The following is a 57,671-nucleotide window of genomic DNA, read 5'->3' as shown; positions in this document are numbered from 1 at the left end:
TCTATTCCTTGGGAAATCGCACGTTTCGCCATTTTGACAGCAATCGGGCCATTAGCAACAATTCTTTTGGCGATTTCCATTGCTTTTTGCTCAAGCTTTGCCAAAGATACTACATGCTCTACCAATCCATATTGATACGCTTCTTCTGCGGATATTCTTCTCGCTGTATAAATAAGCTCCTTCGCACGACCAAGCCCGATTAAACGCGGCAGGCGCTGCGTTCCCCCAGCCCCTGGAATAATAGCCAATGAGGTTTCTGTAAGTCCGAGGGCAGCAGTATCAGAGGCAATACGAATATCGCATGCAAGAGCTAATTCCATCCCGCCGCCTAATGCAATTCCATTGATTGCTGCGATAACAGGCTGCGGAAGCAAATCGACCATGTTAATGGAAGAACGGATCATCGAAACTGCCTGACGCACCTGTTCTTCATTCATTTCAGCTCTTTCTTTTAAATCTGCGCCAGCGCAAAATACTTTTTCTCCTGCCCCTGTTATAATAACAACCCGAACGCTCTGATCTTCTTTTACCTGCCCAAAAGCAGCTTGCAGCTCTTCTAATAGGGCGATCGACAGCGCATTGGCCTGTTGCGGCCGGTTAAGAGTAATCGTTGCGATATGAGGTGAAGTGTAATCTAAACGAATATGCTGCCACACTAGCATTTTATCACCTGCCTATTCAAGCTCTGCTAACACATCGCCTTCATTCACAAACTCCCCTTCGGCTGCAAGTAATGTAACCAGCCTGCCGGATTGCTCTGCAGCAACCGGAATTTCCATTTTCATAGATTCAAGGATGATAATATCTTGTCCTTCCTCGACTCCCTCACCGATCTTCACAAGAATTTTCCATACACTCCCTGCCATTGGTGCATATACCTTCGCCATACTATACGCCCCCTCTTAAACTGAAAATGAGCTTTGCCACTCCGCATGCAGATAGAGCGGTCCAATGGATTTATTTTTTTATGAGCTGCATAGAAACAAAGTTTGTTGTATATATTCCGCTTTTAAACACCTCATCCTGCAAAACTTGTAAGAGCATCGGAATATTTGTTTTAATTCCCTCTATTTTTGTTGCCTCGAGCGCTTCTCGCAGACGCCGCATCGCCTCTTCCCGATTTGCGCCATGCGCAATTACCTTTGCCACCATCGGGTCGTAAAATGGTGTAATCATCATCCCTCCTTCTAGAAAGTGATCAATACGAATAGAGGGAGGAAGCTGAATATGATGAATTTTACCAGGTGAGGGGAAAAATGTCTTTGGGTCTTCTGCATATATACGTGCCTCAATCGCATGACCATTTCTTTCTACTTCATTCTGCGTAAATGATAAGGCTTCTCCATAAGCAATACGAATCTGCTGCTCAACAAGGTCCAAACCCGTAATTTCTTCCGTTATCGGATGTTCCACCTGCAGACGCGTATTCATTTCAAGAAAATAAAAGTTTTCATGTTCATCGACTAAAAATTCAATTGTACCTGCGTTTTTATAGCCGATTGCCTTTGCGGCCATTACAGCTGTCTCCCCCATCTTATGCCGCGTTGGCTCGCTGACAAATGGAGATGGAGCTTCCTCTATCACCTTTTGGTTACGGCGCTGTACCGAGCATTCGCGCTCCCATAGGTACACAGTATTCCCGAGTGAATCCGCTAATACTTGAATTTCAATATGATGCGCATTTGTTACAAGCTTTTCCATATACATTTCATCGTTTCCAAAGAAATTCCTTGCGCGTGTTTGATTATTTGCAAACGCCTGGATTAGCATTGGTTCATTATCTACAACCTGCATTCCAATCCCCCCACCGCCGGCAGATGCCTTTAGCATAAGAGGATACCCGATTGATTTTGCAATTTCTTTTGCTTCCTCCACCGTAGGAATGGGAGCTGAAATACCCGGTACAACAGGAACACCGGCCTGTATCATCATTTTGCGTGACTCAATTTTATTTCCCATCTTTGCTATAACATCAGCATTAGGACCAATGAAGATAATTCCCTCCTCCTCACAGCGCGTTGCAAAGATCGAGTTTTCCGATAACAGGCCATAGCCGGGATGAATCGCCTCAACCTTCGTTTTTTTTGCAATCTCAATGATTTTTTCAAGATTTAAATAACTCTCATGTACACGCGCCCCTCCGATTTCATATGCTTCATCTGCCAGCTTCACATGCATAGCGGATGCATCTGCCTCTGAATAAACGGCAACGGTTTGAATACCGAGACGCTTGCATGTTTTGATAATGCGAACAGCAATTTCACCTCGGTTAGCAATGAGAAGCTTAGAAAACATCTGTATCCCTCCTACCGACACCCGAGATGCCTTGCAATTACCAAACGTTGGATTTCCGAAGTTCCTTCTCCAATTTCCAATAACTTAGCATCACGCATATGGCGTTCTACTTCGTACTCCTTCATGTAACCGTATCCGCCATGAATTTGTACCGCTTGACTCGCGACTCGACTGGCAGTTTCCGATGCGAAAAGCTTTGCCATAGCTGCTTCTTTTCCGAACAGCTTATTACGATCCTTCAGCCAAGCTGCCTTATGCACCATATTGCGGGCAAGTTCAATTTCCATTGCCATATCCGCCAGCTTAAATTGAATCGCCTGAAACGTTGAAATGCTTTTTCCGAACTGCTTTCGCTCCTTCGCATATTGGAGTGCCCTGTCAAAGGATGATTGTGCGATGCCGACAGCCAATGCAGCAATTGAAATACGGCCGCCATCCAGCGTATACAAAAATTGGCTGAAACCCTTTAATGGATCTCCTAGTATGTTTTCCTTTGGTACACGTACATTGTCAAGAATAATTTCACAAGTATTAGAAGCACGAACCCCCATTTTGTCATACGGACTTGAGATCTTTAACCCCTCGCTATCCGTCGGCACAATAAAGGCGGAAATCCGTTTCTTTCCACGTTCATCCACACTGCTGACAGCGGTTACAATGACAGTCCCAGCATACTCCGCATTCGTAATCCAGCACTTCTCTCCGTTAATTACATATTCATCACCATCAAGAATCGCTCTCGTTTGTGTCCCTCCTGCATCCGATCCAGCATTAGGCTCTGTCAATCCAAATGCACCCAAGGTTTTGCCTGATGCCATTGGAACAAGATACCTTTGTTTTTGCTCCTCAGTACCAAAATAATAAATCGGGGCGGCTCCGAGGGAAATCGTAGCGGCATAGCTGAGTCCTGTACCGCCGCAGGCACGCCCAATTTCTTCCACTGCAAGAGCATAAGAAAGCGTATCTCCGCCAGAACCACCATATTCTTCCGGAAAGGGAATTCCCAGCAGCCCAAGCTCACCCATCTTTTGAAACATTTCTTGAGGAAACTTACCCGTTTGATCATAATATACCGCTTTTGGCGCAATCTCCTTTGCCGCAAAATCACGAACCATATCTTGAATCATTTGCTGCTCACGTGTTAATGCAAAATCCATTGTTTCACACCCCTTATCATTTCTGCATAACAGCATATGATAACGAACTCCAAAACAAGGTAATTTGACAAAAAGTGTCCTTATTTTATTGTAAAGCGTATGCTAGTACAATAGTCTAAAAAAAATCCTACATTGTTCTACAACAATACAGGATAACTTAAGGCGAGTTTTCTTTATTTAGTAGTCACGTCCTTTCCCGGAGTCAGTAATTTCCACCAACGCCTCAGGATACGGCTCGAAGTATGTTTGTCTAAGTAAATACTCCTTTTCAAAACGAATAGCCCACGACCGCAGCAAAGTCAGTATGCTGCTCAGCGGGATTTTCTTCTCCTGATACTTTTGAAGAAGTGACAGAAAATGCTCCTTTTCCTCTTTCTTAAGCAAGTCTTTAAAATACCCAAAAATGTGCTGACAAACATTAATATTAGACGTATAACGTGCTGCTCGCTTCAATAGCTCATACAAAGCCTGTTCATAAGCGGCAAATACATCTGCCATTGTACGGTTCTCATGGTTTGCGACAATTCTCCCCATCTCCCTTAGCTTCGTTTGGTTATATGCCATAAACAGATATTTCTGATCTGTATGAAACTGCACAAGCTGCCTCATATTTAGCTGTGATTTCACGGCTTTAAATTCAGTAATGGCAAACAACTTCGTAAAAAAATGATCGCGGAGTGCAAAGTTTTTTAAACGTCCCTCCTCCTCGACAGCAAGATGACCAAATAGATCTATAACCTTTCCACCGAACAAGCCGCTGCCTTTGCCGCAAACGGGTGATTTATTGTTACCAGCATATATTTTCACATCGCGTATGCCGCAGCTCGGGGAACGATTTTTTAAAAGAAAACCATCTACATCTGGCAAGGAACCTAAAAACTGTTCTATAAACTGATGCATTCGGTCGGTCACATCCTCTCCCGTTGACGGTTGCACAAGCCGATGCATCCCATCCTTCTCTACAACACGAATAGTTTCCCGCGGTGTTCCGAGGCCAATTTCTACCTCCGGACAAACAGGGATAAACCGCACATACGGCATTAGGTTTTTTACAATCGGATCTGAAATGACATCACCGTTATAACGACACGCATCAAATTCTAGACACTTACTCACCACAACTGTCGGTTTAGCAAAAATTCTCATAATTCCCTCCGAGACATAACTCCGTACATTAATATAATTTCTTTGTCGCCTATCATAGTGATTTCAGACTAAGGATTTATGAATACGCATACAAACTGCGCAGATATGATTAGGATAATATATTATACCGATACTATCATACATATATGTAAGATATAAACCAAAACGCTTATCGCACTTTGTATATCAAAACAAAAGGAATAGCAGAACGCTATTCCTTCTTATCGCTCGGAAATACAACTCCAATTTGTTTTCGGGCTTCATCAATAATTTCCATGACAGCCAATGAATTGGCATAAGAATTTGTAGGAGATTCTAACTGCCCTTTTTGAATTAATTCAATAAACTCCTTTGCCTCATAAAACATTGAATCACTTCTTTGCGGCTGTGTAATATCCTCTATCGTTCCATTCCGATAATAAATTTCCACTTGTTCTGGTGTATTCACCTTATCTATTCTTATATTTCCTTCTTCCCCTTGTATCTCGAAAGGAATGCCCGAATTTGTGATCTTAGAATACATAATGACCGCTTCCATCTCTTCATATTTCAGCAGAATGCTGCCTTCCCCATCAACACCGGATTCAAGAAGCAGCCCGTTTGCCTGCACCCCAAGCGGTTTACCGAATAACACAACAAGCGGATATATGCAGTAAATACCAATATCCATTAAAGCACCATTTGAGAATGCTGGATTAAAGGCATTCAATACAACACCCTCCTTATATGCATCATAACGAGAGGAGTATTGGCAATAGCTCGCCACATACCTGCGAATCTTCCCGATTGTATGTACATGCTGCTGCACGCTTTTAAAATTTGGAACAAGGGTAGATTTTAACGCCTCCATAAGAAGTACGTTATTTTCCTTTGCCGCTTGAATCATATCTTTTACTTCAGAAGCGTTCGACGCGAGCGGCTTTTCACATAACACATGCTTGCCGTGATTCATGAAAAGAATAGCTTGCTCTGCATGAAATGAGTTAGGGCTAGCGATATATACCGCATCAATTTCTTTGCTTTTTGCCATGCTTTCCAAATCAGTAAATGTCAATGCCACTCCATACTTTGCGGCAAATTCTGTTGCCCGCTCGTTCGTTCTGGAATACACGGCAGCTAAAGAAAAATCGTCTAACTGACTTGCCGCTTGTATAAACGACTCCGTGATCCAATTTGTACCAATTACCCCGAATCGTACCATATCCTTATCTCCTTTAGCCGTACTTGTAAAAATGCCTCCATATTCGTGTGGAGAAAGCACTTTCTTCCAAGTAATGTTATTCTTTGTTATTGTACTTGTTTACGTATCATTTCTCCACAAAATTTCACTGTTTTATCTGCTATAAAATAATCTACACAACATCAAGAAGAAAATTGCGCTTACGGAGAATACTTCCATATTTTACGCCATCCTTACCTGACAAACTTATATACAATTGACAAATACTATTACAGGGTGATAAACATGGGAAGCAATCAAGATCCATTTGTAAAGAAAAAGCAAAATGCAAACGGGAAATATGATAAAAAACGATGACTATCGATGATAATGACAATTTCGTTCCAAACACACCTACAAACAGTGAAATTCTCCGTTCAGGGAGAAATCGAAAGTAAAGCAATACGTTAGGGGGATTCACATGAAAACGAGCATAACTTGGACGGGACAAATGTCTTTCTCTGGTACCGCTCCATCAGGACATGAAATTAAAATGGATGCGGCAGCTGAAATAGGCGGACAAAACAGCGGTCCGCGACCTACAGAGCTTCTTTTACATGCAGCAGCCGGCTGCACGGGTATTGATATTATTTCCATTTTACAAAAAATGCGTCTCAATCCCAGCTCCTTCCGTATAGAAGTAGATGGTACACGAGCAGATGAGCACCCAAAACGCTTTACAAGCATTCATATTTTATATGCGCTCGAAGGAGATCTTCCAGAGGAAAAAGTAGTGCGAGCCATTACGTTATCAAAGGATAAATATTGCTCTGTTTCACATTCACTTAATGCCGATATTTCGGTTAGCTATTCAATAAACGGCATTGCAGGATCACAGCTGATCCGGTAGTGAATAAGAGGCCGCCTTTGCCTGCGAAGGTGGACAGTTCTTCCTCCGAACGATGAGGTGTTTTTGCCTCATTGGTCGGAGATCTTTTCTTCACAGTAAGCAGACAGGCGAAGCTAGATAATGCCCCAAAAGGAATGCCTCTTATTCCGTACTTTTCCATAACGGAATTCACCAGTTTATGGTATTATTTTATATAATCACATATCGCAGCTATCATTCAAACTAAAAAAGCAGGTGAATTTCGTATGAGAAGATGGATATCGATAACAGAAAAGCGCAATTTCTTGAAATGGTTTTTAGACAATCATCGGCTGAAATCTACGGACGCACGCAAAATACTGGAGTTCATCATACACCGTCCTCATATTTTGGAGAATCTCTCCTTCGTTGATAAAATAAAGCCTCGCGAAAAAACAATCGTTGTTTCAAGCCTTCAGTCGGATGAAAGCGGATTCGTCTTTTACGATCGGTATCAAAAAATAGAAGATGTGTCACATGCTTTACATGACTTAATGCTTAATCCGTCCGAGAAAGTGAATCTCATTTTAAACTTTTACGGAAAAATGTTAAACCATCGTTACTTACAAATACTAGATTCTCCTGAATCCGATTCCATTCTTTTGTACGAGCAATCAGAACGTCATGCGAAAGCGGCTGAAGCCATCATCGAAAAGATTTCACAAGAGCAGGAAATAGAGCGAATTAAACGGCAGATTGACGAAGCCTTAGACAAAAATGATAAATTGCTATTTGAACAGCTGGTGTCAAAACTTCAGGAACTAAACCAAAAGAGAACTGGATAAAAAACAAAAAGGCGCACAGATAACTGTTCGCCTTTTTGTTTTCTTATTTATTGTTAAGCTCATCAAGAATTGAATACAATTCCTCTAGATGCTGAATTTCATAACTAGGTATTACTTCGTTTCTCTCTTTATCATGGCGATTAATCCAAACAGACGTAATGCCGACGCGGGACGCTCCAAGAATATCCGTCATTAAATTATCACCAACCATAATTACCTCGTCTTTTTGAAGAGACATTAATTCTAAGGCATGCTCAAAAATGGACGGATCTGGCTTACCTCTTCCAAATGCACCAGAAATTACGATATGATCGAAATAAGGAACTAGCTCAGGCGTAATATCAAGCTTTGTATTTTGTAAATCCGGTGAGCCATTTGTTAACAGCAGCAGCTGATATTTCCCCTTCAACTCGTCCAACACTTGGAAAGTTTCCTCATACACAAATGGGCTCTTGCGGCGCTCAGCAGGGAACAACTCCGCTAACTCTTCACCAAATGCAGGATCTTCAATTCCAAATGCTTGAAGGCCTTTCGTCCACGCATCTTTTCGGTATGTTGGAACAATCTCCTTCATTTTGCGGAAATTATCATCCTCGTCTAGGAAATTCCCCCATAGCCCTTCAAACGGATTAATGCCAATCATTTGCGTAAACTCATACGTTTCATAAGAGGCATATAGTTCTCTTGCTTCCTTACGAACGGCCTCTTCGAACGCCTCGGGATCAATTCCGTATTTTTGCTGCGCCACTCGGCATGTTGCCCTAAAGGCTTCCGCTACGCTCTTTTGATCCCAAAGAAGCGTATCATCAAGGTCGAAAAAGATTGCTTTTATCATCGTCGTATACTCCTCGTCTCTTTCTTTTGTTTATTCTTAAAAGTTTTACGATTCAAACATAAGATTACAAGGAGTTTCGGAATAAGTAAATAGTAACGTTGCATATACATGCAGTTTATAGATAAAAGTCTTTCTCCTCTATGCCTGTATAACAAACCGTGTTTGACTGCAGCCATCTTTCTGCTTCATTACTTCCAAAACTGCCGGAAGCGCATGTTTTAGTTCCTGCACGTGAGATATTACACCAATTAAGACACCCTGACTTTTGTAAATCTATTAACATGTCGATTTCTATCTAAGAAGGCATTCAACGCAAAAAAGAAGAAGTTATTAGGTATTTAAGGTCGCTCGCTGATCAGTTTTTTTCTTATCAAAACCATCGTAAGGTTAAATAACCCGTTCTTTCTGGTATGAATCTGTAATACGAACAGAGCCTTGCTATAAAATAACTGCTCATAATGATATGCTATAGAAATATCATAAAAACAGAATATAAATCACTAATTGGACAAGCATACAAGAAAAATAAAGCACAACTCAATATAATAATATTGCGAAACATATACAAAAAGGAGGTTAATAATTTTTGGACTCATCTTTCTCAGCCCCATTTCCGGCAATGACACAATCCTGTGAGGGAGACCACTGCAAGCAGCACAGAGCAGAAATGGACATTGGGCCCATTTTTGATCAAGCTAGTGAGATTTTTTTTATCTTTAAAAATGAACTTAGAAATTTTTCAGAATCTAGAACTTTATGTATGGCTCAGGGTCTAGGTTGGCGAATTATAACCGTTGAGGAATTAACTCAAATAAGTCATCTATTTATTACACCATCTGGTGAAAAATGCCCTACATTAGTATGGGCACTCAATAATAGAATACCTGCCCTTACCTATGTCACTCCATGTAATGGGAATCCCATACAAATAGTTGAAATATCACCATTAATCTGTCGAGCTTACACAATTTGTGTATTTCAGGAATAGAAAAATATCCTTCCGCTTCCTCTCTATACCATTCGTGTTTAGGGTAGTTTTAGACACGGAATAATTGAGACTAAATCGTAACTAGTGAAAGGAATAAAATTGGTCAAACATTTGAAAATATAGTTGATGCAGTTACAGGTGATGACCAAACCAAAGATCAACAAAGAGGTCGTAACAATAACCGTCGTTAATACTTCAAACATAGATATCGGCCTCCCTTATTCAGACAAAATAAAAATTAGCACCCCATTATTCGGATGCTAATTTTCGCTGCCGTCCTATGAAATTGATAATTCTTTCCTTATACTATCCTTTACTGTTACTAATCCTTCATCAATTTCCTTGATTAGTGACTGGTTTTCCGTTCTGGTCGCCGCATCAGGGTATTCATAGTTTATTAGTAATTTCCCTAGTCTTTCCAACACATTTCCTACGTCCTTAGCTATTTCATCAGCCATATATAACTCGTTTACATATAAATAATTCCTAGCTTCAGCATAACCGCTGCGCGCCTCTTGAAAAGATCTCAATTTCTCATATCCTCTAATTTCCTTTACAGCTTCCTCTCTGTCAACATCCCATTTTTCAACAATTTCATTTATTTTTCTTGCAGGAATCTTTTTTTCTTCTAAATATTTCTTTATATCTTCTGAGTCATAATCTTCAAAAGATACAACTCGGCGCAGTCCCCTAAGGTCAGTTATCTTTCCGTGCGCAATAAGTACCAACTTATATAATTCAGCATAAGTTTCATGCCTTTTAATGGTATAAAGACCAAAATCTTGTATCTTCCTTTGATAATCAAACTTCGTTTGTTCAGTAATTAGCTGAAGATCATGTTTATGATTCTCCATTTTTTCACCGAAATAATTATTTATTTTATCTTTGACCAACGCACGGATCAGATATAAAATTAATCCCAAAATTATAGAAACGCTAGTGATATAACCTAAAATTTCATAAAAATTTTTCATGAACCTAAACCCCTCCTGACAGCTAATTTCGACAAAAGGAGCTGCATTCCTTCAAAATAAAAAAAAAGCACCCTTGAAAGGATGCTATAGTTTAATCATATCTAAATAACTTTCCACTTCCAATTCAGTGTATATAAACTCCCATCGAACTGGATCTTATATTTTTTTCAAGTGCATTCTCTTCAAATGCTGTATCTTGTTCTGTGATAAATGTGAGATTCACATCATACTTACTCCCACGTACTTCCAGAGAGGCAACGTACTATTTCTGAAAAACTCGATGATGTATTTGGAAAATGCGACCGCTAGTGTGACTATGCTCGTATAACAAATCGCGTTTGACTGCAGCCATCTTTCTGCTTTGTTACTTCCAAAACTGCCGGAAGCGCCTGTTTTAGTTCCTGCACGTGAGATATTACACCAATGAGACGCCCTGACTTTTGTAAATCTATTAACGTGTCAATTGCTTTTGCAAGCGATTCTTCATCAAGAGATCCAAAGCCCTCGTCAATAAACATCGTTTCGATGGAGATGCCGCCCTCATAGGATTGAATCACATCTGCCATCCCAAGCGCTAGACAAAGAGAGGCATTGAACTTTTCTCCGCCAGATAATGTTTTTACATCCCGCGTTTGTCCGGTATATGCATCATATACATCTAACCCGAGACCGCTTTGACGAAGCCTCTTTTCTACCCTATCGCTTCTTTTCAAGTAAAATTGGCCGTTTGAAAGCTTGCGAAGCCGCTCGTTTGCTGCCTGCACAATCTGCTCTAAATATTCAATAAGGATATATCGTTCAAAAGAAATCCGGCTTTCATTATCACCTTTGACAACCTCATACAAATCAACGAGTTCCCGAAACATGGTTTCTTCCTCTTGAATCTCCTCATCAATAGTAATAATATTCGCTGCAAGCTGTTTTATATATTGAAGGGTCATAGTTGTATGCTGGCGTTGCTCCTTCGTTTGTTCTACCTGTTGCCGCAGTTCTTCTATCGTATGAAGTAACTCCTCCACATTTGTTTGTTTTTCATTAACCAGCTCACCGCGCAGCTCATCTATTTGTTTGGAAAGCAGTTGTAATGCCGAATAGTAAGACTGAATCGTTTGTTGTAAGAAGAGAATTTGCTCTTGAGATCTTTTCGCAGCTTGATAAGCGGCTTCATCTACAAAACCGGTCCGCTGCAGGCTTGCTGTAAAACGCTCATACCGTTGACTTTTCTGCGCATAGGCTTCCTTAAGATGCCGCTGTGCAGAGCTGTAGTCCGCTTCAATCTGAAACTTCTCCTTTGTTAATTGCTCATACTGCTGCTCCGCTAACTTCCAGTTCTCCTCCAACGTCTGAACCAAGCTCTCTGCTTCCTTGTATTGCTTTTCCCACAAACTCATATTAGCAATATGAGCTGGAATTCTCGTTTGATCATGCTTATAGGAAAGCTGTTCTTGCATGTATGCAAGCTGTATGTCATGCAAATGAGCTTCGAGCTGTCTTTTATCGCGCTGCAGCTTCTCTATATGTTCATCCAGCTCTTGCAGCTGCAGCTTTACATGATTCCGCATAGCTTCCTTTTGCTTCAATCCCTCGATTTTTTCAGACAATTGTGTTCCTTTTTGCATAAGCTTCTCATATTCTTGTGCAGCTTCAGCACAATGATAGCCGCGTTCCTCAATCTCCCTCGCCTTATCTTCGCAGTCTTTCATTCCCGAGCGCCAGATTCCTTCGTATTGAAAATAATCTTTCTCCGCTTGGTCCCGTTTATCACGAAGCTTTTGCAGCTCATCCTTATGCATGATCTGTTCTTGAAATGCCGCTTTATGCGGGTGGGAGGTACTACCGCATACAGGGCAATGACAACCGTCCTCTAGCTGCAAAGCAAGATGCCCAGCCTGTTCCGCAAACCACGCCTTTTCAGCTGCTTCATATTGCTGCTGCCAGTGCGTCGCGATGCTCTTCGCCTGCATTAGATGAGCCTCATGCTCTTTTATATATTGCAAAGCTTCCAAGTATGCTTTGAGTACTTTAAAATCCTCGCGAAGTACCGACCGCTCCTCAAGCATCTCCGCATAATCACGTAACAATTCATCAAGCTCCTGCAGTGTTTGAGCTAGAACCTTCCGACGCCCTAAGCCGCTTTGCTCCTCTTGGATAAGAGCTTGAAACTGTTCCTTCGCCTTTTGCAACTTTTTCTCTGTCTCCTTTAGCTGCAGCTCTTTAGAAGCGAATGTTTCCAAAATAGGCTTTAGCTCTCTCAAAGCCTCTCTGTCCCGCTTTGCTTCTTCACGCAACGGTTCTTTCGCTTTCTCAACTGTATACAATTGCTCAGCCCTTTGAAAACGATGCTCTATCTCTGTTTGTTTTACTTGCAATGCAGCAGCCCTTGTTTCTGCTTGCTGAGTTATGCGAACAGCCTCCTGATATGTATCCTCAAACGGTACGAGACGGTTCGCCTCCTCACCAAGCTGCAGTTCCTGCTGCTTTTGCTCCATAACTTGACGATCGAGAAGCAGCTGTTTATAGTGCTCTTCCTTCATTTGCAAGTCTAGTAATCTATCATTAACTGCTTTAGCCCTGTGGTAGAATGCCTCCTTTTCTGCAAGCACCTTCGCTTGAAGCTCCACCTTCTCCGTCAATGCCGCAAGTAGATCCTGATAAAAGTCCCGCTCTTCCTCTAAGGCCTGCAGTACTTGATAGCTGTTTACACTCTCTTGTTCCGTAAGCTCTTTTAGAAACGACGCCTCGCGTACAGGAAGCTGCATCGCATTACGCATATAGATGTCGCGTTCCTTTCTCTTGCCCTGCAGCTTGTCGTGCAGTACCTTCCTTTTTCCATCCAAGAGCTCCCTCATAAGCTTATAGCGGTCTGTCTTAAAAATACGGCGCAAAATCTCTTCTTTATTTTCTGTTTCAGAGGTAAGCAGTTTACGAAATTCTCCTTGGGGCAGCATAACAATTTGACTAAATTGATGCTTATTTAAACCAAGCAGCTCCTCTACCTTTCGATTGATATCTGTAACGTGGACACGATCCACACATGGTACATGCTCTTCTCCAACAATCTCGTAAAATTCAACTGCTCCGCCCGTTGCTGTTTTATTTCCTTTCTTTTTATGTGCCATTTGCCTCATAATCCGATAAACTCGACCTCTAATAGCAAATGTAAGCTCAACGCTCGTATGTACGTTGTCCTCAGCAAAATGGCTGCGCAGCATTACAGCATCACTTCGCTCTTCACCGCTTGCCTCCCCGTACAGTGCATAGCAAATCGCATCAAAGATCGTTGTTTTTCCGGCACCTGTATTTCCTGAAATGGAAAATAAGCGATGCCCTGCCAACTCGCCAAAATCCACAATCTCCTTACCTTTATATGGACCAAACGCATTCATAATGAGTCGAATCGGTTTCATCGCCGCTCTCCTTCCCGCTCACGCACTTCGTTTAGTACGTCTAAAAAGATTTGCTGCTTTACATCCGATAATTCAGTCCCGCGCATTTCTCTATAAAAGGCCTTTAATAAGGACATATCATCCATTTGATGGCGGAGTGCAGCTACTTCATCAGTATCTGTCTTTTCTGGCCTATGCATGACTCGTTCGACATGCATCGCATTCGGATACACAGTGCGAATTTTCTCCATCGGCTGCAAAACAGGACTCTCATCCAGTAATCTCACAAATACATAATCTTCACAAATGTCATGCCGCAGCAGTTCATCAAGCTTAGCTTCCACAGTTCTCATCTCACGCAGCGGCTTCAACTCCCGCTTTTCTATGGAGATATCCCCTTTTCCATCCAATTCAACAATATAAAAACCCTTTTTATGCTTTTCTTCCGAGATGGAGTATTTCATGGGCGATCCCGCATACCGAATTCTCTCCTCACGTACATAGTGAGCCTGATGTAAATGTCCGAGTGCCGTATAATGAAAATGCTTAAAATAATGACTATTCACATATTCAGCGCCGCCGATTGATAACGGTCTCTCACTTTCGCTCGTATTCTCTTCCATCTCTCCTGATGGCGTTACAAAGGCATGTCCGACAAAAATATGACGTGCTTCCTGATCCATCGTTTCAGAAATAGTATTTACAAGCATACGCATCGCATCATCGTGACTGCGTACATCATCATTTTTCAGCGCATACCGAACAACACTCGGATCTGCATATGGAATTAAATGAATATGAACCTTGCCGTATTCATCCATAAGCTCTACTGGCTCATACGGATATTGAAACTGTCCTACAATATATAATCCTTGGGCCTTCATAAGCTCGCTTCCAAAATGGATCCGATCGGGACTATCATGGTTCCCCGCGATCGCAAGCACCGGTGTTTGTAAATCTATCGTAATGGTTTGCAGCGTCCTATTAAGTAAATCAACAGCTTCAGTCGGGGGAATTGCCCGATCGTACAAATCCCCCGCAATGATAACAGCATCGGGTCTCTCCAACCGGATTGCTTCCACAAACTGACTAAGTACAAACTCTTGATCCTCCGTCATATACACACCGTGAATTAACTTGCCTAGGTGCCAATCTGCCGTATGAAAAAACTTCATGCTTCCTCTCTCCTCATCTTAATTGACAGAATGAAGAGAAACGAGCTGATAACGGAGAATCGTTTTTCCTTCATTCCAAATAATCATTTTCGGTACAGCCTTCCCGACTGCTTCTTTTTCAGTTTTATATATAGGTACTGTTTCATCTAGTGGATATACATGATAACCGTCAAGCTGCAGCTCAAATAAATTATGCTCAGTGTCAACTCGCACTTCTAAATCATGAGAAACAATTTGAGTATGCATTTCAAATTTCATTTGCTTCATCCCCTTTATTTTACAGTGCTTCTTACTAATCTTAGCTTCTCAAAGAACAGATGACAAGATAAGAGAGATGGCCTATGTTTTAAGAATTTTTAAAAATGGATGATATACTCCTATAAAAAAACACCCCCGAAAGGATGCCGTTATTTATTATCTTTATTTTTTTGCCGCCACGCGCCATTGCTTTTGTAATAGGTAGACCGATTTGTTCCCATGAGCTCTTTAATATCTGCCCCGAGCTTCTTCCCTTTATTAGCAGCTTTACGCTGTTTTTTCTGCTTTCGTTTCTCATCCTTCATTTGCTGTAATTCTGCTTTCCACTGCTTAAGTTTAAGTTTGTCATTCACATCCGTACTTCCTCCCTGCACTTGATTATAGGAAGAAAACGTATTTTCTAAAATAGGAAAACATAACTGTTTTTTAGGTAATTATAATACTCAAAATATACGCTATATATGTGAGCAAAATGCTTTTATGCAGAAAATACCTACTTCACTTCAACCATAGGTAGTGCCGTATCCGTTTGTTAGTAAAATACAACTACATGTCACCTCTATTCTTCGTATTCAGTTTGTTTTATTGTAAGCTCCCTCTTGCGCTACTTGCCTTTACAAAATAAAAAGCACCCCGAGGGATGCTTGCTTATCTATAAAGTTTTAGAGCTTTTAGGTCTTTTAAAATTTGATTATACAACACTTCAACGTCTTCTTTAGTACGATCCGTTCCTGCTGCGGCCTCCTTTAGGGTATCAATATTTTCCCGTATCCTCCTCATAGCATTAACAAAGCATTGATCCCTTTCACTTTGTGTAATAACCCATTGTTTTTTCAACCCTACCATCCCCTTCCTTAATTTCATTGTATTTTGACTGCATGGGCGAATTTCCATTTAATTAACGTAATGTTTGTATTAAAATATAAAGAGCTGGCCACGAGCACCGGCAGCCTAAAAGAAATTGATCCATCTTTTTGTTCGGCTGCTGTTCCTGAAATTCAATACTTTTATACGCTCCCTTTCATAAGCAGCCCAAGTAAGCCAACTACTATAGTGCCAATGATAATTTGTTTTGTGAATTTCCCCTTACGCCAACTATTGTGCAAAATAAAAAGCACCCCGAGGGATGCTTCGTCTTCAATATAGTTCTACTTTTCCCGGAAGAACTCCTAATACTTGATCAATGAACAAAGCAAATACATGTGTATTTATAGAAGATCCTCCGCCATGATACTTAATTGTCACATCTTCCAACATTAAAGCTTTATCCGTGTCGTAAAAAGGATTTCCTTCCTCCGCACCCTGGTCCCTCATGTAACGATGTATCGCTGCAGCAACCGAGAATAAATCTACATCTTTCCCTTCTCCTACAGCTTGTTGTATTGCTTCAAGCAAAGATTCTCCACTTTCAGAATTAAGCTCCACTAAATCCACCTGTTTTCCAATAACGTACCCAGTCGTTGTTAAATATGTAATGTAATCAATAGATTCTTCGTCTTTTTTATTGAGCTTTAACATCATATTATGCGCTATAGTCAAAGAATCAATAAATCGGCGCTTAGAATTAAGACCATCCATAAATTGCCGCCTCCTCTTCAGTTTTCTAAAATAAACATAATTCCAACATAGATTAGCATTTCCTTTATTCTTTCTAATCAAACGTAATGCGGGTACATGCCGACGTACTCACAAGCAATTAGCTTGGATCGAAAAAACCGGAAAAGCTATCCACTTATGCGTAAAAAGAGCATCTCGACTTGAATTGTATAAAGCATATAGTCTACTTCTCGGATGCTTATGTACCCTTATGGATAATAATTTACAATTTTATCTTTTATACAGGACTCTTATCTATGCAAACTATATTTAAAAACATAGATTAATATATAAAATACATTTAAAAGAAAGGGATTATAGAATGACACTTCAGCTTATGAAACTTCTTGTTACTGCAGCCACCACAACCAATGTTGTTCCTACAGACGCAAGACTTTTCTACACAACAACTGCACCAACGGCCGCAGGGGCCACATTAACTATCGATGCTGCAAGCTTCCTGCAGGATGATGGTACATTACTAACATCTCTTCCATCCTTAGCAAGCAATAATAGTTATTTTAATGTCTATATTAACGGTGTTTTGCAAATGGCAGGTATCTCAACTTATACACCAGGTGCAACTGGCGTTGGATCACTTGCTATTGCTGTACCCGCAGGTGGATCTGGCATTCCAACTGGAACACCTATTGTATTAGAGTTGGTAAGTTATGCTCCATCGTCCACTACAGCTGTAACAACTTAATAACACCCAACACGAAAAGAGTACCTTTCAACAAAGTTACTCTTTTCAAATTAATGCATGGTTATAAATTGGATAATTATAGAACTTCCCTTTGTCGGAACATCTTCTGTTAGCAATGTAAGTTTCCCTTGTTCAATTTGATAATTAACAGTAGGCTGTAATACAGCATTAACAAATAAGTTAATATAGGAAACCTCACTTGGTGACAATATATGAGTTGTACTATATTGTTCTAAACTATCATCATCTGTATATATCCTTTTTTCTCCGTCTGAAAGAGTAAAGTATAATAAATTAGTTGTTTGTATTGGTCTTAGCCGTTCTGCCGGTTCCGGTAAACCCATGGTTCCAAAATTAACCAATGTAATTATCATTTCCCAACGTTTACCATTAAATCGGTACAAAATACGTTTTGTTGTATCTAAAAACAGACTGCCATCTTCAGCTTTCCTAGGACGAATAGATAATGGGCCTGCTTGTATAGAAGGGACACCCCCTTCATTTATAACAAACTTTAGATTAGATGAATTCTTATCTATATGTTCTCCCTCCTTTCCTTCTAAATTTAATTAAGTAGTATATCTTTAGTGATTTCCATATACTTTTTTACTAATTTTAACATAAATGTATTTTAATACAATCATACTTTATCATCGATTCAATCCTAACCAAAATGAGCCGAAAACAGCAACAGGAAACCATCTTAACCAAAATAAAAAAGTAGGCAGTTTATACTCCACCACTCCATATTTATTTTCTTTTAAAAAAACAGACTGATTACACTAGCTAGAGATAACAAATGATACTTCTAAACCGTATTTTCCCTCCACAATACCCGTACCTTCCCTTGAAACAGTAATCGATTTTGCATGATCGACAGTTGCGGAAAGTGTATTTCCAGAAGGAACAGTAAATTCAACAGGGCTTCCATCGTTTCGAGTAATGGTAACTTTAATAACTGAAGTGCTTAGGGAACTATTAAACACAGATATCGTTACCGTAGCTTTTCTAGAAATTTCCCCTTTCCAAATTTCTAAAGTTGTAACCGGATCGTTCAATAAAATATTCCCACTGAAGCTATTGCTTACAACATCATCTACGGGGGGATACGGAGGACAAGGAGCAGGAAGCGGAGGAGGGAATGAATATGGAAGCGCGAAACAAAAAGGATCTGGTTTACATTTCTTTTTGGCACACATTCACTATTCCTCACTCCTAATTCATTATGTTCATACTACAAAATATTTCAAAACCTTTGATATGTTTTCGTTTTCCCCCCTTTTTTATTAACAAGTCACGGCAATTTTTTAAAAGTATGTCAGTTTTATTTATAAAATAGGTAAATTAAATTAACAAAGTATGACGATACGCATTTAATATTAGTGTACAAACTAAACGGTAAAAACCATCCGAAAGGAGAAAAAATAAATAATGTGTAATAATGGAGATTGCTGCATGTGTCCTCCTGCTCAAATTTTTCAGGAGACCATTTGCGGTAATTTTAATAACTCGACAGGAGCAGCTACTACAACAATAGTATGGTCTGCTCCTGCTGGCGCTTATTTTTCAGGGACTTTTGAAATTTTCAATTCAGCCTCCAGTCCAATAGCTACACCAGTAACTGCAACAATGACATCTACTCCAGCAGGTGCTTTGAGTGCTACCTCAGGGAATTCTGACTCTCAATCAGTTGATCAACCTACTGATTTTTCTCTTACAGTACCTGCTGGAGCTAGTGGGAAATTTAGTATTAATCTATATAAGCGTGTTCTGGCGTAGTTTAGGGTCCATAACACTAAAACAGACTCTATAATTTTTGGGATATTTTCACAAAATCCAAAAAAGGTATCTAGATTATGCAGATACCTTTTTTATTTCATTTATGTGAATTGAATTATATCAAAACACCGTTGTATGGTAAAAAACCGTTATGGTGTTTTTTCTCTTAGAAAAAGCATAGATAGTTTCTCCAAAAGCTACATTTCCCAAATCTATAAATCCATCTTTCCCATCAATCAAAATACCGTTTGTTGAATTGATATCTGATCCCCCTAAATAAAATCCCCCACCTTGTATCCATACTCTTTGGCCATTACCCTTTATAAGTATAGTCCTTATTTGAGCTGGAACCTCTATTCTTTGAAGCATTGCCATGATCTCTTTCACTTCCTTTTAAAAAACTGAATATCTATAATGAAAAATATAGATATAAAAACTAACTAGAATACTGTTGTATAGTAAAGAACTGTTATGGTGGTGTCAGCAGTAGAATAAGCATAAATGGTTTCTAATAAAGCTACATTTCCAAGATCTATAAATTCATGACCACCTGAAAGAAAAATACCATTGTCTGGATCAACGTTGGAGTTACCTAAATAAAATGTTCCTCCTTGCACCCAGACTCTGCGTCCGTCACCAGTGACAATGATTGTTGGGGTATTAGCTGGAACCGTTACTTTGTCAATTGTCGCCACTTTAATCACTCCTTTCATTCATATTCAAATTTTTAATTACTTAAGAAAACATTAACGAGTTGTCTCCCAAAAACTAACATCAAGAGATAAAACGTTACCTCCAGCGGCATTGTTCATTAGACGTATAACAAACGTTGTTCCAGGGGGCATAACAATTTGACCCTTGTATTCAAATATAGTTATCCCTCCTGTAGCAGGCTGGAGAATATCTCTAAAAATCACCCCGCCCACTGTAGGATCGGCTAATTGGTTTACAAATTTAGCCGTTGCAACGCTTGTGTTAACAGAACCGAAGTTTCCATTAACTGGTGTGATAGCCGTTCCTGCTGCTGCAAATGAACCATTGCGATTAAGAGTAAGGATTGTGTTTGTATTTGCGGTTCCAGCTATTTGACCAATGTGAAGGGTTCTGCCTGATCCAGCTGGATTGGTAATTTGTAAAAATAGTGAAGCAGTATTTGCAACTGTTTGCCGCTGAGTTGTCAGATAATAATTTCGTCCAGCCACCGTAGCTCCAGCTTGTGAGCTTTCTGTTACTACTGGTTCTTCGAAAGTATTAACCACTTCCACCTCATCAGGGCATATACAGTTATTACGACCACACATCGTTATCCCTCCTTCTTAAAAATTAAACTAGTTGAGTTGTCCAATTTTGGATAGAGGAATACCAATACAAAAACTAAAAAAATCTTTAACTTTGTTAAAGATACCCTTTCTATTAAAAAAGACGCTCTCGTTTATAGAGTATGAAAATATATTTGAAATGCTTGTCCTATTGTCTATAAAAATACAAAATTTTAGTTTAACTACCGGTTTCAAATGTTATGATAACTCAAAGATCTTTTTTCTTTTACAAAGGATTAACGAGCTATTTACAATGCAATGCTACACTAGTAAGTGGGTCGGGTGGCGTGCGTGGCTGCCAAGGTATGCGGCGTAGGTGGGGCTGATATCAGGGGCAAGTTTTACATTAGAGGGATTTTCCCCTCCGATGTTTTCTCTTTGTATATTATAGATTAGAATTCTTATGTATTCCCTGGAGCAGGTTGATCGACTCCTTTAATACGATGTCTATGCCCATCATCTTCAGTTGTATAAAAATCGTAATAATGAACGTGCATTCCATTTCCAACAAGAATGGCTGGTCCCGAATGTGCCTTATAATAATGGGTATGTCCATCTTCAAACACAACATACCCTTCGGTATAATGAATATGTCCCCCATCCTGTGTCGGAATTAGCGGGGATGTTACATCCAGGCATTGATGCACATGGCCTGCCTCCATGATGTATAATCAACAGATCCATGGTTATGATGTGGTACAAATCCGGAAACAAAATCATCTTTTCCTACTTTTCTATCTTTTCTAATAATGCTCAAAAGCAAAAATTATTACGAAAGCTTTCTTCTTCAATTACTGGGGCTATTGACCAACTAAATATCCATCTTTCAAGGCACACCCATATTACTTATTTCAGAAAAATTTAATTTATAAAAGATGCCCTTAGTGGAGTATGGGCATCTTTTTTTATTTGTATATTGTGCCTTATCTCTCCTCATTCCTCTTCAGGCAGAATAACTTTTTGGTTGTATTTCAGTCTGCCTTTTTATTCAATTCTGCAATAAATTTTCGGAAATTCTCATTTTCACGAAAAAAAGAAGAAGCAAAGTCAGCATATACAGACAGCATCCCTTCGACAGCGTTCCATGCGTTTCCAAGCGCTCTCTGAAATTCTGCGGCTTCTTCAGATTGCAAAAACTGTTCAATCGCTTCTCTATCCCCGCTCTCTGCCAGCGCTCTGATTTTATTCATCGTTTCTAAACTAAACATCTATTACAACTCCTTTCTAAATAATGCTTTTAAATAAAAGCATCATTTTTTTGCCAATGGGCTTGAGCTTCCTTTAATTCTGCTGCTTTATCGTGATATCCCATTATTTGCGCAGATAGGATAACAAGTTTATGACTTAATAAAAACGACAGATCAGTAAGGAGAAACCTGTTTCTCATCAAATCGACCCCCATCCTTATCGATGATATTTCGCAATCTGTTTTTCAAACTCTGCACCGGTCTCAACATTAACGATGAGCCATTTTTCGGTATAGTCCAAATTCCAGAAAGCAACTTCATTTGCATGCATAAACGTTTTGTATTGTAGAGCATCCTCTATCTGCTTAATGAAATATTCCTTCACTTTACCTATATGCTATTACAAATAGTCCTGTTTCAGCATTTTTGATTGCAAACACTTTGACAGCCGCTTTCGCTTCTGAATTTGGATTTGGTTTAATAATCGTGATTCATACAGTCGTAACACACATACCATTTATCATTAATAGAACCATGTAATTTGCTTGGATCTACTTTGCCGTTGCAATAATAACAAATCTTCCCCTTCGTGAATCTCCATCTTTGCTTCTTCATCAAATCACCACCAAATTGGATTTTGGTCTTATCTAAATACTCTTTAGCATAGACACACAAAGGCAATAATCTATTCCAATAAGATAAGCTCTTTGCTGCGTATATAGACATAACATGTAAGAGAAAACCAACTACTCTAAAAAAAGGGAGAGAAACAAGTTATTATGATAACCCCCCGACAGTTCGGTACCGGAGGAGCCATTACCTATACCTCCGTACAGGAGACACTTCATGGACTTCACCAGCTACCGTTGTACCATCATCCTGTATCACACTCCCCGTCCCCGCAGCTCGTACATTATTATCCTCCTGCACATCCTGTACACCATCTTCCTGCCCCTTCTATCTATCTTGTACATCACGGTTCTTCCGTAGATGTTATATATCACTATCCTTCTATCCATCTCATATATTACTAACTCATTTATTTGACTCATTACGTCATTTCTAGGGAAAGCGATTCGCTCTCCCTTTTTTCTTCAAAATGGATTTTGTTTGAGATAGCCAGCCTTCTTTAATTCTTTTACTGTACTTTCCGTAGTACTTTTGCTATCCTTCGCATGTTGAGTTAACTCTTCAATATAGAACGTCCAATCATCTGTTAATGAAAGCATGTAAGCTAGTAAACCCTTTGCTCTCCAACTAAGATTTGGGTCACGTAAAGGTGTATTGTGAATGACGGAATAGTTACTGTCTTTCTTTACTCGAAAAATTCCCATGTTGTTGAAATACACTTACAGACATTGAATACTGCACAGCATCACACATCATGAATAGACATCAAAAGAAAACACGCTTATTTTGCGTGTTTTTGTTTTATTCTCATAAAAATACAGGAGATGAAAAAGTGAAAGAAATTATTTATTTAGATACCGATCTTATGAATTCCATGTTGGCACAATTGAAAAAGGGCTTAATTACAAGTTTTTCTGCAGAGAAAAATAATCAAGAGACATTAACTGAGGAGCAGCAATCCAATCGAGGAAGAAACGCTGGATTTGCCGGCCATATAAAAGCTGGAACTGGTGCTATCCCTGGGCTGAATTTTCAGTTTGAGACGAATTTTGGTAACACTGGAAATGAAATAATACATGAGTCTAGAGCCTTTTTAGAAGGCGAAGAAGACATTTTAAACAAAGTTTTCCACGACTATGCACTAGACATACTGCAGGATAAGTTAGCTGGAGGACATCACTTAAAAAGTGGACCCGATTTTAAAGAAGGTGATCTACATTTAGGTGAAAAGACTTATAAATTTTTTGATTTTGAGTTGTTAAAGAATGTAATAGACTATAAGGCCTTAACAGAACTTATGACTTTTGATGGAGGAAATTCCGTTTTAGATATGGAAGAAGCCTCTGCGATTCTTAATAAGAAACCTAAGGGGAAGCCCACCCCTATTAGATTTTAAAAAATCCGAAGATACTAAGAAAATGATTGATTCTATGGAATGTAACTTTTTTCAACCACATAAATACACATTTTACAATAAAAGTCCGAAAGTTTGATAAACCGAACACATTGTGAATAAATAACAAATTTCCCAAAAGCCTCTTCAGAATAAAATCTGTCTGAAGGGACCTTAAGATACACTGACTTCCTCTTTCGAATGTTATGTAAATTAAAACTAGCACTTGATCGGATTTCTTTGTTTTGCCGTCAATAAAAAAGACAGACACTCTATAAAAGAGCATACTGTCTACACCATTAAAATTATTGAACTTGTCTTATTTGACCACGAATTTCTCCATTTGGATATCTTTCCGTATGAGCATTCACGTAGGTATTGCCCGCTTTCATCTGTCTTGCTAACTCTAATAAAGACATTCCTTGTAAGGGACCGACAAGATCATCTTTTGTAATTGTTCCAGTTACCACTCCAGTATTGACGCTGATACCGCGCGTTACTGGTCCAAAAAGGAATGCAACAACTGGCCCATTTTGGCCTCTCATCCCTAAATGAATATGAGCTTGGGTAAATTTATCTAAATCATTCACAACTAATTTAAAACGAAGTCTTGTAAAATCATCGTTGAATACAAAATCTGCTGAACCAAAAGCATCTGTTCTTACAGGCGGTACTTCCTCACGACCTGTTAATCTAGCAAAAAAACGTGCAACCATACGGTTAGAAGCGTTTGAAGGACGATTGTCGTCGTCTCCTAAATACTGCCAACTATTTGAATACATAAAAAGCCTTCTTTCCATACATAAGTGATAAGATGATCTAATTAATCTTCGCTAATACAATATTCATGTTATAGAAAAAAGGCTTGGACTATATACACATATACACCTCCTGTATCGAGTTTTATCAGCGTATAAAATTCACAATATTTGCTTTGCTTTTGGGCAGAGGCTGGCCGGAGGTGCGGGGGCAGCGCCCGCCACGTATGCGTGTAGAGTTATAGGATAGGAGCAATGTAATGAACGGATGATCTGGCGGTTCGGCTTCCTATACTTCCGGTAACGAACTTTATGCCAATCTACTGTCCTCAAAGGTCTGTTCCTCATTTTCTTCAAGATAAAAGCCTCTTTGCAGGCTTTTTCTTTTTATATTACAACAAGAACATAAGTTCTCTTTATATACATCTACGAGGTGACAATCATGTTTTCGGGATATCGTACTACTCCACTTGAGGATTGGGTTATTGCTTTTTATAAACGCATTGGCATAAAGAAACCAGTCGATTTGCAGATTGATGTAATTGCTGAACGGTGTAATATTATTCTCCTAAAAAAGGAAGCAGATTCTTATTACATCATGAACGATTATATGCGAATTGTCATTGTAGACTCCCGCCTCCCTCCTGAACAACAGCGTGAATCCTTTTTTCATGAGTTGTGTCATATCCTTCGTCACGAAGGAATGCAAGGGGCAATGCCTCCTCTATTTCGAGAATGGCAAGAATGAGATGCGGTAAATTTCACCAAATACGCGGCAATTCTAGCTCATATGCTACAATATATCCGTCTCGGCCGAGACAGTATCACCGAAATGTCTAATCTATTCAAGGTAACTCCTGAACTTTGCAAAGCGCGCTTGGAACAAATTTGCAACAGAATGTATATAAGGGAATGGTATGGATGAAAGGCCATTTCTACAAATGAGGTAAAACATGGACGTATGTCATAGATATTGGCATCGATGAGCAAACAGGGAAGCGGAAGGGTGAAATACTTGGTTTGAAATGGTCCGATATCGACTGGGAAAGAAAAGCACTATCTGTCAATCGTACACTATCGCACATATCAGGACAGTTTCATGAGCCGAAAACAGCATTTGGAAAACGTCTTATCGATATCCCTGACGTTGTGATTGATGCTTTCCAAGAACAACAAGATCGCTTAGGGAGAGAAAAAGAAGCATTCGGTGCCGGATATAATGCACTTGATTTAGTTTGCCCAAATAGCTTTGGTGAGCCATGCAAGTTCAGAAACTTGACCGAACTCTGGAAAAAAGCTATAAAAAGAAGTGGAGTGCCAAATATCCGCTTTCACGATTTGCGACATACACATGCTACTTTGATGCTAAAACAAGGTGTGCACCCTAAAATTGTTTCAGAACGATTAGGGCATGCGCGAGTAGAGTAGGCAGGCATGACTCTCGATACGTATTCACATGTCGTTCCAGGCCTTCAAAAAGAAGCGGCGGAAAAATTCGCGGAGCATCTGTTTTCGGACAAAAAATGAGCAATGTTAGCAAACACGAAAAACAACCTTAAAATAGTGCTCCATTAAAATTCAAAAACAAGAGGTGTAAACATGCAAAAGATCAATGATATCAAGGAATTTCAGGAGATTATCAATAGTGAACATCCTGTCGTCATCAAGTTCTACACTACATGGTGTCCAGATTGCGTAAGAATGGACCAATTTATTGGAGACGTTATGGAGACCTTTAGTAAATTTAACTGGTATGAAATAAACAAGGATGATTTTCCTGAAATTGCTGAGGAATATCAGGTAATGGGTATTCCAAGCTTATTAATTTTCCAAAATAGCAAAAAACTCGGTCATTTACATAGCGCAAATGCTAAAACGGAAGAACAGGTAACAGAATTTTTACAAGCTTATTAACTAAACAGCCTCCTTCCTTACAGTGAGAAGGAGGCTGTTTTGCTGATAACACATCTTCATGTTTACATAATATTTTTACAGTTAATTTCATAAAGAAATAACAATTTTGGATTTTGCCCTTCCGAAACACTCTTCTCCTATGCCTAAAAAACTACTTTCGTACAACAATGTTTGTATAGACCCACTCGTTTCTTATCTGTTACTCTTATACAGGAACATTTTTGCGAAAGGTTGTGTGATATGCACATGGAAGCATATTCTCATAAAGAAGCAGACCGCGGTGCAATTGTTAGTATTGCTGCCTACATATTTTTATCAGCAGTAAAACTAGCTATAAGCTATATTACCGCATCAAGTGCTCTTCGCGCAGACGGACTGAACAACTTAACAGATATCGGAGCATCTCTCGCCGTACTAATTGGCTTGAAAATTTCTAGAAAACCGCGTGATCACAATCATCCATACGGTCATTCTCGAGCTGAACAAGTCGCTTCTCTTGCAGCTTCCTTTATTATGGCAAGTGTAGGAATTGATGTAATTCTTGGAGCCATTCGTTTATTTTTTCAAAAAGAACAAACAACACCTAGTATAATAGCAGCATGGGTAGCTGTATTTTGTGCAGTCGTAATGTACGGCGTATACTTATATAATGCAACTCTTGCAAGACGAACAAAAAGCAAAGCGCTTGAAGCGGCGGCAAAGGATAATTTTTCTGATATGCTTGTTAGCATTGGCACTACAGTCGGTATCGTTGCCTCCCAGTATGGCGCTCCTGTGCTCGATCCAATCGCAGCACTCATCGTCGGCATCATCATCTGCAAAACAGCCTGGGATATTTTCAAGGATGCTTCTCATTTATTAACGGACGGCATCGATCCATATGAGATGGAATTATATAAACATACAGTGGCTGCAGTAAATGGAGTCAACAGAATTACAGACATTAGAGGCCGCATGTATGGAAACGAAGCCTATGTGGACATCACAATTGAAGTAAACGCAACTATGGATGTAATAGAAAGTCACCGTATTACAGATGAAATTGAAGAGCGGCTAAAAAAAGAGCATCAGATTCTTCATTCTCATATTCACGTAGAACCAAGTAAAACAAAAAAACGATAAAGAAAACTCGACGATTAGCGAGCCTTTAGGCGAAGATAGAGGTGTAGTTGCACAACAAAATTAACAGCGATTTGTGAAAGCAAATCGCTGTTTTAGCCCATATGCTTACAATTAAACACTTCTTTTCCTTAATGCTTCCCTATCTACAGATGGAATTACATATAAGACATCAAACTGTTTTTTTAGGAAAAAATCGATGGAACAAAATACACAATATAAGCCAAGCCCCTCCTGCTGCACAACCCGCAAGAATATCAGATGGATAATGAACCCCCAGATACACACGGCTTAAGGCAACAGAAAAAATCAACAATGAAGCCATTACGATAATAATCGCTTTCTGCCGAAGCTCTAAACGATGCTCTGTAATCGTTAAATAAGCAATAAAGCCGATAAATGCTATTGCATTCATTGCGTGGCCGCTCGGAAAGCTATACCCAGTAGCAGTTACAAGTGTATTAATATCAGGCCGTGCGCGTTCAAACCAAGACTTTAAGGCAAAGTTCAAATAACGGGAACCATATAAACTAACAAATAAAAAAACAGCAGCTAACCAGCGCTTTCGAATGAAGAAATACAACGCCAGCAAACACACAAGCGGTGTATACAGTTGAATGGAGCCTATGTCTGATATAAGCATAAAGAATGGAGTAAACATATCGTTCCGAAAGGCTTGGACATATTTGCCCACTGCTGCATCAAAATAAGCAAAAGCTGCTGTTTCATACGTAATTGCTATGATAATAAAAACACCCGCGCAAAATATCATCCACTCCGGCAAACGTACGCGTTGTTTCATCACTCTCATCAACCTCGCTCAAATAAAAATAGAGGGGTTCTTAGCTTCCCCTCTATTTTTTATTTTATGCATCAGCAATATTTTTTTATCGTCTCCTCTAGTCTTTGCCCAAGTGCTGCCACATCAGCAGATGTAACCGTGAAACGAATACGCGTCTCATCTAAATCGAGCGCCTCGGAAAATAAGCCTGCTAATCCTCGTGCCTTCCTGTCAATCTCCATAACAATCTCCAGCTCATTCATCGAACGCGGAAAAATAAGCAGCTCTAACTCATCCAGCTTTCGATAGAACGGACCAGACACCGGTAAAAACTCAAGCTCCTGCGCAAATGGAACACTGCCTCGTAAACGATGCGGCAGTTCTTCGCATTCTGCCTGACGTAAACGGAAACCGAGGCTTTGGACAGCCTGCATCACACTGCTCATAAGAGTACCTGGCAGCACCTGAATATAGTCCGTATCGCCCGGATCCATGCTATGTTTAATGTCTAGCCCTGTACGGATCCATACTTTTTTAAGACCGAATGTTAAAGGTGTTTCAATAGGTAATACAAAAGAAAATGGCACTTCCCGCTTTTCTCCTGGCTTAATCACAATTGGATCGGTTAAGCGAATTTTCGCCAAGTCATGTGTCATTGATACTTTTCGGTCATCTGACTCTCGTGTATAAGTAGTAGAAAGCGTGAGATAAATACTATCAACATTTTGCTCGACAGCGCCGCCCGCAATATGTACAATTCCTTTCACTTCTTCTCCCGGTGACCATTCATCGCGCTGCAGCACTGTATCGACCTTGGCTGCCCCAATACCGACGCTCGCTAAAAATCTTTGAAACATATAGTTCTCTCCTTTTCCATTGTTCCAATATGGGCCATCAGTTCCTCTGCATTTTCATACGGTATTTCCATTCGCAGCATACGCATAATTATGCTTTTGCCTTCATGAGATATAGGCAACTCTTCATACCAAGGGCGTTCCTTCTTGGAAACAGGCGTATAGCCCGAGTACAACAAAAAGAGAAGAAAATGTCCGAGCGCATAAAAGTCACTGCGGTAATGAACCTCTCGCATATATTGCTTCTCACCAAAAAACGTTTCCTCTCTCTTATCCTTCTCTCCCATGCGGCAGGCTAGACCGAAATCAACAATGTAGATACGTCCGCCCTCCGTTAAAATATTTGGAATGCGTAAATCTCGATGAATAATACCTTGTTGATGAAAATGGGAAACAATCCTCAGAATATCACAAATAATGGAAAATGCCATCTTCTCTGTATACACCTGCTGCTCTTCAAAAATGAGCTGTTCAAATGTTCTCCCTTTTATGTATGTCATCACAAAAAACGGCTCATCATCCCAAACAAAAGAATGAAACAGCTGCGGAACACAAGGATGATTGATTTCCTTTAAAATGGTTTGCTCATCCTGAAATGATTTTCTTCCCGATGCAAGCTTTTGTTTGCTTTTCCGCAGCTGTTTTAGTACCTTTTCTTCCATTGTGTTCAAATCAGTAACGCGATACGTAAATCCGTAGCTTCCCATACCGATTACACTTTCTATGCGATAGTGCAGCAAAACAGTACCAACCTGCAGCGGCCTATCAAAGATACCTGCGATTCGTGAAAAAAACGCCATTAGCTGCTGAAAAAGCTGGAAAAGACACTATGGCTTTTATGCTTTTTCTTATAATGTCCATGACCATAATGGTGGTGTTTTCCATAATGATGACGCTTCTTGTAATCACTGCTGGAGTAGGAATGATATTTATGATTTTGTCCTAATAGTGCTTTAAGTAATTTTTTTAACATTGCTTCACCTCATTCTCGAATTTATTTCCATTATAACAGTGGTTGGAAGTCGAAGTTTGTTACAATTTCGTAAATCAGAAATGAAAAACGACGAGTGCAGCCCGTCGTTACTTTCGTTTCTTATTCTTCCTCTTCTTCAAAAATTTCATCAATCATGCACTTCTCGAGTAAGTAATCAAATGTGATATCTGCCAGTTCCTCCATTTCCTCAGGCTCTGGCACGTATCCTCTTCGGATTAACTGATTGTAAAAGAATTCGGCAATCTCTTCCGTATCAATGACCACTTCAATTTCTTTCACATTCATCACCCCTTTATTTCTGTTTTATGAGGGAAAATGAAATTTATGTGTACAAACGAAAAAACATTTTTTTATCGTCGCAGTATGTACCAGTCATATGAAAACATGCCTGTGCATACCCATGTAGTACAAGCTATTAAAGGAGGAACTATCGTATGGGAAAAAATAGCGTGATTAATTGGAAAACAGAGGAAGACACATCACGTCTAGCCGCATTTGAGAGTGAACACTTTGATATGTGGACCGACCGTATTATAAAAGCTCTCGTTATCTTTTTAACTATAGTGGGCATACCCTTCACAATACATGTGTTATTGCAATTTCTTTTCTCTTTATAGACATACTTTATTTTTTCCTAGTCAGCTTCGTTAAGTAACTGAGAACTAAATCCATCACAATTTTGTATTCTTCATCTTGGAATGTGTGATACAGCTCTCGATAATCATTATATACATCAAGTAAGCCATTAATAATTTCCGTACGATTCGTTTTAATCCCGACACGTTTAGAATTATTGACAGATTTGAGCTTTTCAAGGTCGAGCTTATTAATACCTGTTTTGTCATTTTTCAGCTTCTTTAATATGCTATTTGCCGCTTGAGCATTTGCCAGGAGTGTGAGATCTGCTTCATCCGCCTCGAGCCATTCACCATCTGTAATGCGGGACAACTCATAAATCGTATCTTCCCATGCATCATTTTTATAACGCCAAACTTCAGTGCGGTAGCCAACTACCCGAAATACATCTTTTTCATAGCCGGTTACCTGCACAAGATCACCAAAGGTAAACTTATAATGCAGTTCAATCCATTCTTTTTCCACATTCCGTCCCTCATAATCTGTTATTAATTGTAATGTATGCTCCACGTAAATACCATCGTGATTATTCACTTCATATAGATATACACCGTCAAGCAGCTTTACATTCGTAATTTTGCCAACGGTCCCATACAATGTAATCACGACTATATCGCCAATGCTATATTTGGGTTGTTTTTTCTTAGTCAATGTATTTCTCTCCTTTTGTGAGTCGTGATTGAAGAGTGCTGTGACGATAACAGTATATGCGCTCGCTGCGAAAACGCTTATTATACATACGTATGTAGAAAAGAATTTTTCAATTTTTTATAAAGAAAACTCGCCTATCGGCGAGACTTGAGATGAAGATAGAGGCGTAATTGCACTGAAAATTCCCGTTGAAAATCCCTACATTCTTTAAGTATAAAAAACGGCACACCCTTTGTACGGAGTGCGCCGTTTTATGCTTCTGTGACATAATAATCCCAAGCCTCATCAAATATAGCCATGGTCATCAATAGACCGCTTAACTCAAGATAGGAGCTAATTTCATCATAATCGGATGATTGCTTTGGAAAGCTATAATCTTCATAAATCTTGGTTGCAAGCTGCGTCATACTGTCTGTTTTACGACCGTCCCGATATTTCATCATGTAATGATAGAATGACTTATTCATAGAAATCCCCCTTTTTTGTTTACTTATTATACATGTCGTCCAAAAAAAAAACCAGCGCAGCGTATACGCATGCGAGGCTAGGAGTAAAACTTATTATTTCCTAAAAGCTATAGCTCTTTATCCAGTCACTGCATATTACGCTTTTTCGCACGTCGCCCATCTATGTAAACGGATGCGCCAAGCAAACAACTTGGCGTATCCTTCTTTATCATAATTTTGCGGCCTGAATATTGCCGTTTTCCACAAAGACTCGAATACCTTGTACGTTATCGTCCAAAAGAAGATCCGCGATGGCATCTTCTACCTTTTCTTGCATAACGCGGCGCAGTGGTCGCGCACCGAATGCTGGATGATAGCCGATTTCAGCAATTTTTTGCATTGCCTCTTCTTCCACAATCAGTTCGATGTGCTGTTCATCCAAATTCTCTTGCAATTCCTTAAATAGAAGCCCGACAATCTTCACTAGGCTTTCTCGTTCTAGATGATTGAACGGAATAATTCCATCAAAACGATTCAAAAATTCCGGCTTAAAGTAAGCAGATAAAGAATCTAGGAGATTACTGTGCTGTTCTTGTCCTAATGCACCGAATCCAACAGTTGCCTTTTTATCAGTCACACCTGCATTGCTTGTCATAATAATGATTGTGTCCTTAAAGCTGACCGTACGGCCCTGACTGTCTGTCAAACGACCGTCTTCTAGTATCTGCAGGAACATATGCTGTACATCTGGGTGTGCTTTTTCAATCTCATCAAGCAGAATAAGACTATACGGCTTTCTTCTGATCATCTCAGTCAACTGGCCTGCCTCCTCATGACCAACATAGCCTGGAGGAGAACCAATTAGCTTGGATACAGAATGCTTCTCCATATACTCACTCATATCAAGACGAATCATCGCTTCTCGATCTCCAAATACTTCCTCTGCCAGTGTTTTAGCAAGCTCTGTTTTTCCGACTCCCGTCGGTCCTACAAACAGGAAGGATGCTGTCGGTCTTGTTTTAGATTTCAGACCAACTCTGCCGCGGCGTACAGCCTTCGCAACCTTCTCGACAGCTTGCTCCTGCCCGATTACTCGTTCTGTCAGACGCTGCTGTAAATTCTGCAGCTTCTGTTGTTCCTGCTGCTGCAGCTTGCTTACAGGAATACCGGTTTTTTCTTCAATAATACGTTCAATATCCTGTACTGTTACAATTGCTTCAGGTTGCTCTGTTGCTTGTAATCTCTCAAGCAAACTCTTTTCCTCATCGCGAAGCTGAGCTGCTTTTTCATACTCTTCTTTCTCTGTCGCTTTCGCTTTTTCTGCACGAATACGATTTAACTCAAGCTCAAGACTTGCTGACTCCTGATTGCCTCCGCGCAGATTTACTTTTGAACCCGCTTCATCCAGCAAGTCAATCGCCTTATCCGGCAAATAACGATCCTGAATATAGCGATTGGAGAGCGTCACGCATGCTCGGATAACCTCATCCGGAATCTGAACTTGATGATAACGTTCATACTGGCCTTTCAAGCCCGTTAAAATCGAAACAGCCTCTTCTACAGAAGGCTCATTTACCATAACAGGCTGGAAGCGTCGCTCTAATGCTGCATCCTTTTCAATAATACGATACTCCTTTAAAGTCGTTGCGCCAATAATTTGGAGCTCACCGCGCGCCAATGCCGGTTTTAAAATATTCCCTGCATCCATAGAGCCCTGCGCAGAGCCCGCACCTACAATTGTATGAATTTCATCAATAAACAAAATAATGTTATGATTTTGCTGCAGTTCTTCGATCAACTGCTTCATACGTTGCTCGAATTGCCCGCGAATCCCTGTGTCAGACACTAAGGAAGCGACATCGAGTACGTAAATTTCCTTGTTCAATAATTTAGCTGGAACCTTTCCTTCGACAATGCGAAGTGCCAATCCCTCTGCAATCGCAGTTTTACCTACACCTGGTTCACCAATTAACACAGGATTATTTTTATTTCTTCGATTCAAGATCTCAATGACTCGATCAATTTCCTTCTCTCGGCCAATAACAGGATCAATACGGCCATTCTTTGCTGCATCGCTTAAATTACGTGCGATTTGCCCAAGCAAACTATTTTCCTTTACCACCTGTCGCTTTTCTGCTCCAGCGTTTGGCATTCCCTTTGGTGCTCCTCCTTCAAATAAATTAAAGAATCCACCAAATGGAGACCCTCCCATTACAAATGCATTCTGTCTTTCCTTTTCATAGCAAGCATGACAGAGATGCTTTTCGCTTTTTTGACCATTTACGCGAATATTCAATAGTACAGTAGCCATCTGTTGGCCGCATGCTTGACATTTCATATCACGCCACTCCTTTTCAATATATATTTATTTATAAAAAATCAGATTTGACTTTGACTTTCTTTGACCTTTGACGTACTTTTATTGTAATGATTTTATAATAATTATCAACTGGTATTTTCTACATATAAAAAGCCTCCTTTTTAGGGAGACTTACGTTTATTGTTACGAAAATGGGATGTACAGTCCCAATAGGAAGGGACTATACACTCCATTTTTAATACTCCACTAGGTATTCTAACAAAACATTTTGTTTCTTCTCTGGCTGATCAAGAGGGTAAATCGTAGCAGTTCCATTTTGCTCATCTACCTTCTCAATATAGATTTGATGACCATCAAATGTTACATTTGCCATGACTGGTGAAGCTGCAATTTCTTTCGCGCGTTGCTTATCCATGTGATTTTCCTCCCTATGATTCAGTAACTGTTATATTATTTTCACAACATGGTCTTGATATTCTCGTTTGCGAGGGAAATATTTCAGAAACAATTTCTCGTTAAAATTTAGCTAAAAAAATCATAGTGATTAGAATATCCGATTGAAACATACCGAAAACTAACCTCATCACAAGGGGGCAGTAGATAAATATGGAACTTTTATTCCGGAGTTTAGTTATATTGAAACAGCTAGAAATCTTGGTTCTAAATATTATCCTCGTGCGATAGAAATACTACAGCTAATAGGAGCAGGCGGATTTATTCAATTGCCTTCAAGTGTCCATGATTTCGAAGGTCCACTTTCACCTCTTTTAAAAGAGTATTTTAAGGGAGCAGGAGTAAATGCTGAAAAAAGAACAAAACTTTTTAAACTTGCGTGGGATTTAATAGGAAGTCCATTAGGCTCCCGACATGAATTATATGAACGATTTTATGCAGGAGACCCCATTCGAAATTTAGCAAATCAATATATAACTTTTGACAAAACAAGATTTAAAAAGATGGTGGAAAAGTATATTTAAATACACATTCGTAGACAATTCAACATATATTCCCTTGAAAAAAGGGGCTGACTCAAAAGGTTGCAGTTTAACAACCTTTTTTGAGAGCAGTCTCCTTTTTAGTCATATTTTGGATATAACTAGATGGTTCTTAGTGGGATTTCCGGCTTTTAGGGTGCCAGATTTCTTATATTCTTGTTTGTGTTGCCCGCTTTTTTAAAGTGTCAGGTTTCTTATCAGAGCATTTACATCTATTATTCTAAATAATCCGATTTAAAAAACGAAAATTTATTTCAAAAACAAAGCATTATACCTTATTGAATTTTATAAAAAAGGAATTATAATAAAAATAATTACATAACAAAGGAGATTTAACGTGGATTCCTTAGATTACAAAATTCTAAATCTTTTAATGTCCAATGGTCGGGCGACTTGGGCTGACTTGGCGGCGAATTTAGGAATGTCCGGTCCCGCTATCGCTGACCGGGTCCGTCGGCTGGAAGAACAAGGTGTTATTAATGGCTATACCGCCATTCTCAATTCGGAATCAGTGGGGTATGAAATGACTGCATTTATCTCCATCTCCATAGACCGATTAGAACATCGTGAATTATTTTTAAAACGAGTATCTGAAATCCCTGAAGTACAAGAGTGTCATCATGTCGCGGGGGAAGATGATTATCTAATGAAGGTTCGCTGTCGGGGAACAAAAGATTTGGATCGAATTATTAGTCAAGAATTACGAAAATTACCAGGTGTCTTGAAAACACGGACAACGATTGTACTTAATTCTTATAAAGACACGCAAAGAATTCCATTACCCACTGAAGAATAATTCATATTTCCAATTCCCATATAGAAAGGATTTGCATAGCATATGGCTTTTACACATTTGCACGAGCTTATTAAACTAGCTGAAAATCAGAACATGTCCATCGGAAGATTGATGTTAGAGATTGAAATCGAGCAGACTGGACGTTCCAAGCTTGAAATTCTCAACCAAATGGAACAACAATTTGAAGTTATGGTAGAGGCTGTGCGGAAGGGAATTCAGGAACCCGTGATGTCCCGTAGTGGTATCACAGGCGGAGATGCCTATCGGGTGTATGAATATATCAAGCAAGGAAATACATTTATCCATCCTCAAACGCTGCATACGATGGCCTATGCCCTCTCCGTTTCGGAAGTCAATGCAGGGATGGGACGCATTGTCGCAACGCCCACAGCAGGGTCAGCTGGAATATTGCCTGCAGTATTGGTATATGCGTTGGATACTGGACGTTACTCTCGAGATGCGATTATTTTAGCTATGATGACATCGGCCGCACTTGGTCTCGTAATTGCTAATTCTGCTTCCATTTCCGGAGCTGCAGGGGGATGCCAAGCTGAGGTCGGTTCCGCAACCGCCATGGCAGCGGGAGCATTAGTAGAACTCGGCGGCGGCACAGCAGAGCAAGTAGGACATGCTGTAGGATTGGCTTTAAAAAACTCCTTGGGGTTAGTATGCGATCCAGTTGGCGGCCTTGTAGAGGTTCCTTGTATCATTCGCAACGGCTTACACGCGATCACCGCTATGGCAGCCGCAGATATGGCATTAGCTGGGGTAAAAAGTATTATCCCTCCGGATGAAGTAATCCAGGTCATGCATGAAGTGGGTACAGAAATGCCGGCATCTCTTCGCGAAACAGGGATCGGCGGTCTTGCCGGAACACCTACGGGGCAAGCGCTGAGAGAAAAGATTTTTAACAAAAACGGGGGGTGATTCTCTTTGAAATATAGAAGTGCTTTTGAGATTATCGGCCCCATCATGGTGGGACCGTCTAGTTCCCATACAGCAGGAGCTGTTCGCATAGGAAACATCGCCCGACAGATCCTAGATGAACATCCGACAAAAGTGAATTTTCAACTTATGGGCTCCTTTGCCGAAACGTATCAAGGTCATGGTACAGACTTGGCTTTATTAGCAGGGATTTTAGGGATGACCACGGCTAGTAACGACATTCCTATATCCGATCAGATTGCGTCCAAAATGGGTGTCGACTATGTCTTTACGAAGGCAAATGCCGGGATGCATCATCCTAATACTGTTTTAATTGAGGCCAATGGGCCTACTCGCTCAGTAAAGTTACTTGCCAGCTCTTTAGGTGGAGGAAAGGCAGAGGTTCAAGAACTCTATGATCTTCCTGTAAAATTTACAGGAGAAAAGCCGACGTTAATTCTTTACCATACAGATCAAAAAGGTTTCTTAGCGGAGATATCCCATATTCTCAGGACACAGGGATATAATATCGCACGATTGACCTTGGAAAGATGGAAAAAAGGCGGATCCGCGATTACGATTTGTGAAGTCGACGAAATCATACGAGATGAGATCATTCAATCGATGAAGGCATCTATCCCCTTTTTAAAGGATATTCGATTAGTTCAAACTATTTAGGTCGACTCGCTTATAATGAATGTAATTTGCTGATCCGTATGCCAGTGATGCAAAAAGTGAAAATCCGAAACTGAGGAATTATAAGCGAATACTCCATACGTGTCGGATTGACATAACACTACATTCGAGGAAGTGGACATTTCCTCTAAATACAGAAGGCGGCAAGGGTTTCCCGCCCTTGCCGCCTTCTGATTGATTGCCTCGTTTATAAGAATGATGAATTATAGCTCTTCTCCATTCGTTGCAATCACATTTTTATACCAGAAAAAAGACTTTTTCTTCTTGCGTTCCAACGTACCGCTGCCATCATCATGCTTATCAACGTAGATAAAGCCATAACGCTTAGAGAACTCACCTGTTGACATACTTACCAAGTCAATACATCCCCAACTTGTATATCCCATTAGTTCCACACCATCTTCAATAGCCTCACGCATTGCCTTGATGTGATCACGCAAATAATCAATGCGATAGTCGTCGTTAATCGTTCCATCTTCTTCAACTGTATCAATTGCCCCTAAGCCATTTTCCACAACAAAGAGCGGAATGCGGTACCTATCGTACAGCTCGTTCAAAGAAATGCGCAAGCCCATTGGATCGATTTCCCATCCCCAGTCACTCGCCTTCAAAAATGGATTTCTTACACCAGATAGAATATTTCCTTGTGCCGCTTCTTCTGCTGTTTTCACCTTTTTCTCTGTTCGTGACATGTAATAGCTGAAGCCAATATAGTCTACCGTATTTTCTTTGATTAACTCTAAATCCCCTTCTTGTATTTCCAGCTCAATATTGTGCTCCTTGAAATAGCGCTTGATAAAAGCTGGATACTCCCCGCGCACTTGGACATCAGCACAAAAATAATTAAACAGCTGTTGCTCCCTAAGAGCGTACATTACATTTTCAGGGTTGCAATCATAAGCATATACTGGTGCATAAAGAATCATACAGCCAATTTGAGCATCTGGCATCATTTCATGGCATAGCTTTACCGCAATGCTGCTTGCAACGAACTGATGGTGGTATGCTTGGAAAGTAGGCTGATATTTGTCTTCTTCTTTTTGAATTGCAAAACCAAGACCCATAATCGGGAAATGCAAGCCGCTATTAATTTCATTAAATGTCATCCAATATTTTACTTTTCCCTTATAGCGATTGAAAATAGCATTTACATACCGCTCAAAGAAGGTTACAACTTGACGGCTTCTCCAACCGCCGTATTCTGTAACTAGGTTTACCGGCATTTCATAGTGGGAAATCGTTACAACCGGTTCAATACCATATTTATGCAATTCATCAAAAACGCGGTCATAAAAAGCTAACCCAGCCTCGTTTGGCTCTAACTCATCACCATTTGGAAAAATGCGTGTCCACGCAATGGACATGCGATATACTTTAAAGCCCATTTCTGCGAATAACGCGATATCTTCTTTGTAACGATGGTAGAAGTCAATTGCTTCATGGTTTGGGTAGCTGTACTTTTCTTTATCAATTGTAAAGTCAAAACCAGGTGACAGTAAGATTTTAAGACGCTCTTTACCGCCAGGAAGAACATCCGCAATATTCATTCCCTTGTTTCCTTCATAAAATCCGCCTTCCACTTGGTTGGCAGCCGTTGCTCCGCCCCATAGAAAACCTTCCGGGAACTTACTCTCTACATGGTTCATATTCCATATCTCCTATCTGTTCATGTATCAGCATGCTGTAATATCTCTCTGTTAAAGATTATAGGTAGTTTTGCGGTAAAAATACATAGAGGACAGCGCATTAGACACATATGCCGCCCGATGTCATTTGTTACATCTAAAAAACATAGTGTTTCCTGAAGGAACAAGGAACAATGTGAACAAGTGATTATTATTAGGAAGGCCACAATGTTTCAAGCGAAGTTCTGGCAGTATTCAATGAACTAATGAACTGGAGTACTCGGTTTACAAGTATGTGCTTGCTAATGGAGAGAAGATGATTTACATGCGGATTCGCAATCTGGCCGACCAAACCCGCGTTTCTACATCAGCCATTTTACGATTTTACCGCAAACTCAACTATGTCTGCTTCTTAAAGTTCAAAGTCAAACTAAAGCTGTACCCGGATCAGAAACATCAAGACACACGTAAAAGGTTGGATCATAATGACCCAACCTTATCATAATGTCACAGAAGCCTTCGCAACAAATCAGCTCGGTTCTGCACCTGCAGCTTTTTGTAAGCTGATCTTAAATGCTTTTTAACCGTTGCCTCAGTAATATACAGTGCTTTTCCAATCTCTATATTGGAAAGTCCCTGAATAACATGCTGGATAACCTCCTGCTCTCTTTCAGTCAATCCTTGCATCATTTTTTGAATTTTATCAGCTTGACTTTTGTCTGCTAAGGAATCAGAATCCTCCTTCGTGCGAAGACCTGTTCTTCGCAGAAGGTCCTCAAATAAGGTGCGCAACTTCTCGCCTCTTGTATCTAGAAAAAATGTAGGGGTGGGTGTAACTCCATCATAATATGTATGATACGTATTCGGTATTTCTTGAAAACCTAAGCTTCGGTGGCTTTGTAGCAGAATTGGATTCGGCGGCGGAGAAGCAGCAATAATACCGCCCGTTACCATCATTGAAAATATGAGTGCCATTGCTTGCATCGACATAAGAGGGTTCATCGGCTCTAACACATCGATAATTCGAATATACCATCCCGCTTGACTGCTTGCCGGAACAAGAAACTCTTTATATTCTTTTGAAGATAGGCTATTTATGTATACAGAGGCAAGCGGGTCCTTGTTCATATAAGGAATTGTAGAAATATTAATCGGAAATATAACGGACAGCCCTACAGCTTCTCCAGCCTGATTTCTTAGCAACTTCACAATATTGTTGTTTAACGAAACAAGCTCTTTTAAGGACAAATCCTTCGCTTTTATAACATCTAACGAATGTGTTTCAGAACCTTGGCGCGCCGCTTCTTGTTCATATCGACGCTCCATATAATGCTCTCCATCCGCTAGGTTACAGAGACTTAACTCCTCCCATACGTATTGTTCCTGCTCAGTAGGGGTGACAAGCCAGCGAATGGATGCATCGCCGATGTAGGCAAAGCATTCACGGACATGCCAAGTCGTACTTCCATCACGCGGAGATTGCATAATACGATTCACTTGCAATTCCGCACACCGCGCAAGCAGCTCCCGATATTTATTCGGTGTATGTTCCATTATGAGCTTACTTAATGCTTCCCGCATGACATCGTGTAATGTCCAGCCTTTTCCTGTTTTTCTGACGAATGATAATTTACAAAGGCTGGAAAACTCTTCAGCCGTAATATCTTCTCCGCCGTTTACGAAGCTGATAGACTCTCGATCGAAATATCGAAGCACAGAAACAACTTCCACCCACTCTCGGAAATCCTCGTTCGGTACCTCCCGCAGCCATTGCTCAACTAGCAGCGAAAACCATTCCTCATCTTCAGCCTCTGACATGCTCTCGGACCAAGTAGCTGCTGCTAAGGAAAGTGCTAAAGGATGCCCTTTTGTTTTCTCCCATATTTTCTTTTGGACAGGAGCATCCAACACACCGCATTTTGCTAAATATTCATTAGATTGTTCCTCAGAAAGCCCTCGTAATGAAATTTGTTGTACACGCTCTCTCCATGCTGGTGACAAAATCCATACTCCCTGAAGCGGCTTTCTCCCCGCTAAAATAGTAAGGACATTTCGCGGAAGCCATTGTAAAATGTTCTCCCGAAGCCAACCATCTAAATCTATCATTTCCTCATAATTATCAAAAGCTAGCGTTACACAACCGCTGTTAGATAATTCACAGATTTGATCTAGGATACCCTTTGAGGGATCATGAATATGTAACGTATCCGCCGCACCGTTCATGAGACGGAGAAAATGACGACATAGCTGCTCCGGCGTATGGACAAACTCTCGGCTGTCTATGAGAATAAAAGAAGCACCTTCTCTCAGAGACCTCCTTCTAAATGCATCGAGAAGAGTCGTTTTCCCCATGCCTCCCGTCCCATGCATGGACCAAATAAATTTCTGACCTTTTCCTAAAAGAAATTGATTGTAGCTGTGCAGCTCTTGCTCTCGGCCGATTAGAAATTCTTCTTCCCGCTGTTGAATATTACTTAATTTTCCATCCACCTATGCCAAGCCTCCTTTCCTATTTTTCAAATCTTTCTTTACGAAAAGTATACTTTAAAAGAAACATAACGGTGTACATTCTTAAGCAAATTCTTATCGGCAAATACCCGTACATCCTCCATCATTTCTCCCTGCGTATACACGTAAGTATACCTGCGGGTCATATCGTATGCGCCGTAAATTCAATATAGTAATAACTAAGGCGCCATCATACATGACTAAAGGAGTGTTTCATATGAGTTTACAACCACCCCCTGTCCATAAGAGGATTTCGATCGTTGATATTTTGCGGGGAATTGCAGTGTTCGGCATCTTTTTTGTCAATGTCCGATATTTAAGTACACCCGACGTATATTACGAACAATACAGCCTGATCCCTAAAGGAGATGAATCAGTTAATGAGTGGATCCGGCTTATCCTTGAGGCATTTTGTTCAGGAAAATTTTATCCGATTTTATCTCTTCTGTTCGGTTTCGGTTTTTATGTTATTATGCAGCGTGCAGAACAAAGCAGGAAAAAGATTTACAGCTTTTTCTTTCGCAGAATGCTTGTATTATTTGGATTTGGCACACTTCATATGACATTTTTCTACGGAGGTGACGTTCTTCACGTATATGCACTTTTAGGCTGCTTGCTTATGCTGTTTTACCGGAGAAAGGCAAAAACTGTTTTAACATGGGCTATTTCTATCATTGTACTTTTTTTAACAATGTTCTCACTTGCATTCACCCAGCCAGGAGCCGATATACAGGCAAACAACATAAGCAATTATGAGCTGGCAAAGCAAAAAGCAGCTACGGCGACAGAAATGTATCAAAACGGCAATTATATAGAGTGGCTGCCATATCATATCAAGGATTCTGTTATCCCTTCATTAACACTAGAAATTATTACGTTTCCAAGTATCTTTGCAATGATGCTGTTAGGATTTTATTTCGGGCGAATCGGTGTGTTCCATCAGATCGAAAAGTATTTAGGATTGTTTCGAAATATGCGGGATGTCTTCGGATTATTAAGCTTGCTTGCTGTCACACTTCTAGTTGTTACAAGACTGCAGTTTGTAAACATCGGCGCATATGAAGGCCCGCTTGCCCAACTCCTTGTATATGGATTCGGTATCTTTATGAGCTTGTTTTATATCTCATCCATTGTATTGCTGTACCAAAAACCGATTGGGCAGAAGCTGCTAAAGCCGTTTCAATTTGTCGGAAAGATGACGTTAACAAACTATCTTCTGCAATCTTTCATTTCTGTCATCCTGTTTGTCGGATTCGGGTTATTTGCAAAATTAAATTACGTTATGATTCTGGCAGTATGCTTCGCTATATTTTTCATTGAAATTGGATTAAGCTGCTGGTGGATGAGCCGCTTTGCATACGGCCCAATGGAGTGGCTATGGAGACGATTAACTTATGGAAATTTACAGCAGTCTGGGTCACCGATTCCAAATTCTTCTATGAAATCATCTTAAGAGTAAGCACCCAATACTCCCCATCTATGAATTAGGCGTGGAGTATTTTATTTTATGATAGAAACAAGTCCGATAAAGAGTGGAATCCCGATGTACTCCGCAAACTTCATAAGCAGGTACTTGGTTTTACGGAAAACATCTATCTGTAAGTGAAGAATAATACAAGCCGTGGTAAAAAAGGTAAATACCACGGCTATATGTGTTGGTATCGAATTGTTTTACAAAAAAGGATTAAAAAAATCATAAGTTTTTCCGATCAGGGTGCGAAATGTGAGTTTCATAATGCTTTCAAGCTTCTCTCTTGCCTCTTCATCTAACTCTTAAAACATACATACCAGCTCGATTTCCTTACTGTGGTCTGTTCTTTCTGCCACCTGCCCCCCCCTCCACCAGGGCCAGATGTTTTTGCAGTGGTTACACCTGACTCATCTAGCCATGTGACAGAGTCAGAAATTTCAAATTCTACCACCTTTGTTCCGCCGTTATAATCTCCATCAGTATACAGGCCGTCTGTGTTTGTTCCTGTAGCTGTTCCTTCTGTATATAATGTATAAGTGTAACTGCCTTAATTATTATCGGTATCTCATCCAACGTTCTGTTATCACTAGGGATGGTTGGAGCATTGTCAATCGTACGTTTCAGAACACCGATTAAAGATCCTATGGATATTGTTTATATTTTCTGCTCCATTGTTTCAGGTATTTTATACGGCGCTGGCTTCGTCCTATTAGCCATTGTGGGTGCTATCTTAATCGGCTTAGTATTAATTATTTTCGTAAATCGCATTGCAGTTGAAAATCCATATTTATTAGTTATCAGATACAGCCAAACCTCCATTGAAACCGTTTTGGAGCATGTGATTTCTAAACATGCAAAAAAACATTCTTTAAAATCAAAATCTGTTATGCCTGGAAATGATTATGAAGTAACGTACGAAATTCGTGTAAAAGAAAATGACATGGGCTTTCTTAATCATATCTCTAGCTTAGACGAGGTGAAATCAGCAATCATGCTAAGCTACGACGGTAACTTTACAGCTTAATTAAAGAAGGTCTATCAGAAGATAGGAAAGCAAATAGAGAAAATCAACGCTAGTATTTATTCAATTAGCCATCTAAGGCTCTTAAAATAAGTGCTGGTGCTCTTTTCATCACTATTCTAAATTGCTAATGATGATTGTTTTCTTTCATACATACAAATCAATAAGCTCATTGCTAAGGAAAGCATTCAGGAATGCCATACAAAGCTGAAGGGGATTTATAGCTATCGAGGAGTTATAGTTTGGTTGAGACGTATGCACGGCTTACAGGTAAACCATAAGCGTGTACAACGCCTCATGCGTGAGCTGGGAATTCGTGCGTTCATTCGAAAGAAACGCCCCTACTATGGCAAGAAAGAAGTATATGTCATTTTTTCCAATCTCTGATTATGTAGTCTGTATGTAAGAAAAAAGAGGCTCTACGCCCTCATATTGGACATAGTAACCTCTTCTCATTATATTATAGTATGTTTAACGCTCGGCTCTGCCTTTGTATTTATTGGCATGTCTTTCCTCTTCTTTATTGTATCTTCCCTATTGCTTTCTTTTGATTTAGCTCTCTTTTTATTGTTATCGTACAAAACACAGGCATTCTTCTAAGGATATAAAAGGCATTCTGCTACGTTCTTGTTTTTTGATATTTTTCTAATCTGTAGATCTAAAGAACGAAGAGATTTTTTTAAGCCTTTTTCTTTCTTCTCCCCATTCGTGTTTCTCTGGTTTCTTCATGGATAAATTCTGTTTCTATATCTTGTTTCTCTTCTGCTGATCTATACTGTTCCATATTCTCCTCTTGCCTTGATTCATGCGAGCGGGTTGTTTGCTGTGCCGGGGATTCATATCGAGATTTTGACACTTTAACACCAATCTTCGGCAGACTCGGAACAGGAATTGTAATTTTCCATCCCTTTCGATGTTTTCTCTGTTTCGATTTATTCGGCTTCCACCATTTTTCCCGTTTAGGAGAAGGTTTTGTTATATTTCCCAGCCATCCCCCAAATAAAAATCCAATCCCGAATGGCAGCAAATATATTTGTTCTGACGTAGTTACATACATAATACGCTGTAGCGCTTCTAGCGAACCGACCTGTTTTACATCCCATAACAAAGATGCCCATAACCCAAGCAATCCTATCGTAATCGCATACGTACGAAACCGGAACAAAAATGGTATAACAGCAATACATGCCGAAATTTTCATATTTTCCAAGAGGGAACTTGTCGTTATATACGGGTTTCGAAGCAATAACAAGAATGTAATAAATACAGCATATGCTATCCAACTAAATACTCGCAAATTGGTTCGTTTGGCAAAATAACTTCCCAAGCTAATGAAAAATAACAATCCTCCCACAACTAGCGATAATATAAGAGGGAATTGTTTCATAACACCTGCAATTGGAAACAGGCAGCTGAGTATCATTAACAGTACATCCAGTTTCTTCACACTTCTCCATTCCTTTCAATTTACTATCTTTTCTACTTTTACATTATAAAGAATTTCGAAGTGATTTTCTTACCTTTTCTATAATTTTATCATTCTCCGACATTCATCCCCCCACTTCAAGTACGTTATGGGCATAGCCCAGTGGAAACAGAAGCTTAACTCCATTTAGAATCGATAACATGTTCTTGCATCACCGTCATGTTGCCGCAAAGGCTAGAGGACCAAGCTCCAGGATGGCAGGTGCATTGGTGCAAGAACATAGCAAGCCGTATAGGATGAAAAAAGAGAAACAGCTATCACTACCTGACTAGACACAGGGGTACCTTGGTGTCCCTGTGTCTGTAAGGGACGTGTGAGCTCTCCCTATTCGCCCATGAGAAGCTTGTTGAACGGCTCTGTATTTCGCTTCCTAGGAAGCAAATACGGAATCCCCCACCTCAAGGAGCAGTAGCGAATAGGTGGGGGTAGTTCAATGTTATCTATAATGTCGTCTCCTGTATTGATTAGAACAAGTTTCACATATTCATCCGGTTCTCCAATTGCAATTTCATACTGTTTTTTGTTAGAAGACAGCCAGACTTGATACGAAACAGGTTTTACTTCATCCTTCTTCATCTCAAGGTTCAAAAGCTAAAGCATTACTATATATACTCTATATAATATTCCACCTTAACAAATACATTTTATAAGTTCTTACAAGCAGGATGTTTTGGGCATTGGAAAAATTTAAACGGGTTGAAAAATGTGGTAATTTTTATTAATTTAAACCCTTTAAGTTGTTACATTTCTTTTGAAGCATGCTCTATTACCTGTTCTTTATCATCAGCAAGGGATATTAATGTGCCTATGACTTCATCAAGTTCTGGTGACCCAACAAATATTCCCTCATTTGCGTTTCTTTCTTGCTCAATGAGAGCAACAACAGCTTTTACTAGGGCTTCATCCTTTTTCATAGCTTTTAGTCTCCTTTCTCCATATCCCATAACCCCCTGCCCATAAAACCTCTAGAGGGCAATTTGAAGGCTTTAGTAGATAGTGTATACACCTAACTTCCAAAATACACAACATTTTTGATTGAAGTGCCGAAGGATAAAAAGGTTTCATTACACCATAAACAAGTTGGTACAATTTTGTTTTTGATTTTACACCATGCATGGGAAAGCTGACTCCTGGGCGAAACATATAAGCAGATTTAAAAGGTAGACGAAGTAAATCATTCTCTATCTTTCCCTTCACTCTGGCCCATATGATACGCCCTTTTTCTGTGCTGTCTGTTCCACTTCCAGAAACATAAATAAATGTACAAATCAATCGTAATTGTTAATTATCTTTAATTTTGATATACAACGCTTCCAATTTTTCGAAAGCTTGCAATCTATCATTACCAAAACTAAAGGATACAGCTCGTTCAAGGTTAAGCAGCTCTAAGTGTTCGTTTACGAAAGCAGCCGCCTCGTCATTTGTTAACGGGTGGACAAAATAATATTCTTCCTGTGTCTCCCGAGAAGAGTATGCCAGCCGATACATGACGTTACGCCATTTCGTGTACTCCGGTTTATATGTCACATAGATGGTACAGTCATTAATCCAATAAAAATCCTCCATCTCATGTGCGACTTTTTCCATCCCGCAGACGCTGAAACAAGGATGTATGGAATGAGACGTTTCACCTCTGCAAAACCCATAATCATGATCTTTTGCTCTTATATAATTTCGGATTTCACGAAGTTTTGCCTCCTTTGACGATTCCATAAATGATTCCATAAATGATTCCATGGTATGCACTCCTCGTGAATTTTCTAATCATTTTAAGTCACTTCGATTTAGCTAAATTCGATGTCTGTAAAAAAAGCATTATTGATTGATTGATTAATCAACATCTATCTATAATTGTAAATAAGAAGAAAGCGTCTTCAATCGTTAAATGAACGTAATTTGTTGCTTATTGAACAAATCTGATAAAATTGTTAATTATCTTTAAGGAAGTTTGGTGAACCTTTCAATGTCTAAAGTGGATAGACAAATAACTAAAAGCCAAGAACCATCAAAAAAGCTGTTATTGAACTATATCTGAAAAAACTTTAATGACATTACGAACAGGCAGTTTGTTCAAGTATAATACTTCACAAAGTTATAGAAAAAGCCAATCTTCCTACTTTGGAAAATCGACCTTTCTTCTGTTATTAATTTTTAAACAATAAGATGTCATCACACCACAATTAATTATGACCAACTATTGGATGCGGTACATACGGCTCTTCTAGGAACGCAATTTCTTCCGGTGTTAGCTTAATTGATAGAGCACCTACGGCATCTTCGAGGTGAGATATTTTCGTAGCACCGATAATAGGAGCTGTTACCGGTTCTTTCTGTAGCAACCAGGCAAGTGCGATATGGATACGTGGAACACCATATTTTTCTGCGATTGCTGCAACCCGCTCCACGACCAACCGATCTGCATCAGCAGTCGCATCGTATTTAGACTTTTGAATTTGATCCGTTTCGGAACGATGCGTTGTTTCCGACCAATCACGAGTCAATCTCCCTGATGCGAGTGGGCTATATGGAGTCACCCCAATTTTTTCCTCCTTACAAAGAGGCAGCATTTCCCGTTCCTCTTCACGGTATATGAGGTTTAAATGATTCTGCATCGACACAAAGCGAGTCCACCCATTTTTCTCCGCTACATGCAGTGCCTTTTGGAACTGCCATGCGTACATGGCAGAAGCACCAATATATCTCGCCTTCCCCGCCTTCACAACATCATGCAATGCTTCCATCGTTTCTTCAATAGGAGTATTGTAATCCCAGCGGTGGATAATATAAAGGTCTACATAATCAGTTCCCAGTCTTTTAAGGCTCTTATCAATTTCGCTCATGATTGCCTTTCGGGAAAGACCGGCACCATTTGGACCTTCATGCATACGACCATGAACCTTCGTTGCAAGTACAATTTCATCACGATTGGCATAATCCTTTAGAGCTCGTCCAAGAATTTCTTCACTTGTTCCCATTGAATACACATTCGCCGTATCAAAAAAATTGATTCCAAGATCAAGAGCTTTTTTAATAATAGGACGACTGCGCTCTTCATCGAGTACCCATTGATGAATCCACCGCTCTGCTACACCAAAGCTCATGCAGCCAAGACAAAACCTAGATACATCCAAGCCTGTATTTCCAAGTTTCACATATTCCATTTGATTATTCCTCACTTTCTTTTATTAGCCTCTTTCATTTCAGTTGTTGTTTATCATGACCTCTGTACTACTGATTATGCAACAAATGAGAAAGAAACCGTTATCACATTCGTATCAAGTTTTTGCCTAATTCTCTCACAACTATTTACGCAATCGACAAATATACGATAGAATAAAACTATCAAAGATGAAGGAATAAGGAGAATCACATATGTCTGAGCAAGTATACAAACAGCAGCATGAACTTGCCAAACTCATTGAACGTTATTCAGGGCAGGACGGTGTTCGCCCGACTGCTATTCCGTCTTTATTTTTCATCCGTGAATCTATTATTACCGAACCAATTTCTAGAGTTAACGAGCCATCCTTTTGTATTATCGTCCAAGGAGAGAAGGAGGTATTGTTGGCAGAGGAGCGCTTTCGGTACGGTCCTGCCGATTACATTGTGGCATCCGTTGACTTGCCAGTTACCGGGCAAGTTATCAAAGCCTCTTCTGACGCTCCATACTTGGCTCTCAAACTTGAATTTACACCGAGTCAAATCTTGGAGATTTTAAGTGATTCAGAAATTCGGGTTGGACGGGGAAAAAATGCAAAACGAGCTATGTTTGTCAGCAAAGTAGAGCCATCTCTGTTGGATGCAGTAGTCAGGTTAGCCTGTTTGCTAGACAATCCGAAACATATCCCGGTACTTGCTCCTTTATTCACAAAGGAAATTCTCTATTGGATTCTACAAGGTCCGCATGGGGATGCACTGGAACAAATGGCATTAGAAGGTAGCAATGCCTATCGAATTAGAGACGTTATCGAACATATCATCAATAACTATGATAGATCCTTTCGAATTGAGGAGCTTGCGGAAATAGCGAATATGAGTGTTTCTTCGCTTCATCGGCACTTCAAAGAGGTTACGGCTATGAGCCCGATTCAGTTCCAAAAACAACTGAGACTGCAGGAAGCTAGACGTCTGTTATTAGCTGAGTCAACAGATGTCGCTGATGTCGCATTCTGTGTAGGCTATGAAAGTCAATCGCAATTCAGTCGTGAATATTCCCGCATGTTTGGTTTTCCGCCTAGAGAAGATATAAAGCGCCTGAGGGAGAAATATGACCAAGCGATAAACGCATGAATTGCTTTTTGTACTAACGTGCAGGCTAGTTTAAAAAGAGTTTTCTAAGTGTTCCTTCGAGATAATTTTTATATGTCAGGGAGAAAAGATTATGAAGCCCGTTTTCAAGTGAAAAAGCAGCCGTTTTTGGGCCATAGCTATCAATTTTAGTACGTCGCGTCCGATGCCAGAGGCATCGGACGCGTTTTTTATGGAAAAGAAAAACCAGCAACAAGTGCCGGCCTCAAATTTTGTTAACTGAATCCCTAACGATAAAGCATACGGATCATTTCTGACTTGATTCAAGATTTGTTCATAGTGTTTCTCGTGAATTCGCAGCTCATCAATTCTTACCTTCACGATTGGCTCCCCCTTTTTATGTATTTATTTTACTCACATCGCCATTCGTATAAGGAATGGCGATGTGAGATAAAACCATGAAGCCTTATTAGTGTAATTAAAAGACCAACTGCACCAAAGGTGACATTCACGCATTTCTGACGGCAGGCATAATTTCTGACTATCAGCAGCCATGTTCAATTTACTTCCAGAACAGACTGTATATATCTGCGGCACCTCCAAGTCTATCTGCTCTGGGTTAAAAGTTGCCTATATGGTCTACGGGGATGCGCTACGTAAGAATATTTTGCAGGCCATTTTTAACGTCAATGTGAAAACGTCCTCTTTAGATGCAGAGGTAATCACAGAGCTTATGCTATCAGGAAAGGCTCATGAAATTGTCTCTCAAAAGAAACAGCTTGCAGAAGCTGCAAACGATATGTACCTGAAATACTTTCCTCACAGAAAACTCGGTGAGCATCCGCTAAGCTTTTATCGCTGGCTCCCCATTCAAGGGCATCATGATGCTTTCAAGCTGGAAATGGATCTACAAAAGCATGGCGTTCGAGTGTTTCATTCTGATCGTTTTCTCAGCGGGCAGACTACACCTAATAAGTATTTACGCATTGCGCTTTCTTCGACAAACTCATTGGATGAGTTAAAAATAGGATTAGGGATCCTAAAACAGTATCTTGGTTAGTTCGAGACGCGCAAAAGTTTAATATTTATCTTGTAAAAAGATAAATCAGTTTATTTCTTATGCTCATCAAGTCAGGAACGCAGGTTACCCCCAAATGAAAGATACGCGTCTTTGTTACAAAAAGCTCTAAAATTTCGTTCTGGGGGTGCTGCAAAATGTCCTCTGCATACTTATTTTGAAGGAACAAAAAGGGCTGCTGACGTGATCAACAGCCTAGTACTTGCACATACCGCAACTTATTGACTGACACATTAGAAAAGCAAATGTCAGAACAGATTCATACCGCCAAACTATCGCACTTCTTTTAAATTGAATTGAGTTATAACAACTTGTGTCAATTCATATAACGATATTCCCTCAGACTATTCAAAATAGAGATTTCCTGCAATAATTCCTCACCAACATTGGTTTCTCTAACCTTTTTTCTCTTTAATTCCTTATCCACCAATCTTTTTACTGACAAAACATCCGTTCCGTTACATAGAACATCTTCTTTTGAATTAAAATGTTTATGGGCGACCAGCTGCATGCCATAGGAATTATACAGTAGAGTGTATCCAGCTATACCTGTTGTTGATTGATAGGCTTTGGAAAAACCTCCATCGATGACAATCATCTTGCCATTCGCTTTAATTGGATTTTCCCCGTCAATTTCTTTAACTGGTGTATGGCCATTTATAATATGCCCCTGATCAGGATTAAGATCAAATTCAGTTAGGATTTTGCGGCAAACTTCTTCATTTTCACGTAAATGGTAGTATGGATTCTTTCTCTCTCTATGGGTTTCCTTATCCTTAATAAAGTACCTCTCAAAAGTTGTCATTTCTCTTTTTCCAAACAGTGATGAGTATTCTCCTGTCCATAAATACCAGACCATATCTGTTGCAAGATCATCTGTCTCTTCAGGATGTGCAAAAGAATGCCGTAAATAATGTTCAAAAATATCCAATAAATCACGGCCTGAATAGGTTTTATTTTCAATCATCATTTTTTCCATATTTCCTTCTTCATCTAAAGGAATACAGCCATGTATTAACAAGTTCCCGTTATATTTTAAATAAAGACTCCCTTTCCTCATAAGGAAGTTCATATGTCTGGCCAACTTTTCCGAATGCTGGACTGCAAATAGCAGTCTTTCCATAACCTGCTTTTCTTCCTCTAATAATTGATCGGGCTGCTGCGGATTAACCGTTGCAAAGCAACTATTTTCTAGAGGGTAGGTTTTCCCACGAATTGTGATTTCGTTCTTGTCATAATCAATTTTCTCAAGCAAAAGCCTTTCTGACATATTAAAGTACGGACGTCTCTTTATGATAGGCATTTCAAGTTTGAACTGAATCATCGCGATTGCTTGATGAATTTTCGTAATTTGTAATTGTTCATGATCAGATAGTTTTTTATCTGAATGTATCTTAGGTCTAAAAGCTGGATTGTCCTCATAGTATTTCTCCGCAAGATTCAGCAGGGGTCTAAGATTGATTCCATATACATCTTCAATAATATCCAAGTTGTCGTACCTGGCACAGATACGAATAATATTAGCAAGACAAACCATTGAACCAGCAAAGGCACCTAGCCATAGTACATCATGGTTTCCCCACTGAATATCAACAGAATGATAATTGATTAAAGTATCCATAATTTTATCAGGCTCTGGTCCACGATCATAAATATCTCCCACTACATGAAGATGGTCAACAACCAATCTCTGAGTCGTATAAGCAAGTCCTGTTATAAGCTTATCCGCTTGGCCTAAGGAGATAATCTGCTGGACAATTTCTGTATAATAGTGTTCCTTATTTGTAGATTTATTCGCTTTGTATAGTAGCTCCTCTATAATATACACAAACTGACTCGGCAATGCTTTACGTAATTTCGAACGTGTGTATTTGGAGGAGGCATAAGAAATAAGCCTTATCATCCGCTCGATAATTACTGTATACCATTGGTTTAATTCTTGTTCATTACCAAAATTATTTTTAATTAACTGTAATTTTTCTTCAGGATAATAAACTAATGTTGCAAATTCATTTATTTCTTTTTCAAATAAAACATCTTGAAACAAGTCCCTGATTTTCTCTTTTACATTCCCCGAACCATTTCTTAGCACATGTTGAAAGGCTTGATACTCCCCGTGTAAATCACTGACAAAATGTTCTGTCCCCTTAGGCAGATTGAGGACCGCTTCGAGATTAATAATTTCCGTTATCACTTTTTCTTCACTATCATATTTTTGCGCCAATAAATCTAGATATTTTGCATTCAAACAACGTATCCCCTTTCAAAATTCACCCTTCATTCTCCATCTAATAGGCCTATATTTAATACTTATATCATAAAAGAAAAGTCAAATAGAAGATATAACGGTAATTAATATTTTTATTGTCTTTGTTTGCAATAAAATTGAGAGAAAAACTTATTTAGATTTGGTATTACTTCTAAAATAAGAAAATGCATAATTTAATTTGATACTCTCCTATACTTACCCGTCCCTGGGAAAAGCAAGAGATTTTATTTGAAATAAAACATAAATATCAAATACAAAAGCCAGCAACAAGTGCTGGCATCACGAACTAAAATCAAAATAGTTTCTCTTCAGCAGCCGCGGCTTTGCCATCAACTCCGCATACGTCAGCTGCTTCTTCAGCTGCTTCGTATTAATCAAAAACAGCTGATCCTCAATCCCCTTCACCGTCTCTTCTGTCTGATACTCCATCCCGCATGCATCGCAGTAGACACATGGTGTTTCCGTAATCCCTATCGTTTTCGTTCCATCCGGCAGCTCCCAAAACACTGTGTTATGACCATCTATCGCTGCTTCTGACCCGCACCATTCACACTTCGGCATTCCCTTACGCCTCCTTCTCCGTACCTTCATTCAGCTTCTTCATCTGCGCCTGAAACTTCTTCTCCTTCAGCTGATCGCGCTTTTCACGTTTATCCTTCAAGGAAGCATGCTCTGGATTTGCCTCATACTGCTTCCGGCGATCCAAACGCTGCAGCCCTTCCGGCACGAGATTCGGCTTCACATCATTCATGAGCCCGGCAATACCAATGTTTGATTTCTTCTCCGCATAATCCGGATAAACCTCGCCGAAGTATCCTTCCGCCCGACCCGGCACATAGTTCTCCGGTTCTGGATATGTGGTGATGACACCTTCAAAGTTGCGGAGCACGACTTTGTCCGCGCTTTGAGACAGGAGATAGTTTGGCTGCAGGGCGATTTTCCCGCCGCCGCCTGGAGCGTCGACAACAAAGGTCGGGACTGCATATCCAGATGTATGTCCTCGCAACCCCTCAATAATTTCTAACCCTTTGGAAACTGGGGCTCGGAAATGACTGATCCCCTCTGATAAATCGCATTGATAAATGTAATACGGACGAACACGAATTTTAACGAGATCGTGCATCAATTTTTTCATAATCGCTACGCTATCATTAATTCCTGCTAGAATAACAGCCTGATTACCGAGCGGTACGCCTGCGTTCGCAAGCATCTCACAAGCTTGTTTGGATTCCTCTGTGATCTCAATGGAAGTGTTGAAGTGTGTATTCAGCCAAATCGGATGATACTTCTTGAGGATATTGCAAAGGTTTTCTGTGATGCGCTGAGGAAAGACAACAGGCGCTCTCGTGCCAATACGGATAATTTCCACATGCGGGATAGTACGTAAGTTTTTTAAAATATACTCTAGAATATTATCGTTAATTAACAGTCCGTCACCGCCGGAAATCAACACATCGCGTACCTGCGGCGTGTTGCGGATATAGCTGATGGCATCATCAAGCTGCTTTTTCGGCACACCCATGCCGATTTGTCCGCTAAAGCGGCGACGTGTGCAATACCGGCAATACATCGAGCATTGGTTTGTCACGAGAAACAATACACGGTCCGGATAGCGGTGCGTCAGCCCAGGTGTCGGAGAATCATCATCCTCCCCAAGCGGGTCTTCTTGGTCATATTTTGTCTTGTAGAGCTCCTTCGAAATTGGAACAGATTGCATCCGAATCGGACAACGGGTATCGTCCGGATTCATAAGAGAGGCATAATAAGGTGTGATATTAAGAGGAATTGTTTTTGTAGAAATTTTTACTCCTTCCTCCTCATCTGGCGATAGATTAATTACCTTCTTTAAATCGTCTAATGTTTTAATCGTATTCGTTAATTGCCAAATCCAATCATTCCACTGCTCCTCGGTTACATCCTTCCATAGTTCAATATCCTTCCAATGACGCTTTGGTTTATATATATCATGCAGCATGAAAAAGTCCTCCTTTATCCTTCTTGCCTTTTTCTATGCAAAATTTGTGCCAATCATCTATTTTAGCTATTTTCCTATGATCCATCGGCGCTTTCTGTGCGTTTACCTAATTCTTTATATGTCATATCCAAGAAGTTGGTGAAAGCACAAAAAAACTGCCTATTATTCGGCAGCTTGTCGATGCTTTCGCAGCTTATATTGCAGTGTTTGCCTCGGTATATCAAGCAACCTTGCTGCTTGCATCATATTCCCATTCGTTTGCAGCAGCGCTTGCTCAATAAGCCGCTCCTCCGTTTCCTGCAGCGCCTCGCGCAAAGATGTTATATTCGAAGCTTGAGAGACGCGAGAAAATGAGTAAGGCAAATGCTCCATCCTAATCATTGCATCGTCCGTCATAATCATTGCATGCTCTATGACATGCTTCAGCTCCCTAACATTCCCCGGCCAATGATGGCAAAGAAGGAGCTGTTTTACAGATACATCAAGATCTCGTATTTGCTTTCCTAGCTTAGCGTTATTTTTCTGCAAGAAATAATGAGCCAGCATAAGGATGTCACCTGCTCGTTCCCGCAGCGGCGGAATGTATAAAGAAAAAACATTCAAACGATAATATAAATCAGCACGCAGCATATGATTTTTCATGCATAGTTCAGGCTGCTCATTCATTGCTGCAATCACCCGAACATCAATCTTCCTCGTTTTTTGACCGCCAATGCGGCGAACCATGCCATCCTCCAATACGCGCAGCAGCTTCGCTTGTAAATTAAGCGGCATGGAATTTATCTCATCAAGCAGCAGCGTACCTCCATCGGCTAGCTCAAATAATCCAGCTCGGTCTATGGCTCCCGTGTAGCTCCCTTTCGCCGTTCCAAACAGAATTCCTTCGAGCAGCGACTCTGGCAAGGCTGCGCAGTTTTGGGCAATAAATGGCTTTGTTTTACGGGGAGATGCCTCATGAATCGCATGTACAAACAGCTCCTTCCCAGTTCCTGTTTCACCATACAGCAAAACGGGTGCATCAGTCGGTGCTACTCGTTTTGCTAAACGCTTCGTTTCTAAAAAGCGTTGGTCCTCTGTCAAAATATGCTCAAACGTTATAGCATTATACTGTTTAGCTCCTGCAGCAGCCCTCTTTCTATTCGATTGCAGTTCTACAATTTTATCCGTCAGCTTTTGAATCGCAGAGTAATCCTTCGCAATTTCAACAGCTCCGGTTACCCTGCCTTCAATTAAAATAGGAATAGTACTATTTACAGTACAAACTTCCATGCCGCTGCGATTTTGGTAACGCTGTGCCTGTTGTAATATAGGACGTCTTGTTTCCAGTACCGTAAGAAGCGTACTCGACTCCTTCGTTAATGAGGGAAAGGCTTCTAATACGTGCTTTCCAAGTACCTCCTCTATCCGCGTTCCATCATGCTTGGCAGCAGCGGCGTTATAAAAGATTGTAAAGCCGTTCTCGTCTACTGCATGGACCGCTTCATCAATGCTGCTTAATATTGCTTCCATCATTTCCTTTGTAAACGACGCAGGCACACCGTTCCCTCCCTGCTTAAAATTCGGCACACACTATGCCGGATTTTCGGCTTATTGTGATAAATCCTTTGCCCAAACATTCATATCTTCCATTTTATCAAAAATATAACAGTTGTTTGTCAACCGCCCCATATAAGAATAACCAATTTGGTAAAATGCTGCGTTCATGCCATAAGATAAAGCCCTTGCAATCGTATACGAACAAAAGATATGCCGCAAACGCAATTCCTCCTCAAGGGCTTTTAACAGCCGCTTCATTAATCCATGCTTACGGAATTCCGGCAGCGTAGCACAATTTGTCAGCTCTGCATTTCCTTGTAGAGGATCCATTTCAGCCGACGCCGTACTAATAATTTGACCATTCGTTACGTACACATAGTAAATTGTATCTTTCTTCATTGTTTTTTGGATATATTCAGCTCGATCCAGCGGGGTCGGATACACCTGAAACACATGTCCAAATAGCTGCGCAAGCGCCTCCGCATCCTCCTCGTTTGCAGGACGAAGTTCAAAGGAGGATGGAACCTCCTTTTCCTTCACGTCCTGCTGAGCTGTTACTTTATCGATTACCTCATCCTCCTGCACCCAAAATGAGCTGTTTCTTCTGTCAGTTTTTCGATATTTGGTGAAAAAATAGGCAGTATGCCCTTGAAAATAGAGGGGGATCATTGCTTCAAGCACGTATCCGCTTGAAATAAAAAAAGAGAGGTGTTCGTGTTTGCCTTTTACAATAAGCTTAGAAAAGCTATACTGCTCTGCCAACTGCTCTGTTCTGCCCAGAACCGCTTGTATATTTCCTGTATACAAATCAATCCGAATCCGTTCATTAAAGTAGTCAAGCACTCCTTCTATTGTATAATTCCTTGCTTGCTCC

Annotated in this window: 61 protein-coding genes and 5 pseudogenes (2 of these 66 only partly in view); 20 read left to right on the top strand and 46 right to left on the bottom strand. The window is 40.0% G+C overall.

Annotation, left to right across the window (positions count from 1 at the left end; genetic code table 11):
* The 6 genes from AC6HZ4_RS12795 to AC6HZ4_RS12770 all read right to left on the bottom strand — a co-directional run.
* On the bottom strand, window positions 1-662 hold the 5' portion of the coding sequence (locus AC6HZ4_RS12795; RefSeq protein WP_497495409.1) for an enoyl-CoA hydratase. 127 nt of this gene lie to the left of the window's left edge; only the first 662 of its 789 coding nucleotides appear in the window; it begins with the start codon at window positions 660-662; the stop codon falls past the left edge of the window.
* Window positions 663-674: 12 nt separating this feature from the next.
* Complete coding sequence (locus AC6HZ4_RS12790; protein WP_497495408.1) at window positions 675-887, bottom strand: acetyl-CoA carboxylase biotin carboxyl carrier protein subunit; 213 nt, start codon at window positions 885-887, stop codon at window positions 675-677.
* Between the two features lie 70 nt (window positions 888-957).
* A complete protein-coding gene (locus AC6HZ4_RS12785; RefSeq protein ID WP_497495407.1) occupies window positions 958-2,295 on the bottom strand; it encodes an acetyl-CoA carboxylase biotin carboxylase subunit in 1,338 nt (445 codons plus the stop codon).
* 11 nt (window positions 2,296-2,306) lie between these two features.
* Window positions 2,307-3,452 (bottom strand): acyl-CoA dehydrogenase, encoded by a 1,146-nt coding sequence (locus AC6HZ4_RS12780; RefSeq protein WP_497495406.1) that lies wholly within the window; start codon window positions 3,450-3,452, stop codon window positions 2,307-2,309.
* Between the two features lie 177 nt (window positions 3,453-3,629).
* The gene (locus tag AC6HZ4_RS12775; protein ID WP_497495405.1) at window positions 3,630-4,598 is read right to left on the bottom strand and encodes a YbgA family protein; all 969 of its coding nucleotides are present in this window, start codon (window positions 4,596-4,598) and stop codon (window positions 3,630-3,632) included.
* 211 nt (window positions 4,599-4,809) lie between these two features.
* The gene (locus tag AC6HZ4_RS12770) at window positions 4,810-5,799 is read right to left on the bottom strand and encodes a Gfo/Idh/MocA family protein (protein WP_497495404.1); all 990 of its coding nucleotides are present in this window, start codon (window positions 5,797-5,799) and stop codon (window positions 4,810-4,812) included.
* 439 nt (window positions 5,800-6,238) lie between these two features.
* Between AC6HZ4_RS12770 and AC6HZ4_RS12765 the strand changes: the two genes are divergently transcribed.
* A complete protein-coding gene (locus tag AC6HZ4_RS12765) occupies window positions 6,239-6,667 on the top strand; it encodes an OsmC family protein (protein ID WP_497495403.1) in 429 nt (142 codons plus the stop codon).
* Between the two features lie 245 nt (window positions 6,668-6,912).
* Window positions 6,913-7,470, top strand: coding sequence for a YpiB family protein (locus AC6HZ4_RS12760; RefSeq protein WP_497495402.1), 558 nt, complete (start codon window positions 6,913-6,915; stop codon window positions 7,468-7,470).
* Between the two features lie 43 nt (window positions 7,471-7,513).
* Here AC6HZ4_RS12760 and AC6HZ4_RS12755 read toward each other — a convergent pair whose 3' ends face one another.
* From AC6HZ4_RS12755 to AC6HZ4_RS12720, 8 genes are all read right to left on the bottom strand, one after another.
* On the bottom strand, window positions 7,514-8,305 hold the full coding sequence (locus AC6HZ4_RS12755) for an HAD family hydrolase (RefSeq protein ID WP_497495401.1): 792 nt from the start codon (window positions 8,303-8,305) through the stop codon (window positions 7,514-7,516).
* Window positions 8,306-9,571: 1,266 nt separating this feature from the next.
* Window positions 9,572-10,267: a hypothetical protein gene (locus tag AC6HZ4_RS12750; protein ID WP_497495400.1), complete on the bottom strand. Its 696-nt coding sequence runs from the start codon at window positions 10,265-10,267 to the stop codon at window positions 9,572-9,574.
* A 314-nt stretch (window positions 10,268-10,581) separates the two neighbouring features.
* The gene (locus tag AC6HZ4_RS12745; RefSeq protein WP_497495399.1) at window positions 10,582-13,674 is read right to left on the bottom strand and encodes an SbcC/MukB-like Walker B domain-containing protein; all 3,093 of its coding nucleotides are present in this window, start codon (window positions 13,672-13,674) and stop codon (window positions 10,582-10,584) included.
* On the bottom strand, window positions 13,671-14,828 hold the full coding sequence (locus AC6HZ4_RS12740) for an exonuclease SbcCD subunit D (protein WP_497495398.1): 1,158 nt from the start codon (window positions 14,826-14,828) through the stop codon (window positions 13,671-13,673). Before AC6HZ4_RS12740 ends, AC6HZ4_RS12745 begins: the two co-directional genes overlap by 4 nt.
* Window positions 14,829-14,846: 18 nt before the next feature.
* The gene (locus AC6HZ4_RS12735; RefSeq protein ID WP_497495396.1) at window positions 14,847-15,086 is read right to left on the bottom strand and encodes a DUF2584 family protein; all 240 of its coding nucleotides are present in this window, start codon (window positions 15,084-15,086) and stop codon (window positions 14,847-14,849) included.
* A 149-nt stretch (window positions 15,087-15,235) separates the two neighbouring features.
* Window positions 15,236-15,439, bottom strand: coding sequence for a hypothetical protein (locus AC6HZ4_RS12730; RefSeq protein WP_497495394.1), 204 nt, complete (start codon window positions 15,437-15,439; stop codon window positions 15,236-15,238).
* 295 nt (window positions 15,440-15,734) lie between these two features.
* Window positions 15,735-15,923, bottom strand: a complete 189-nt coding sequence (locus tag AC6HZ4_RS12725) for a hypothetical protein (protein ID WP_497495393.1) — start codon at window positions 15,921-15,923, stop codon at window positions 15,735-15,737.
* Window positions 15,924-16,223: 300 nt separating this feature from the next.
* Complete coding sequence (locus tag AC6HZ4_RS12720) at window positions 16,224-16,664, bottom strand: hypothetical protein (protein ID WP_497495392.1); 441 nt, start codon at window positions 16,662-16,664, stop codon at window positions 16,224-16,226.
* A 340-nt stretch (window positions 16,665-17,004) separates the two neighbouring features.
* Here AC6HZ4_RS12720 and AC6HZ4_RS12715 point away from each other — a divergent pair, with 340 nt between their 5' ends.
* Complete coding sequence (locus tag AC6HZ4_RS12715; RefSeq protein WP_497495391.1) at window positions 17,005-17,388, top strand: DUF4183 domain-containing protein; 384 nt, start codon at window positions 17,005-17,007, stop codon at window positions 17,386-17,388.
* Window positions 17,389-17,438: 50 nt separating this feature from the next.
* On the opposite strand, the gene AC6HZ4_RS12710 is transcribed toward AC6HZ4_RS12715, so the two are convergent.
* Both AC6HZ4_RS12710 and AC6HZ4_RS12705 read right to left on the bottom strand, forming a co-directional pair.
* The gene (locus tag AC6HZ4_RS12710; protein ID WP_497495390.1) at window positions 17,439-17,750 is read right to left on the bottom strand and encodes a DUF4183 domain-containing protein; all 312 of its coding nucleotides are present in this window, start codon (window positions 17,748-17,750) and stop codon (window positions 17,439-17,441) included.
* Between the two features lie 420 nt (window positions 17,751-18,170).
* Complete coding sequence (locus AC6HZ4_RS12705) at window positions 18,171-18,587, bottom strand: S-Ena type endospore appendage (protein WP_497495389.1); 417 nt, start codon at window positions 18,585-18,587, stop codon at window positions 18,171-18,173.
* Window positions 18,588-18,819: 232 nt separating this feature from the next.
* On the opposite strand from AC6HZ4_RS12705, the gene AC6HZ4_RS12700 reads away from it, so the two are divergent.
* On the top strand, window positions 18,820-19,167 hold the full coding sequence (locus AC6HZ4_RS12700; protein ID WP_497495387.1) for an S-Ena type endospore appendage: 348 nt from the start codon (window positions 18,820-18,822) through the stop codon (window positions 19,165-19,167).
* Window positions 19,168-19,287: 120 nt separating this feature from the next.
* On the opposite strand, the gene AC6HZ4_RS12695 is transcribed toward AC6HZ4_RS12700, so the two are convergent.
* The 8 genes and pseudogenes from AC6HZ4_RS12695 to AC6HZ4_RS12660 form a co-directional block, all read right to left on the bottom strand.
* A complete protein-coding gene (locus AC6HZ4_RS12695) occupies window positions 19,288-19,542 on the bottom strand; it encodes a hypothetical protein (RefSeq protein ID WP_497495386.1) in 255 nt (84 codons plus the stop codon).
* Window positions 19,543-19,607: 65 nt separating this feature from the next.
* On the bottom strand, window positions 19,608-19,862 hold the full coding sequence (locus AC6HZ4_RS12690; RefSeq protein WP_497495384.1) for a hypothetical protein: 255 nt from the start codon (window positions 19,860-19,862) through the stop codon (window positions 19,608-19,610).
* 51 nt (window positions 19,863-19,913) lie between these two features.
* Entirely contained in the window at window positions 19,914-20,468 is a 555-nt protein-coding gene (locus tag AC6HZ4_RS12685) for a hypothetical protein (protein WP_497495383.1), read from the bottom strand.
* 419 nt (window positions 20,469-20,887) lie between these two features.
* Window positions 20,888-21,234: pseudogene (locus tag AC6HZ4_RS12680) on the bottom strand (YmaF family protein).
* Window positions 21,235-21,457: 223 nt separating this feature from the next.
* Window positions 21,458-21,694, bottom strand: a complete 237-nt coding sequence (locus tag AC6HZ4_RS12675; protein ID WP_497495382.1) for a hypothetical protein — start codon at window positions 21,692-21,694, stop codon at window positions 21,458-21,460.
* Window positions 21,695-21,723: 29 nt separating this feature from the next.
* Window positions 21,724-21,873: a hypothetical protein gene (locus AC6HZ4_RS12670; RefSeq protein ID WP_497495380.1), complete on the bottom strand. Its 150-nt coding sequence runs from the start codon at window positions 21,871-21,873 to the stop codon at window positions 21,724-21,726.
* Window positions 21,874-21,890: 17 nt separating this feature from the next.
* The gene (locus tag AC6HZ4_RS12665; RefSeq protein WP_497495379.1) at window positions 21,891-22,058 is read right to left on the bottom strand and encodes a hypothetical protein; all 168 of its coding nucleotides are present in this window, start codon (window positions 22,056-22,058) and stop codon (window positions 21,891-21,893) included.
* A 715-nt stretch (window positions 22,059-22,773) separates the two neighbouring features.
* Window positions 22,774-23,007: pseudogene (locus AC6HZ4_RS12660) on the bottom strand (DNA-binding protein); the annotation flags it as partial.
* A gap of 128 nt (window positions 23,008-23,135) precedes the next feature.
* Between AC6HZ4_RS12660 and AC6HZ4_RS12655 the strand changes: the two are divergent.
* Window positions 23,136-23,699, top strand: coding sequence for a DUF6414 family protein (locus AC6HZ4_RS12655; protein WP_497495377.1), 564 nt, complete (start codon window positions 23,136-23,138; stop codon window positions 23,697-23,699).
* 302 nt (window positions 23,700-24,001) lie between these two features.
* Here AC6HZ4_RS12655 and AC6HZ4_RS12650 read toward each other — a convergent pair whose 3' ends face one another.
* Complete coding sequence (locus AC6HZ4_RS12650; protein ID WP_497495700.1) at window positions 24,002-24,412, bottom strand: CHRD domain-containing protein; 411 nt, start codon at window positions 24,410-24,412, stop codon at window positions 24,002-24,004.
* 484 nt (window positions 24,413-24,896) lie between these two features.
* Between AC6HZ4_RS12650 and AC6HZ4_RS12645 the strand changes: the two genes are divergently transcribed.
* The 4 genes and pseudogenes from AC6HZ4_RS12645 (at window position 24,897) to AC6HZ4_RS12630 (ending at window position 27,490) form a co-directional block, all read left to right on the top strand.
* Entirely contained in the window at window positions 24,897-25,202 is a 306-nt protein-coding gene (locus tag AC6HZ4_RS12645; RefSeq protein ID WP_497495376.1) for an ImmA/IrrE family metallo-endopeptidase, read from the top strand.
* A 218-nt stretch (window positions 25,203-25,420) separates the two neighbouring features.
* Window positions 25,421-25,981, top strand: a pseudogene (locus AC6HZ4_RS12640) (site-specific integrase).
* Window positions 25,982-26,053: 72 nt separating this feature from the next.
* Window positions 26,054-26,368, top strand: coding sequence for a thioredoxin family protein (locus AC6HZ4_RS12635; RefSeq protein WP_497495374.1), 315 nt, complete (start codon window positions 26,054-26,056; stop codon window positions 26,366-26,368).
* Between the two features lie 246 nt (window positions 26,369-26,614).
* Window positions 26,615-27,490 carry a cation diffusion facilitator family transporter gene (locus AC6HZ4_RS12630; RefSeq protein WP_497495699.1) on the top strand — a complete coding sequence of 292 codons (876 nt, stop codon included), beginning with the start codon at window positions 26,615-26,617 and terminating at the stop codon, window positions 27,488-27,490.
* A gap of 169 nt (window positions 27,491-27,659) precedes the next feature.
* Here the strand turns inward: AC6HZ4_RS12630 and AC6HZ4_RS12625 are convergent, their stop codons facing one another.
* From AC6HZ4_RS12625 to AC6HZ4_RS12610, 4 genes are all read right to left on the bottom strand, one after another.
* Window positions 27,660-28,289 carry a phosphatase PAP2 family protein gene (locus AC6HZ4_RS12625; RefSeq protein WP_497495373.1) on the bottom strand — a complete coding sequence of 210 codons (630 nt, stop codon included), beginning with the start codon at window positions 28,287-28,289 and terminating at the stop codon, window positions 27,660-27,662.
* Between the two features lie 71 nt (window positions 28,290-28,360).
* On the bottom strand, window positions 28,361-29,125 hold the full coding sequence (locus tag AC6HZ4_RS12620; RefSeq protein WP_497495371.1) for a sporulation protein: 765 nt from the start codon (window positions 29,123-29,125) through the stop codon (window positions 28,361-28,363).
* Complete coding sequence (locus AC6HZ4_RS12615; RefSeq protein ID WP_497495370.1) at window positions 29,107-29,922, bottom strand: serine/threonine protein kinase; 816 nt, start codon at window positions 29,920-29,922, stop codon at window positions 29,107-29,109. Before AC6HZ4_RS12615 ends, AC6HZ4_RS12620 begins: the two co-directional genes overlap by 19 nt.
* Window positions 29,923-30,215: 293 nt before the next feature.
* Window positions 30,216-30,395: a YozD family protein gene (locus AC6HZ4_RS12610; protein WP_497495369.1), complete on the bottom strand. Its 180-nt coding sequence runs from the start codon at window positions 30,393-30,395 to the stop codon at window positions 30,216-30,218.
* 155 nt (window positions 30,396-30,550) lie between these two features.
* Between AC6HZ4_RS12610 and AC6HZ4_RS12605 the strand changes: the two genes are divergently transcribed.
* Window positions 30,551-30,733: a DUF3930 family protein gene (locus AC6HZ4_RS12605; protein ID WP_497495368.1), complete on the top strand. Its 183-nt coding sequence runs from the start codon at window positions 30,551-30,553 to the stop codon at window positions 30,731-30,733.
* 7 nt (window positions 30,734-30,740) lie between these two features.
* On the opposite strand, the gene yodN is transcribed toward AC6HZ4_RS12605, so the two are convergent.
* The 4 genes from yodN to AC6HZ4_RS12585 all read right to left on the bottom strand — a co-directional run bounded on the left by yodN (window position 30,741) and on the right by AC6HZ4_RS12585 (window position 34,584).
* Window positions 30,741-31,403 carry a germination protein YodN gene (yodN, locus tag AC6HZ4_RS12600; RefSeq protein ID WP_497495366.1) on the bottom strand — a complete coding sequence of 221 codons (663 nt, stop codon included), beginning with the start codon at window positions 31,401-31,403 and terminating at the stop codon, window positions 30,741-30,743.
* Between the two features lie 251 nt (window positions 31,404-31,654).
* Entirely contained in the window at window positions 31,655-31,870 is a 216-nt protein-coding gene (locus AC6HZ4_RS12595) for a YozE family protein (protein WP_497495364.1), read from the bottom strand.
* A gap of 208 nt (window positions 31,871-32,078) precedes the next feature.
* Window positions 32,079-34,187, bottom strand: coding sequence for an ATP-dependent Clp protease ATP-binding subunit (locus AC6HZ4_RS12590; RefSeq protein WP_497495363.1), 2,109 nt, complete (start codon window positions 34,185-34,187; stop codon window positions 32,079-32,081).
* 217 nt (window positions 34,188-34,404) lie between these two features.
* Window positions 34,405-34,584, bottom strand: a complete 180-nt coding sequence (locus tag AC6HZ4_RS12585) for a small acid-soluble spore protein H (protein WP_497495361.1) — start codon at window positions 34,582-34,584, stop codon at window positions 34,405-34,407.
* A 202-nt stretch (window positions 34,585-34,786) separates the two neighbouring features.
* On the opposite strand from AC6HZ4_RS12585, the pseudogene AC6HZ4_RS12580 reads away from it, so the two are divergent.
* The 4 genes and pseudogenes from AC6HZ4_RS12580 to sdaAB form a co-directional block, all read left to right on the top strand.
* Window positions 34,787-35,146: pseudogene (locus AC6HZ4_RS12580) on the top strand (4-hydroxyphenylacetate 3-hydroxylase C-terminal domain-containing protein); the annotation flags it as partial.
* A 355-nt stretch (window positions 35,147-35,501) separates the two neighbouring features.
* Window positions 35,502-35,960 carry an Lrp/AsnC family transcriptional regulator gene (locus tag AC6HZ4_RS12575; protein ID WP_497495360.1) on the top strand — a complete coding sequence of 153 codons (459 nt, stop codon included), beginning with the start codon at window positions 35,502-35,504 and terminating at the stop codon, window positions 35,958-35,960.
* Between the two features lie 42 nt (window positions 35,961-36,002).
* Window positions 36,003-36,887: an L-serine ammonia-lyase, iron-sulfur-dependent, subunit alpha gene (sdaAA, locus tag AC6HZ4_RS12570; protein ID WP_497495359.1), complete on the top strand. Its 885-nt coding sequence runs from the start codon at window positions 36,003-36,005 to the stop codon at window positions 36,885-36,887.
* Window positions 36,888-36,893: 6 nt separating this feature from the next.
* Window positions 36,894-37,562 (top strand): L-serine ammonia-lyase, iron-sulfur-dependent subunit beta, encoded by a 669-nt coding sequence (sdaAB, locus tag AC6HZ4_RS12565; RefSeq protein ID WP_497495358.1) that lies wholly within the window; start codon window positions 36,894-36,896, stop codon window positions 37,560-37,562.
* A gap of 221 nt (window positions 37,563-37,783) precedes the next feature.
* Here sdaAB and AC6HZ4_RS12560 read toward each other — a convergent pair whose 3' ends face one another.
* Window positions 37,784-39,226, bottom strand: coding sequence for a glycoside hydrolase family 1 protein (locus tag AC6HZ4_RS12560; protein WP_497495357.1), 1,443 nt, complete (start codon window positions 39,224-39,226; stop codon window positions 37,784-37,786).
* Window positions 39,227-39,476: 250 nt separating this feature from the next.
* Here AC6HZ4_RS12560 and AC6HZ4_RS12555 point away from each other — a divergent pair, with 250 nt between their 5' ends.
* A complete protein-coding gene (locus AC6HZ4_RS12555; RefSeq protein WP_497495698.1) occupies window positions 39,477-39,710 on the top strand; it encodes a hypothetical protein in 234 nt (77 codons plus the stop codon).
* Between the two features lie 2 nt (window positions 39,711-39,712).
* Here the strand turns inward: AC6HZ4_RS12555 and AC6HZ4_RS12550 are convergent, their stop codons facing one another.
* Window positions 39,713-41,695: a response regulator transcription factor gene (locus tag AC6HZ4_RS12550; RefSeq protein WP_497495356.1), complete on the bottom strand. Its 1,983-nt coding sequence runs from the start codon at window positions 41,693-41,695 to the stop codon at window positions 39,713-39,715.
* A gap of 235 nt (window positions 41,696-41,930) precedes the next feature.
* Between AC6HZ4_RS12550 and AC6HZ4_RS12545 the strand changes: the two genes are divergently transcribed.
* From AC6HZ4_RS12545 to AC6HZ4_RS12535, 3 genes are all read left to right on the top strand, one after another.
* On the top strand, window positions 41,931-43,166 hold the full coding sequence (locus AC6HZ4_RS12545; protein WP_497495354.1) for a DUF418 domain-containing protein: 1,236 nt from the start codon (window positions 41,931-41,933) through the stop codon (window positions 43,164-43,166).
* A 550-nt stretch (window positions 43,167-43,716) separates the two neighbouring features.
* Window positions 43,717-44,208, top strand: coding sequence for a DUF4956 domain-containing protein (locus AC6HZ4_RS12540; protein ID WP_497495697.1), 492 nt, complete (start codon window positions 43,717-43,719; stop codon window positions 44,206-44,208).
* Between the two features lie 120 nt (window positions 44,209-44,328).
* Complete coding sequence (locus tag AC6HZ4_RS12535) at window positions 44,329-44,592, top strand: IS3 family transposase (RefSeq protein WP_497495696.1); 264 nt, start codon at window positions 44,329-44,331, stop codon at window positions 44,590-44,592.
* 292 nt (window positions 44,593-44,884) lie between these two features.
* Here AC6HZ4_RS12535 and AC6HZ4_RS12530 read toward each other — a convergent pair whose 3' ends face one another.
* From AC6HZ4_RS12530 to AC6HZ4_RS12510, 5 genes are all read right to left on the bottom strand, one after another.
* Window positions 44,885-45,652: a DUF3959 family protein gene (locus tag AC6HZ4_RS12530; RefSeq protein ID WP_497495353.1), complete on the bottom strand. Its 768-nt coding sequence runs from the start codon at window positions 45,650-45,652 to the stop codon at window positions 44,885-44,887.
* A gap of 363 nt (window positions 45,653-46,015) precedes the next feature.
* Window positions 46,016-46,267, bottom strand: coding sequence for a hypothetical protein (locus AC6HZ4_RS12525; protein WP_497495352.1), 252 nt, complete (start codon window positions 46,265-46,267; stop codon window positions 46,016-46,018).
* A 164-nt stretch (window positions 46,268-46,431) separates the two neighbouring features.
* Window positions 46,432-46,605 carry a hypothetical protein gene (locus AC6HZ4_RS12520; protein WP_497495351.1) on the bottom strand — a complete coding sequence of 58 codons (174 nt, stop codon included), beginning with the start codon at window positions 46,603-46,605 and terminating at the stop codon, window positions 46,432-46,434.
* Window positions 46,606-46,972: 367 nt separating this feature from the next.
* Window positions 46,973-47,428 carry a hypothetical protein gene (locus AC6HZ4_RS12515; RefSeq protein WP_497495349.1) on the bottom strand — a complete coding sequence of 152 codons (456 nt, stop codon included), beginning with the start codon at window positions 47,426-47,428 and terminating at the stop codon, window positions 46,973-46,975.
* Between the two features lie 443 nt (window positions 47,429-47,871).
* On the bottom strand, window positions 47,872-48,852 hold the full coding sequence (locus AC6HZ4_RS12510; RefSeq protein WP_497495348.1) for an aldo/keto reductase: 981 nt from the start codon (window positions 48,850-48,852) through the stop codon (window positions 47,872-47,874).
* Window positions 48,853-49,063: 211 nt separating this feature from the next.
* Here AC6HZ4_RS12510 and AC6HZ4_RS12505 point away from each other — a divergent pair, with 211 nt between their 5' ends.
* Complete coding sequence (locus AC6HZ4_RS12505) at window positions 49,064-49,981, top strand: AraC family transcriptional regulator (protein WP_497495347.1); 918 nt, start codon at window positions 49,064-49,066, stop codon at window positions 49,979-49,981.
* A gap of 75 nt (window positions 49,982-50,056) precedes the next feature.
* Here the strand turns inward: AC6HZ4_RS12505 and AC6HZ4_RS12500 are convergent, their stop codons facing one another.
* The gene (locus tag AC6HZ4_RS12500) at window positions 50,057-50,320 is read right to left on the bottom strand and encodes a hypothetical protein (protein ID WP_497495346.1); all 264 of its coding nucleotides are present in this window, start codon (window positions 50,318-50,320) and stop codon (window positions 50,057-50,059) included.
* 122 nt (window positions 50,321-50,442) lie between these two features.
* Here AC6HZ4_RS12500 and AC6HZ4_RS12495 point away from each other — a divergent pair.
* Window positions 50,443-50,999: pseudogene (locus tag AC6HZ4_RS12495) on the top strand (aminotransferase-like domain-containing protein); the annotation flags it as partial.
* A gap of 334 nt (window positions 51,000-51,333) precedes the next feature.
* Here AC6HZ4_RS12495 and fbp read toward each other — a convergent pair.
* The 5 genes from fbp to ablB all read right to left on the bottom strand — a co-directional run.
* Entirely contained in the window at window positions 51,334-53,265 is a 1,932-nt protein-coding gene (gene fbp / locus AC6HZ4_RS12490) for a fructose-1,6-bisphosphatase (protein WP_497495345.1), read from the bottom strand.
* A 300-nt stretch (window positions 53,266-53,565) separates the two neighbouring features.
* Complete coding sequence (locus AC6HZ4_RS12485; RefSeq protein ID WP_497495344.1) at window positions 53,566-53,847, bottom strand: YokU family protein; 282 nt, start codon at window positions 53,845-53,847, stop codon at window positions 53,566-53,568.
* Between the two features lie 4 nt (window positions 53,848-53,851).
* Window positions 53,852-55,261, bottom strand: coding sequence for a lysine 2,3-aminomutase (kamA, locus tag AC6HZ4_RS12480; protein WP_497495343.1), 1,410 nt, complete (start codon window positions 55,259-55,261; stop codon window positions 53,852-53,854).
* A 162-nt stretch (window positions 55,262-55,423) separates the two neighbouring features.
* The gene (locus AC6HZ4_RS12475; RefSeq protein ID WP_497495342.1) at window positions 55,424-56,797 is read right to left on the bottom strand and encodes a sigma-54 interaction domain-containing protein; all 1,374 of its coding nucleotides are present in this window, start codon (window positions 56,795-56,797) and stop codon (window positions 55,424-55,426) included.
* 51 nt (window positions 56,798-56,848) lie between these two features.
* Window positions 56,849-57,671, bottom strand: the 3' portion of a protein-coding gene (ablB, locus tag AC6HZ4_RS12470; protein ID WP_497495341.1) for a putative beta-lysine N-acetyltransferase. Its footprint extends 23 nt past the window's final position; only the last 823 of its 846 coding nucleotides appear in the window; the start codon falls outside the window, past its right edge — the gene reads right to left on this strand; the stop codon is at window positions 56,849-56,851.

Source organism: Ectobacillus sp. OTK, from assembly GCF_059698935.1.
This window is presented reverse-complemented; position numbering and strand designations above follow the sequence as displayed.

Coding starts and splice junctions, on each gene's coding strand:
- AC6HZ4_RS12790 (WP_497495408.1), bottom strand. CDS start 887: ATGGCGAAGGTATATGCACCAATGGCAGGGAGTGTATGGAAAATTCTT.
- AC6HZ4_RS12785 (WP_497495407.1), bottom strand. CDS start 2,295: ATGTTTTCTAAGCTTCTCATTGCTAACCGAGGTGAAATTGCTGTTCGC.
- AC6HZ4_RS12780 (WP_497495406.1), bottom strand. CDS start 3,452: ATGGATTTTGCATTAACACGTGAGCAGCAAATGATTCAAGATATGGTT.
- AC6HZ4_RS12775 (WP_497495405.1), bottom strand. CDS start 4,598: ATGAGAATTTTTGCTAAACCGACAGTTGTGGTGAGTAAGTGTCTAGAA.
- AC6HZ4_RS12770 (WP_497495404.1), bottom strand. CDS start 5,799: ATGGTACGATTCGGGGTAATTGGTACAAATTGGATCACGGAGTCGTTT.
- AC6HZ4_RS12765 (WP_497495403.1), top strand. CDS start 6,239: ATGAAAACGAGCATAACTTGGACGGGACAAATGTCTTTCTCTGGTACC.
- AC6HZ4_RS12760 (WP_497495402.1), top strand. CDS start 6,913: ATGAGAAGATGGATATCGATAACAGAAAAGCGCAATTTCTTGAAATGG.
- AC6HZ4_RS12755 (WP_497495401.1), bottom strand. CDS start 8,305: ATGATAAAAGCAATCTTTTTCGACCTTGATGATACGCTTCTTTGGGAT.
- AC6HZ4_RS12750 (WP_497495400.1), bottom strand. CDS start 10,267: ATGAAAAATTTTTATGAAATTTTAGGTTATATCACTAGCGTTTCTATA.
- AC6HZ4_RS12745 (WP_497495399.1), bottom strand. CDS start 13,674: ATGAAACCGATTCGACTCATTATGAATGCGTTTGGTCCATATAAAGGT.
- AC6HZ4_RS12740 (WP_497495398.1), bottom strand. CDS start 14,828: ATGAAGTTTTTTCATACGGCAGATTGGCACCTAGGCAAGTTAATTCAC.
- AC6HZ4_RS12735 (WP_497495396.1), bottom strand. CDS start 15,086: ATGAAATTTGAAATGCATACTCAAATTGTTTCTCATGATTTAGAAGTG.
- AC6HZ4_RS12720 (WP_497495392.1), bottom strand. CDS start 16,664: ATGGATGGTCTTAATTCTAAGCGCCGATTTATTGATTCTTTGACTATA.
- AC6HZ4_RS12715 (WP_497495391.1), top strand. CDS start 17,005: ATGACACTTCAGCTTATGAAACTTCTTGTTACTGCAGCCACCACAACC.
- AC6HZ4_RS12705 (WP_497495389.1), bottom strand. CDS start 18,587: ATGTGTGCCAAAAAGAAATGTAAACCAGATCCTTTTTGTTTCGCGCTT.
- AC6HZ4_RS12700 (WP_497495387.1), top strand. CDS start 18,820: ATGTGTAATAATGGAGATTGCTGCATGTGTCCTCCTGCTCAAATTTTT.
- AC6HZ4_RS12695 (WP_497495386.1), bottom strand. CDS start 19,542: ATGGCAATGCTTCAAAGAATAGAGGTTCCAGCTCAAATAAGGACTATA.
- AC6HZ4_RS12685 (WP_497495383.1), bottom strand. CDS start 20,468: ATGTGTGGTCGTAATAACTGTATATGCCCTGATGAGGTGGAAGTGGTT.
- AC6HZ4_RS12675 (WP_497495382.1), bottom strand. CDS start 21,694: ATGTTTAGTTTAGAAACGATGAATAAAATCAGAGCGCTGGCAGAGAGC.
- AC6HZ4_RS12670 (WP_497495380.1), bottom strand. CDS start 21,873: ATGAGAAACAGGTTTCTCCTTACTGATCTGTCGTTTTTATTAAGTCAT.
- AC6HZ4_RS12650 (WP_497495700.1), bottom strand. CDS start 24,412: ATGGTTGCACGTTTTTTTGCTAGATTAACAGGTCGTGAGGAAGTACCG.
- AC6HZ4_RS12645 (WP_497495376.1), top strand. CDS start 24,897: ATGTTTTCGGGATATCGTACTACTCCACTTGAGGATTGGGTTATTGCT.
- AC6HZ4_RS12635 (WP_497495374.1), top strand. CDS start 26,054: ATGCAAAAGATCAATGATATCAAGGAATTTCAGGAGATTATCAATAGT.
- AC6HZ4_RS12630 (WP_497495699.1), top strand. CDS start 26,615: ATGGAAGCATATTCTCATAAAGAAGCAGACCGCGGTGCAATTGTTAGT.
- AC6HZ4_RS12625 (WP_497495373.1), bottom strand. CDS start 28,289: ATGAAACAACGCGTACGTTTGCCGGAGTGGATGATATTTTGCGCGGGT.
- AC6HZ4_RS12620 (WP_497495371.1), bottom strand. CDS start 29,125: ATGTTTCAAAGATTTTTAGCGAGCGTCGGTATTGGGGCAGCCAAGGTC.
- AC6HZ4_RS12615 (WP_497495370.1), bottom strand. CDS start 29,922: ATGGCGTTTTTTTCACGAATCGCAGGTATCTTTGATAGGCCGCTGCAG.
- AC6HZ4_RS12605 (WP_497495368.1), top strand. CDS start 30,551: ATGGGAAAAAATAGCGTGATTAATTGGAAAACAGAGGAAGACACATCA.
- AC6HZ4_RS12595 (WP_497495364.1), bottom strand. CDS start 31,870: ATGAATAAGTCATTCTATCATTACATGATGAAATATCGGGACGGTCGT.
- AC6HZ4_RS12590 (WP_497495363.1), bottom strand. CDS start 34,187: ATGAAATGTCAAGCATGCGGCCAACAGATGGCTACTGTACTATTGAAT.
- AC6HZ4_RS12585 (WP_497495361.1), bottom strand. CDS start 34,584: ATGGATAAGCAACGCGCGAAAGAAATTGCAGCTTCACCAGTCATGGCA.
- sdaAA (WP_497495359.1), top strand. CDS start 36,003: ATGGCTTTTACACATTTGCACGAGCTTATTAAACTAGCTGAAAATCAG.
- AC6HZ4_RS12560 (WP_497495357.1), bottom strand. CDS start 39,226: ATGAACCATGTAGAGAGTAAGTTCCCGGAAGGTTTTCTATGGGGCGGA.
- AC6HZ4_RS12545 (WP_497495354.1), top strand. CDS start 41,931: ATGAGTTTACAACCACCCCCTGTCCATAAGAGGATTTCGATCGTTGAT.
- AC6HZ4_RS12525 (WP_497495352.1), bottom strand. CDS start 46,267: ATGAAGAAGGATGAAGTAAAACCTGTTTCGTATCAAGTCTGGCTGTCT.
- AC6HZ4_RS12520 (WP_497495351.1), bottom strand. CDS start 46,605: ATGAAAAAGGATGAAGCCCTAGTAAAAGCTGTTGTTGCTCTCATTGAG.
- AC6HZ4_RS12515 (WP_497495349.1), bottom strand. CDS start 47,428: ATGGAATCATTTATGGAATCATTTATGGAATCGTCAAAGGAGGCAAAA.
- AC6HZ4_RS12510 (WP_497495348.1), bottom strand. CDS start 48,852: ATGGAATATGTGAAACTTGGAAATACAGGCTTGGATGTATCTAGGTTT.
- AC6HZ4_RS12505 (WP_497495347.1), top strand. CDS start 49,064: ATGTCTGAGCAAGTATACAAACAGCAGCATGAACTTGCCAAACTCATT.
- AC6HZ4_RS12485 (WP_497495344.1), bottom strand. CDS start 53,847: ATGCCGAAGTGTGAATGGTGCGGGTCAGAAGCAGCGATAGATGGTCAT.
- kamA (WP_497495343.1), bottom strand. CDS start 55,261: ATGCTGCATGATATATATAAACCAAAGCGTCATTGGAAGGATATTGAA.